52 protein-coding genes and 2 tRNA genes (2 of these 54 running past the window's edge) are annotated in these 57,216 nt (G+C 69.1%); 32 read left to right on the top strand and 22 right to left on the bottom strand.

Features of this window, described 5'->3' with window-relative positions:
- The 12 genes from ACLHIH_RS08400 to ACLHIH_RS08345 form a co-directional block, all read left to right on the top strand.
- Positions 1-1,223, top strand: partial view of a DNA polymerase III subunit gamma and tau gene (locus ACLHIH_RS08400; RefSeq protein WP_411316265.1) — the 3' portion only. The gene continues 1,117 nt to the left of window position 1, outside the view; only the last 1,223 of its 2,340 coding nucleotides appear in the window; its start codon lies off the left edge, out of view; the stop codon is at positions 1,221-1,223.
- A gap of 2 nt (positions 1,224-1,225) precedes the next feature.
- Positions 1,226-1,825, top strand: coding sequence for a recombination mediator RecR (gene recR, locus ACLHIH_RS08395; protein WP_411316264.1), 600 nt, complete (start codon positions 1,226-1,228; stop codon positions 1,823-1,825).
- A gap of 61 nt (positions 1,826-1,886) precedes the next feature.
- Positions 1,887-3,152, top strand: coding sequence for an aspartate kinase (locus ACLHIH_RS08390; RefSeq protein ID WP_411316263.1), 1,266 nt, complete (start codon positions 1,887-1,889; stop codon positions 3,150-3,152).
- Complete coding sequence (locus ACLHIH_RS08385) at positions 3,149-4,210, top strand: aspartate-semialdehyde dehydrogenase (protein ID WP_411316262.1); 1,062 nt, start codon at positions 3,149-3,151, stop codon at positions 4,208-4,210. The genes ACLHIH_RS08390 and ACLHIH_RS08385 overlap by 4 nt, the downstream gene beginning before the upstream one ends.
- Before the next feature lie 21 nt (positions 4,211-4,231).
- Entirely contained in the window at positions 4,232-4,924 is a 693-nt protein-coding gene (locus ACLHIH_RS08380; protein WP_411316261.1) for an SGNH/GDSL hydrolase family protein, read from the top strand.
- Between the two features lie 99 nt (positions 4,925-5,023).
- Positions 5,024-6,499, top strand: coding sequence for a malate:quinone oxidoreductase (locus tag ACLHIH_RS08375; protein WP_411316259.1), 1,476 nt, complete (start codon positions 5,024-5,026; stop codon positions 6,497-6,499).
- 208 nt (positions 6,500-6,707) lie between these two features.
- The gene (locus ACLHIH_RS08370; RefSeq protein WP_411316258.1) at positions 6,708-7,946 is read left to right on the top strand and encodes a sensor histidine kinase; all 1,239 of its coding nucleotides are present in this window, start codon (positions 6,708-6,710) and stop codon (positions 7,944-7,946) included.
- Positions 7,943-9,115: a hypothetical protein gene (locus ACLHIH_RS08365; RefSeq protein ID WP_411316257.1), complete on the top strand. Its 1,173-nt coding sequence runs from the start codon at positions 7,943-7,945 to the stop codon at positions 9,113-9,115. Before ACLHIH_RS08370 ends, ACLHIH_RS08365 begins: the two co-directional genes overlap by 4 nt.
- Positions 9,102-9,770 (top strand): response regulator, encoded by a 669-nt coding sequence (locus ACLHIH_RS08360; RefSeq protein WP_411316256.1) that lies wholly within the window; start codon positions 9,102-9,104, stop codon positions 9,768-9,770. The genes ACLHIH_RS08365 and ACLHIH_RS08360 overlap by 14 nt, the downstream gene beginning before the upstream one ends.
- Entirely contained in the window at positions 9,770-10,435 is a 666-nt protein-coding gene (locus tag ACLHIH_RS08355) for a thymidine kinase (RefSeq protein WP_411316254.1), read from the top strand. Before ACLHIH_RS08360 ends, ACLHIH_RS08355 begins: the two co-directional genes overlap by 1 nt.
- Entirely contained in the window at positions 10,432-12,297 is a 1,866-nt protein-coding gene (locus ACLHIH_RS08350) for a DUF4012 domain-containing protein (RefSeq protein ID WP_411316253.1), read from the top strand. The genes ACLHIH_RS08355 and ACLHIH_RS08350 overlap by 4 nt, the downstream gene beginning before the upstream one ends.
- Before the next feature lie 105 nt (positions 12,298-12,402).
- Positions 12,403-13,026 (top strand): hypothetical protein, encoded by a 624-nt coding sequence (locus tag ACLHIH_RS08345; protein WP_411316252.1) that lies wholly within the window; start codon positions 12,403-12,405, stop codon positions 13,024-13,026.
- Positions 13,027-13,197: 171 nt separating this feature from the next.
- Here the strand turns inward: ACLHIH_RS08345 and ACLHIH_RS08340 are convergent.
- The 3 genes from ACLHIH_RS08340 to ACLHIH_RS08330 form a co-directional block, all read right to left on the bottom strand.
- A tRNA-Pro gene (locus tag ACLHIH_RS08340) sits at positions 13,198-13,271 on the bottom strand.
- Between the two features lie 32 nt (positions 13,272-13,303).
- Positions 13,304-14,269 carry a metallophosphoesterase gene (locus ACLHIH_RS08335; protein WP_411316342.1) on the bottom strand — a complete coding sequence of 322 codons (966 nt, stop codon included), beginning with the start codon at positions 14,267-14,269 and terminating at the stop codon, positions 13,304-13,306.
- Entirely contained in the window at positions 14,269-16,806 is a 2,538-nt protein-coding gene (locus tag ACLHIH_RS08330; protein WP_411316251.1) for a transglycosylase domain-containing protein, read from the bottom strand. The genes ACLHIH_RS08335 and ACLHIH_RS08330 overlap by 1 nt, the downstream gene beginning before the upstream one ends.
- A 38-nt stretch (positions 16,807-16,844) precedes the next feature.
- On the opposite strand from ACLHIH_RS08330, the gene ACLHIH_RS08325 reads away from it, so the two are divergent.
- Positions 16,845-17,018, top strand: coding sequence for a hypothetical protein (locus ACLHIH_RS08325; RefSeq protein ID WP_411316343.1), 174 nt, complete (start codon positions 16,845-16,847; stop codon positions 17,016-17,018).
- The gene (locus tag ACLHIH_RS08320; RefSeq protein ID WP_411316341.1) at positions 17,018-17,479 is read left to right on the top strand and encodes a RidA family protein; all 462 of its coding nucleotides are present in this window, start codon (positions 17,018-17,020) and stop codon (positions 17,477-17,479) included. The genes ACLHIH_RS08325 and ACLHIH_RS08320 overlap by 1 nt, the downstream gene beginning before the upstream one ends.
- 32 nt (positions 17,480-17,511) lie before the next feature.
- Here the strand turns inward: ACLHIH_RS08320 and acs are convergent, their stop codons facing one another.
- Positions 17,512-19,479, bottom strand: a complete 1,968-nt coding sequence (acs, locus tag ACLHIH_RS08315; protein ID WP_411316250.1) for an acetate--CoA ligase — start codon at positions 19,477-19,479, stop codon at positions 17,512-17,514.
- A gap of 389 nt (positions 19,480-19,868) precedes the next feature.
- Between acs and ACLHIH_RS08310 the strand changes: the two genes are divergently transcribed.
- The 11 genes from ACLHIH_RS08310 (at position 19,869) to ACLHIH_RS08260 (ending at position 30,626) form a co-directional block, all read left to right on the top strand.
- Positions 19,869-21,080: a TadA family conjugal transfer-associated ATPase gene (locus ACLHIH_RS08310; RefSeq protein ID WP_411316248.1), complete on the top strand. Its 1,212-nt coding sequence runs from the start codon at positions 19,869-19,871 to the stop codon at positions 21,078-21,080.
- Complete coding sequence (locus ACLHIH_RS08305; RefSeq protein ID WP_411316247.1) at positions 21,067-22,065, top strand: type II secretion system F family protein; 999 nt, start codon at positions 21,067-21,069, stop codon at positions 22,063-22,065. The genes ACLHIH_RS08310 and ACLHIH_RS08305 overlap by 14 nt, the downstream gene beginning before the upstream one ends.
- Before the next feature lie 197 nt (positions 22,066-22,262).
- Entirely contained in the window at positions 22,263-22,454 is a 192-nt protein-coding gene (locus ACLHIH_RS08300) for a DUF4244 domain-containing protein (RefSeq protein WP_411316340.1), read from the top strand.
- Between the two features lie 4 nt (positions 22,455-22,458).
- Positions 22,459-22,812, top strand: a complete 354-nt coding sequence (locus ACLHIH_RS08295; RefSeq protein WP_411316246.1) for a TadE family type IV pilus minor pilin — start codon at positions 22,459-22,461, stop codon at positions 22,810-22,812.
- Position 22,813: 1 nt separating this feature from the next.
- Positions 22,814-23,176: an Rv3654c family TadE-like protein gene (locus tag ACLHIH_RS08290; protein ID WP_411316245.1), complete on the top strand. Its 363-nt coding sequence runs from the start codon at positions 22,814-22,816 to the stop codon at positions 23,174-23,176.
- A gap of 245 nt (positions 23,177-23,421) precedes the next feature.
- Entirely contained in the window at positions 23,422-26,355 is a 2,934-nt protein-coding gene (topA, locus tag ACLHIH_RS08285) for a type I DNA topoisomerase (protein WP_411316244.1), read from the top strand.
- Positions 26,352-26,969 (top strand): dTMP kinase, encoded by a 618-nt coding sequence (tmk, locus tag ACLHIH_RS08280; protein WP_411316243.1) that lies wholly within the window; start codon positions 26,352-26,354, stop codon positions 26,967-26,969. Before topA ends, tmk begins: the two co-directional genes overlap by 4 nt.
- 131 nt (positions 26,970-27,100) lie before the next feature.
- Entirely contained in the window at positions 27,101-28,258 is a 1,158-nt protein-coding gene (locus tag ACLHIH_RS08275) for a DNA polymerase III subunit delta' (RefSeq protein WP_411316242.1), read from the top strand.
- Positions 28,255-29,826, top strand: a complete 1,572-nt coding sequence (locus tag ACLHIH_RS08270; RefSeq protein ID WP_411316241.1) for an alpha/beta hydrolase — start codon at positions 28,255-28,257, stop codon at positions 29,824-29,826. The genes ACLHIH_RS08275 and ACLHIH_RS08270 overlap by 4 nt, the downstream gene beginning before the upstream one ends.
- Positions 29,827-29,869: 43 nt before the next feature.
- A complete protein-coding gene (locus ACLHIH_RS08265) occupies positions 29,870-30,508 on the top strand; it encodes a TetR family transcriptional regulator (protein ID WP_411316240.1) in 639 nt (212 codons plus the stop codon).
- 45 nt (positions 30,509-30,553) lie between these two features.
- Positions 30,554-30,626: transfer RNA gene (locus tag ACLHIH_RS08260), tRNA-Thr, on the top strand.
- A gap of 91 nt (positions 30,627-30,717) precedes the next feature.
- Here the strand turns inward: ACLHIH_RS08260 and ACLHIH_RS08255 are convergent.
- The 4 genes from ACLHIH_RS08255 to ACLHIH_RS08240 form a co-directional block, all read right to left on the bottom strand.
- Complete coding sequence (locus tag ACLHIH_RS08255; RefSeq protein ID WP_411316239.1) at positions 30,718-31,017, bottom strand: hypothetical protein; 300 nt, start codon at positions 31,015-31,017, stop codon at positions 30,718-30,720.
- Positions 31,018-31,455: 438 nt separating this feature from the next.
- Positions 31,456-31,818, bottom strand: coding sequence for a hypothetical protein (locus ACLHIH_RS08250; RefSeq protein ID WP_411316238.1), 363 nt, complete (start codon positions 31,816-31,818; stop codon positions 31,456-31,458).
- Complete coding sequence (locus tag ACLHIH_RS08245) at positions 31,815-32,954, bottom strand: serine hydrolase domain-containing protein (protein ID WP_411316237.1); 1,140 nt, start codon at positions 32,952-32,954, stop codon at positions 31,815-31,817. Before ACLHIH_RS08245 ends, ACLHIH_RS08250 begins: the two co-directional genes overlap by 4 nt.
- 21 nt (positions 32,955-32,975) lie before the next feature.
- Positions 32,976-33,551 carry an ArsR/SmtB family transcription factor gene (locus ACLHIH_RS08240; protein WP_411316236.1) on the bottom strand — a complete coding sequence of 192 codons (576 nt, stop codon included), beginning with the start codon at positions 33,549-33,551 and terminating at the stop codon, positions 32,976-32,978.
- A gap of 108 nt (positions 33,552-33,659) precedes the next feature.
- Between ACLHIH_RS08240 and ACLHIH_RS08235 the strand changes: the two genes are divergently transcribed.
- From ACLHIH_RS08235 to ACLHIH_RS08215, 5 genes are read left to right on the top strand one after another with little or no spacing between them, the layout of a single operon-like run.
- Positions 33,660-34,655, top strand: coding sequence for a Gfo/Idh/MocA family protein (locus ACLHIH_RS08235; protein ID WP_411316235.1), 996 nt, complete (start codon positions 33,660-33,662; stop codon positions 34,653-34,655).
- 41 nt (positions 34,656-34,696) lie between these two features.
- Positions 34,697-35,281 carry an isochorismatase family protein gene (locus tag ACLHIH_RS08230; RefSeq protein ID WP_411316234.1) on the top strand — a complete coding sequence of 195 codons (585 nt, stop codon included), beginning with the start codon at positions 34,697-34,699 and terminating at the stop codon, positions 35,279-35,281.
- Positions 35,281-37,458 (top strand): MMPL family transporter, encoded by a 2,178-nt coding sequence (locus tag ACLHIH_RS08225; RefSeq protein WP_411316233.1) that lies wholly within the window; start codon positions 35,281-35,283, stop codon positions 37,456-37,458. Before ACLHIH_RS08230 ends, ACLHIH_RS08225 begins: the two co-directional genes overlap by 1 nt.
- Positions 37,455-38,921, top strand: a complete 1,467-nt coding sequence (locus ACLHIH_RS08220) for an NAD-dependent succinate-semialdehyde dehydrogenase (RefSeq protein ID WP_411316232.1) — start codon at positions 37,455-37,457, stop codon at positions 38,919-38,921. Before ACLHIH_RS08225 ends, ACLHIH_RS08220 begins: the two co-directional genes overlap by 4 nt.
- Before the next feature lie 10 nt (positions 38,922-38,931).
- On the top strand, positions 38,932-39,774 hold the full coding sequence (locus ACLHIH_RS08215) for a TrmH family RNA methyltransferase (RefSeq protein ID WP_411316231.1): 843 nt from the start codon (positions 38,932-38,934) through the stop codon (positions 39,772-39,774).
- A gap of 43 nt (positions 39,775-39,817) precedes the next feature.
- Here ACLHIH_RS08215 and ACLHIH_RS08210 read toward each other — a convergent pair whose 3' ends face one another.
- Both ACLHIH_RS08210 and ACLHIH_RS08205 read right to left on the bottom strand, forming a co-directional pair.
- Positions 39,818-40,285, bottom strand: a complete 468-nt coding sequence (locus tag ACLHIH_RS08210; RefSeq protein ID WP_411316230.1) for an NUDIX hydrolase — start codon at positions 40,283-40,285, stop codon at positions 39,818-39,820.
- A 67-nt stretch (positions 40,286-40,352) separates the two neighbouring features.
- Positions 40,353-42,314 carry an ABC transporter ATP-binding protein gene (locus ACLHIH_RS08205; RefSeq protein WP_411316229.1) on the bottom strand — a complete coding sequence of 654 codons (1,962 nt, stop codon included), beginning with the start codon at positions 42,312-42,314 and terminating at the stop codon, positions 40,353-40,355.
- Between the two features lie 339 nt (positions 42,315-42,653).
- On the opposite strand from ACLHIH_RS08205, the gene ACLHIH_RS08200 reads away from it, so the two are divergent.
- Positions 42,654-44,048: a DUF222 domain-containing protein gene (locus ACLHIH_RS08200; protein ID WP_411316228.1), complete on the top strand. Its 1,395-nt coding sequence runs from the start codon at positions 42,654-42,656 to the stop codon at positions 44,046-44,048.
- 40 nt (positions 44,049-44,088) lie between these two features.
- Here ACLHIH_RS08200 and ACLHIH_RS08195 read toward each other — a convergent pair whose 3' ends face one another.
- The 10 genes from ACLHIH_RS08195 to ACLHIH_RS08150 form a co-directional block, all read right to left on the bottom strand.
- The gene (locus ACLHIH_RS08195) at positions 44,089-45,429 is read right to left on the bottom strand and encodes an MFS transporter (RefSeq protein WP_411316227.1); all 1,341 of its coding nucleotides are present in this window, start codon (positions 45,427-45,429) and stop codon (positions 44,089-44,091) included.
- 139 nt (positions 45,430-45,568) lie between these two features.
- A complete protein-coding gene (locus ACLHIH_RS08190) occupies positions 45,569-46,528 on the bottom strand; it encodes an aldose 1-epimerase family protein (protein WP_411316226.1) in 960 nt (319 codons plus the stop codon).
- A 158-nt stretch (positions 46,529-46,686) separates the two neighbouring features.
- Positions 46,687-47,190: a 6,7-dimethyl-8-ribityllumazine synthase gene (gene ribH, locus ACLHIH_RS08185; RefSeq protein WP_411316225.1), complete on the bottom strand. Its 504-nt coding sequence runs from the start codon at positions 47,188-47,190 to the stop codon at positions 46,687-46,689.
- Entirely contained in the window at positions 47,187-48,485 is a 1,299-nt protein-coding gene (gene ribB / locus ACLHIH_RS08180) for a 3,4-dihydroxy-2-butanone-4-phosphate synthase (protein ID WP_411316224.1), read from the bottom strand. The genes ribH and ribB overlap by 4 nt, the downstream gene beginning before the upstream one ends.
- Entirely contained in the window at positions 48,482-49,087 is a 606-nt protein-coding gene (locus ACLHIH_RS08175) for a riboflavin synthase (protein ID WP_411316223.1), read from the bottom strand. The genes ribB and ACLHIH_RS08175 overlap by 4 nt, the downstream gene beginning before the upstream one ends.
- Positions 49,087-50,166 (bottom strand): bifunctional diaminohydroxyphosphoribosylaminopyrimidine deaminase/5-amino-6-(5-phosphoribosylamino)uracil reductase RibD, encoded by a 1,080-nt coding sequence (gene ribD / locus ACLHIH_RS08170; protein ID WP_411316222.1) that lies wholly within the window; start codon positions 50,164-50,166, stop codon positions 49,087-49,089. Before ribD ends, ACLHIH_RS08175 begins: the two co-directional genes overlap by 1 nt.
- A 322-nt stretch (positions 50,167-50,488) precedes the next feature.
- The gene (locus ACLHIH_RS08165; protein ID WP_411316221.1) at positions 50,489-51,130 is read right to left on the bottom strand and encodes a GNAT family N-acetyltransferase; all 642 of its coding nucleotides are present in this window, start codon (positions 51,128-51,130) and stop codon (positions 50,489-50,491) included.
- A complete protein-coding gene (trpS, locus tag ACLHIH_RS08160; protein ID WP_411316220.1) occupies positions 51,127-52,140 on the bottom strand; it encodes a tryptophan--tRNA ligase in 1,014 nt (337 codons plus the stop codon). Before trpS ends, ACLHIH_RS08165 begins: the two co-directional genes overlap by 4 nt.
- Positions 52,141-52,167: 27 nt before the next feature.
- Positions 52,168-53,013, bottom strand: coding sequence for an exodeoxyribonuclease III (locus tag ACLHIH_RS08155; protein WP_411316219.1), 846 nt, complete (start codon positions 53,011-53,013; stop codon positions 52,168-52,170).
- A 9-nt stretch (positions 53,014-53,022) separates the two neighbouring features.
- Positions 53,023-54,270, bottom strand: coding sequence for a YihY/virulence factor BrkB family protein (locus ACLHIH_RS08150; RefSeq protein ID WP_411316218.1), 1,248 nt, complete (start codon positions 54,268-54,270; stop codon positions 53,023-53,025).
- Positions 54,271-54,373: 103 nt separating this feature from the next.
- Between ACLHIH_RS08150 and ptsP the strand changes: the two genes are divergently transcribed.
- Entirely contained in the window at positions 54,374-56,017 is a 1,644-nt protein-coding gene (gene ptsP / locus ACLHIH_RS08145) for a phosphoenolpyruvate--protein phosphotransferase (RefSeq protein WP_411316217.1), read from the top strand.
- Between the two features lie 108 nt (positions 56,018-56,125).
- On the opposite strand, the gene ACLHIH_RS08140 is transcribed toward ptsP, so the two are convergent.
- Together ACLHIH_RS08140 and sdhA are read right to left on the bottom strand one after the other, a co-directional pair.
- The gene (locus ACLHIH_RS08140) at positions 56,126-56,881 is read right to left on the bottom strand and encodes a succinate dehydrogenase iron-sulfur subunit (RefSeq protein ID WP_411316216.1); all 756 of its coding nucleotides are present in this window, start codon (positions 56,879-56,881) and stop codon (positions 56,126-56,128) included.
- A protein-coding gene (gene sdhA / locus ACLHIH_RS08135) for a succinate dehydrogenase flavoprotein subunit (RefSeq protein WP_411316215.1) crosses the window boundary here: on the bottom strand, positions 56,881-57,216 show its 3' end. Its footprint extends 1,482 nt past the window's final position; 336 of the gene's 1,818 nt are visible here — the last part of the coding sequence; the start codon falls outside the window, past its right edge — the gene reads right to left on this strand; it ends in the stop codon at positions 56,881-56,883. The genes ACLHIH_RS08140 and sdhA overlap by 1 nt, the downstream gene beginning before the upstream one ends.

Below are 57,216 nucleotides of genomic sequence, written 5' to 3'. Positions count from 1 at the left end.
ACGAGACCGAGCGCGGCGCCCTCGCGAGAGTGGAGCGCCTCGAGCGCCGCATCGGGATCGAGAGCCCCGAAGGTGCAGCGCCGCCCGCATCCGTTCGGGCAGCCGTGCCGGCCCCTGCCAGCGAACAGCGGGCCAGCGAACAGCTCGCCAGCCGACAGCCCGCCCCGCAACAGCCTCCCGCCGAGCCTCCCGTCGAGGTCGAGGTCGAGGTCGAGGCCGCCGCCGCACCCGCTGTCCCGCCCGCCGGGGAGCCTGACCGGCCCGTCGAGCCCGTGCAACCGACATCCGTCGCCGACGTTCACGAGGATGCCCCCGACGCGCCGGCCCCCGTGGCCCCGGCAGCCCCCGTGACCCTGCAGCACGTCAAAGACGCGTGGCCCGAGATCCTCGAGGCCGTGCAGAAGGCCAAGCGGGCCGCGTGGATGGTCGTCTACACGGCACACGTGCTCGATCTGCGCGACGACGTGCTCTACCTCTCGTTCGTGAGCGAGAACGACGTCACGAGCTTCAAGCAGCAGACCGCGGGTCACGGCGTGAGCGAATACCTCCGCAACGCGATCGTCGAGGTGCTCGGCCTCAGGGTCAAGTTCGTCGCGAGAGTGGATGCCTCGGCCAAGCGGGATTCTGCCCCCGCGCTCTCGCAGCCCGACGTCGCGCCGGTGAACGACGATGCGGCGGGCGTGGCGTCTGCGCCGCCAGTGCAGACGCCGGCGGCCCAGACGCCTGCAGCCCCGACACGGCGAGCCCAGACGCCGCCATTGCACACCGCGACGGCGGCGCCGGCCACGACGTGGGCGACCGTCGCCGTGCCCGGTTCCGACCCCGGTTCCGCTTCCGACTCCGACACGAGGGAGGCAGCACCCGCGGCCAACCGGGCGCCGGAGCCGTTGCGCTCGGCCGGGGCAGCCTCCGCAGCGACTCGCGAGCCGATCGTCGTTCCGGAGCCCGTCGACGAGGCCGACCGTGAGCCCGAGCCGGAGTTCGAGCCCGACGATTCCCCCATCGTCGGTGCCACTCCTCCCGCGGGAGCGGGAGCAGGAGCAGCCGCACCTGCCGCCCCGCCCGCCCGAGAGGAACCCGCCCCTCGAGCTGCCCCGCGTGCGCCCGCGCGCCCCGAGCTCGACAAGCGACGCTACGGAGAGTCCGTCGTGCGCGAGATCCTGGGCGCGAGCTTCATCGAAGAGCTCAGCGTCGCCCCGCGCGTCACACCGAGGGGTGACTGACCGTGTACGAGGGAATCGTCCAAGAGCTCATCGACGAACTGGGCCGCCTCCCGGGTGTCGGTCCGAAGTCGGCTCAGCGCATCGCGTTCCACATCCTGCAGACCGAGACCTTCGACGTGACGCGGCTCGCGCAAGTGCTCATGGACGTCAAAGAGAAGGTGCGGTTCTGCGCCGTGTGCGGCAACGTCTCCGAGCAGGAGACGTGCGGAATCTGTCGTGACCCTCGCCGCTCGCTCGCGACCATCTGCGTCGTCGAAGAGGCGAAAGACGTCGTGGCGATCGAGCGCACGCGAGAGTTCCGCGGGCTGTACCACGTGCTCGGGGGCGCCATCTCGCCCATCGACGGCATCGGACCCGACGACTTGCGCATCCGTCAGCTCATGCAGCGTCTCGCCGACGGCACCGTGACCGAGGTCATCATCGCGACCGACCCCAACCTCGAGGGCGAAGCGACCGCGACCTACCTCTCGCGGCTTCTCATGCACATGGAGCTCACCGTCTCGCGACTGGCCTCCGGTCTGCCCGTGGGCGGCGACCTCGAATACGCCGACGAGGTCACCCTCGGTCGGGCTTTCGAGGGTCGACGCACAGTCGAACACTGACGACCGAACACTAGAATCGGTTGTCGGCCGCGAAGGCCCCACCCACCCACGAGGAGTCCGCGTGAGTTTGATCGTGCAGAAGTACGGCGGTTCGTCCGTCGCCGACGCCGAGGGCGTCAAGCGAGTGGCGAAGCGGATCGTCGAGACGCGCAAAGCCGGGCACGACGTCGTCGTCGTGGTCTCGGCGATGGGCGACACGACCGACGAGCTCGTCGACCTCGCCGAGAGCGTGACCCCGATGCCGTCCGGCCGAGAACTCGACATGCTCCTCACCGCGGGGGAGCGCATCTCGATGGCGCTCCTCGCCATGGCGATCAAGGGCCTCGGCCTCGAGGCTCGGAGCTACACGGGCAGTCAGGCCGGAATGATCACGGATGCCCGCCACGGTCGCGCGCGCATCGTCGACGTGAGCCCGGGGCGCGTTCGCGAAGCACTCGACGTCGGCGCGGTCGCGATCGTCGCCGGCTTCCAGGGGTTCAATCGGGGCACGGGAGACATCACGACGCTCGGCCGCGGCGGGTCCGACACGACGGCCGTCGCCCTCGCCGCCGCGCTCGACGCCGACGTGTGCGAGATCTACACGGACGTCGACGGAATCTTCACGGCCGACCCGCGCGTCGTGCCGACAGCCCGCAAGATCGATCGCATCACGAGCGAGGAGATGCTCGAGCTCGCCGCAGCGGGAGCCAAGGTGCTCTATATCCGCGCCGTGGAATATGCGCGCCGGCACGGAGTCACGCTGCACGTACGGTCGTCGTTCAACAACACCGAAGGCACTCTCGTGCTGAACCCCGAGGATGGAGCACCGATGGAAGAGCCGATCATCGCCGGCATCGCCGCCGACCTGAGCGAGGCCAAGATCACGGTCGTCGGGGTTCCCGACATCCCGGGGAAGGCCGCGCAGATCTTCACGATCGTCGCGTCGACCGACTCCAACATCGACATGATCGTGCAGAACGTCTCGGTCGCGGCGACCGGCAAAACCGACATCTCGTTCACGCTCCCGAAATCCGAGGGTGGTGCGGTCATCCGCGCTCTCGAGGCAGCGCACGACGCCGTGGGCTTCGACTCGCTCCAATACGACGACCAGATCGGCAAGCTCGCGCTCGTAGGGGCCGGGATGCGCACGAACGCGGGTGTCTCCGCCAAGCTCTTCACGGCGCTGTTCGACGCGGGAATCAACATCGAGATGATCTCGACGAGCGAGATCCGCATCTCCGTCGTCACGCGCGCCGACACGATCAACGAGGCCGTGCGCGTCGTGCACCGCGCGTTCGACCTCGACGGCGACGTCGAAGCGGTCGTCTACGCCGGGACCGGCCGATGACCGCCCTCGAGTCGACCACGGGCATCCGTCTCGGTGTCGTGGGCGCGACCGGACAGGTCGGTGCGGTCGTGCGCACGCTCGTTCTCGAGCGCGGTCTCGACATCGCCGAGATCCGGTTCTTCGCCTCGGCCAGGTCGGCCGGCACATCGCTCGATTTCGGCGGGGTCGACGTCATCGTCGAAGACGCCGCGACGGCGGACCCCGCGGGGCTCGACATCGCGATCTTCTCTGCGGGGGCGACGACCTCGAAGGCCCAGGCGCCGCGCTTCGCTGCCGCGGGGGTGACCGTCATCGACAACTCGTCGGGGTTCCGCATGGACCCCGAGGTTCCCCTCGTCGTGAGCGAGGTCAACCCCGAGGCCGTCGACGACGCCGTCAAGGGCATCATCGCGAACCCCAATTGCACGACCATGGCGGCGATGCCCGTGCTCAAGGTGCTTCACGAGGAGGCGGGGCTCGAGCGTCTCATCGTGAGCACCTACCAGGCGGTCTCCGGCGCAGGGCTCAAGGGGGGCGAAGAACTCCTCGAGCAGTCGCGAGCCGCGCTCGCGGGCGACACCCTCGGGCTCGTGCACGACGGGCGCGCCGTCGAGTTCCCGGAGCCGGTGACCTTCCCTCGCACGATCGCGTTCGACGTCGTCCCGCTCGCGGGGTCGATCGTCGACGACGGACTCTTCGAGACCGACGAGGAGAAGAAGCTCCGCAACGAGAGCCGCAAGATCCTGGGTCTGCCCGCCCTGCTCGTGAGCGGCACGTGCGTGCGCGTGCCCGTCTTCACGGGCCACTCGCTCTCGATCAACGCCGAGTTCGCGGCGCCGATCTCGGTCGAGCGAGCGCACGAGCTGCTCGAGGGTGCGCCCGGGGTGACCCTCGCCGACGTGCCGACGCCGCTCGACGCGGCCGGTCGCGACGACAGCTACGTCGGTCGCATCCGCTCCGACGAGGGGGTTCCCGACGGTCGCGGGCTCGCGCTCTTCATCAGCAACGACAACCTGCGCAAGGGTGCTGCGCTCAACGCCGTGCAGATCGCCGAACTCATCGCCGACAAACGGAACTGACGGCCACGCCGAACCACCACCATGCCCTCTCGCCGCACGCTTCTCGCCCTCGGGGTGACGCTCGGTCTCGTCGCACTCATCGGAGCCGTCGTGGTCCCTCTCCTGCTGCCCGGTGACGACTCGGGAGACGCGGATGCCGTCGTCGACCCGAACGCGCCCGTCGTCGCGTTCTACGGCGACTCCTACACTCTCGGCACGGGGGCGAGCGATCCCGCGGAGCGGTGGTCGACCCGCATCGCCGAGGACCGCGGGTGGACCGAGTTCAATCCGAGCGTCAACGGGCTCGGCTTCGTCAACAATCGGCAGTCATTCGACGGCGACGACCTCCCCGCGCTCATCATCGCGGAGGATCCCGACATCGTGTTCGTCACGATGGGGCTCAACGACAACTTCTCGTACGACCGCGCCGCAGCCGACATCGAGACGCAGATCACGCGCGACTTCGATCGCCTGACCGAGGGTCTGCCCGACGCGCGCTTCATCGTCGTGGAGCCGTTCTGGTACACCGAGGAGCGCCCCGACTCTGTCGAGACGATCATCGGGTGGGTGCGCGACGCCGCAGCGGCGATCGATGCCGACTACATCCCCGGGGCATCGACGTGGATCCGGGGTCAAGACGAGTTCATGGCGCCCGACGGTCTGCACCCGAACGACGCGGGGTACGCCCACATGGCCGAGCTCATGGATGCGGCGCTCGTCGATCTCGGACTGTGATGCGCGAGACCGCGACGACGGGGCGGGGGAGCCGTGCGAGAGACGATGCGGAGGCTTTTCACGGCCGACGGACACAGTCTCGGAACGTAAACTGGGGTCATGAGCACAGCTGAGCCGGTCGACGTCGCCCTGATCGGCGGAGGAGTCATGAGCGCCACTCTCGGCGCCCTCATCACGAAGCTTCAACCGGACTGGTCGATCGCGGTCTACGAGCGATTGAGCGACGTGGCCCTCGAATCGTCGAACCCGTGGAACAACGCGGGCACGGGGCACTCGGCGCTGTGCGAGCTCAACTACACGCCCCAGCGCCCGGACGGGTCGATCGACATCTCGAGCGCCGTGAAGGTCAACGAGCAGTTCCAGATCTCACGACAGTTCTGGTCGAGCCTCGTCAACGACGGCGTGCTGCCCGACCCCACGGCGTTCATCAACCCCGTTCCGCACATGAGCTTCGTCTGGGGCGAATCGAATGTCGCCTACTTGCGCGCGAGGTTCGACGCTCTTGCGGACCACCCCCTCTTCTCCGGCATGGAGTACAGCGAAGACGCCGAGGTCATCCGATCCTGGGTCCCGTCGATGATCCCCGGCCGGGCGAAGAACCAACCGATCGCGGCGACGCGCATCGACGTGGGCACGGACGTCGACTTCGGAGCCCTCACCCGGGGACTGTTCTCCTACGTGACGGGCAACGGCGGGTCGCTCAAGACGGAGACCTCGGTCACGTCGCTCAAGCAGGAGCGCAGCGGTCTGTGGCGGCTCGGGCTCCGCGACGAGGTCGGCACCACGAGGTCGACCGTGCACGCGCGCTTCGTCTTCGTCGGCGCGGGCGGTGGGGCGCTCTCACTTCTGCAGAAGTCCGGCATACCGGAGATCCGCGGGTTCGGCGGTTTCCCGGTCAGTGGGCAGTTCCTCCGCACCGACAAGCCCGAGGTGGTCGCGCAGCACAGTGCGAAGGTCTATGGCAAAGCGGCCGTCGGTTCCCCGCCCATGTCGGTTCCCCACCTCGACACGCGCGTCGTCGATGGCGAGGCGAGCCTCATGTTCGGGCCGTACGCGGGGTTCAGCCCCAAGTTCCTCAAAACCGGGTCGCTCCTCGACCTCTTCCTGTCGATCCGGCCCCACAACATCATCCCGATGCTCACTGTCGCGAAAGACAACCTCGACCTCACCTGGTATCTCGTGAAGCAGGTCGCGGCGTCGAAGAAAGCCAAGTTCGACGCCCTCCGCGAGTTCGTTCCCAGGGCGGACCCGGCCGACTGGTACCAGATCACGGCGGGCCAGCGGGTGCAGGTCATCAAGAAGGACGCCGAGAAGGGTGCGGTGCTCCAGTTCGGCACCGAGGTCGTCGCCGCGTCTGACGGAACCATCGCGGGACTGCTCGGGGCCTCGCCCGGTGCCTCGACGGCCGTGCCGATCATGCTCACCGTGCTCGAGCGGTGTTTTCCCGACCACATCGCCGAGTGGACTCCCGCCATCACGGCGATGATCCCGAGCTACGGCACCCTCCTGTCCGACGACGCCACGCGCGCGAAGACGACCCTGCGATCGACGGAGTCGGCGCTCTCCATCGCCTGACGCACCTGTAGGAGGTCCGACGTGTGACGTCGGGCGGCCAAATGGGGGACGTGCCGAGGCTTCTCGTTCGGCCCCATCGCCCGCCCGACGTGTGATCTCGCCGTGAGCATGCCCAGAACGGGGTACATCGTTCGTCGGCTGAGTGGGTTAGCGTGGGGCGAACGGGTCGTCAGCGCCCGAATCGTCGACGAGTCGGACAGGAGCGCACGTGAGCGACGAAGTGCGCACCATCGACGGGCCGCTCCTCGGTCGGGCATTCGCCGCCGGATCTCGAGCGACAGCGTCGATGGCCCTCGTCGCGTCTCTCGTCGTCGCCCTCGTGTTCGCCGCCTCCGACAGCGGCCTCCCGATCCTGCTCAAGTCGAGTCTTCTCGTCGCGACGCTCGCGTGTCTCGGTCTTCTCGTGTGGACGCGGTCCTGGATGTCGGGGGTCGCCTACCTCGTCGTGGGATCGTTCGCCGTCTGGGCCTACGTCGGCACCTTCGCCCCGTATGTCAGCGAGAACGAGTTCTTCGACGTCATCGCGGTGACGCTGCCCCACGTCGCCCTCGTTCTCGTCGGATCACCCCGACGACGGCTCGGCGACGCGGCGATCTGGAACACCGCGGGCTATCTCGCGGGAACGGCCGCGGGGGTCATCGCCCTCCTCGGCACCGGCGAGGTGTACCCGTTCTGGTCGCTCGTCACCTACGCCTACGCCCTGTCGCTCGTGCTCCTCACGCTCGCGTGGATCGGCAACCGGCGCGACGCGTTCTCGATCGCCCCCATTCGTCAGGCCGCCCACGACGAGGTCGCCGCGACCGCGCGGGCGCGCGTCGAGGCGAAAGCCGCGGCCCTCCTGCACGACACCGTCCTGAGCCACCTCGCGGCGATCGCGCACGCGCCCGACGGACCCCTCGACCCCGATCTCGCGCGGCAGATCGAGTACGACCGCGCGACCATCCTCGGAGAAGGGTGGCTCTCGGAGTCATCGACCAGCTCCACTCTCGTCGCGGAATGGGAAGACAGCGTCCTCTACCGCGCCGTCACCGAGGTCGAGAGATCGGGGCTCACGGTCGAGCTCAGCGGAGATCCCCTCGCGGCTCTGCGGTTGCCTTCGGGCCGGCTCGCCGAACTCTCGCTCGCCGTCAAGCAGTGCCTCGTGAACGTGCGTGTGCACTCGGGTCAGGATCGCGCCGAGGTCGCGGTGCACGCCGCCGACGACAGCGTCATCGTCATGGTCATCGACACCGGTCGCGGGTTCGACGAGGCCGCGGTCGGATCGGACCGCTTCGGCATCAGCGGATCTGTTCGCGGCCGCATCGACCGTCTCGGAGGGTCGACGCAGATCTGGAGCACACCGGGGGAGGGGACATCCATCATCCTCGACGTGCCCCTCGAGGCGACTGCGCCCCTCGAGGCGACCCGGCCGATGAGCGCAACGCCGAGCTTCGAGGAGAGGTCGTGACGGCGGGGCACGGCGCGCGATTCGAGCGAACCCGCCAGCAGGTCGACCCCGCCGTGACGACGGGTTCCCACATTCCGAGTGTCATCCTCGCGATCGGATCCGTCGTGTGGGCCGGAGGCGTCACGATCGTGAGCCGCACTCGCGACGACGGCGTCGGGGTGGCCGGCCTCGAATACGAATTGCTCGCCCTCAGCGTGCTCGCTCTCGCAGCGCTCGTGGTCGCCGTCGGGTCGAACCCCCTCCGGGCACCCTTCACGCGGCTCTCGCACGTGACCGTGCACGCGCTCGTGATCGCGGCGGCGGTCATCCTCGCGTGGGGCCTCCGCGGTGTCGACCCGTGGGTTCGCGACGATTGGCCCGCGCTGAGCCTCGCGCTCCTCATCGTCGCGATCGGCGCGTACCGCCCCGTGGGCGAGATCCTCGTCTTCTCGTTGACCTCGGCGACCGCGATCGGTGCCATCACGTGGATCAAGAGCGACGCCGCCGCAACGGATGCCCCGGCCGTCGCCTTCGTCGTCATCGTCGTGGCACCGCTCGTGTGCGTCGCCCTCGGTGTCGCGGCCTCGACGGCGATCATCATCGCGTCGCTCGAGCGACAGAACCTCGAGGAGAAGACGGTCGCGGCGGCGGAACTCGGCGACGTCACCGCGGCGGTCATCAAATCGGTGCAGCGTGATCGCGTGAGCGTGCTCGGTCGAGACGTCTCCCCCTTTTTCGACGAGGTGATCAAGCGCGGTCAGATCACGGCCTCGGATCGTGAGCGCGCGCGAGCGATATCCGACGACATCCGCGGCATCATGGTTTCGGAGGCCGGACGCAGCTGGCTCGACCTCGCGCTCGGCAGCGTCGTGCGATCGGGGGAGTGGCCCCACGTCGTCGACGACCGGCACGGGCTCGCCGACTCGTTCAGTGAAACCCAGCGCCGCGCCATCCGGGCACTCTTCATCGAGCTCGACGGCGACCAGAGCCTCGATCGGATCGCCGTGCGGCTCACCAAGAGACTCGATCGCCCGTTCTGCGTGATCTCCGTCGCCCTCGGGGCGACGGCCCACGACATCCACTCCCGTTACGACGCCGTCTTCGCCGTTCTCCGAATCGCCTTTCCGGCGTTGAACGTCGACGTCACGCCAGGCACGATCATTGCGAGGTTCCGAATTGACCAAGGCTGATCCTTCCGCGGAGGCGAGACGCACGCGCCTCGCGATCCTCGACGACCACGAGATGCTGCTCGACAGTATGAGCTCGTGGATCCGCAGCAACGCCCCCGACTTCGACCTCGTGCTGAGCGCGCACACGTGGCTAGAGCTCGTGCACAGCAACAACTTTCCGACCGACCTCGTCTTCATCGACTTCCAGCTCAAAGAGAAGGTCTCGATCGAGGCGCGCGTGCGCACGTGCCGTGCTGCGGGCGCCAAGGTCATCGTCATCACGAGCCTCGACACGACCGAGGCGCGTGACCGGGCGCTCGCAGCGGGCGCATCGGCCTTCCTGCTTAAATCGGCTCCCATGCGTGAGGTCATGGACGGCGCCCGCGCGGTCATGGGGCTCGAGCGCGGCCCCCACCAGGCGACCGACTGGCGGCCTCTCCCGAGCGGTGCGGTCGGACCGGTGCGCCCGCGGTTGAGTGCGGGGGAGGCCGAAGCCCTTAGGCTCTACGTGTCGGGCTCGAGCACGGTCGAAGTCGCTCGCGCGATGAACGTCCAGTACGAGACCGCGAAGACATACATTCGGCGCGTCCGCGAGAAATACGCGAAGGCCGACAGACCGGCGAGCAAGAAGGCGGACCTCACCCGCAGAGCCGCCGAGGACGGATATCTCACCTAGTGGCCAAGCTCTACTTCCGGTACGGCGCGATGAACAGCGGCAAGAGCACGGCGATGCTGCAGGCGGCGTACAACTACGAGGAGCGCGGCCAGCACGTGCTGCTCGCCAAGCCCCGCATCGACACCAAGGGCGACACCGCCATCATCTCGAGGCTCGGTGTCGGGCGCCCCGTGGACTTCGTCATCGCTCCCGACGACAGCGTCGCCGATCTCGTCGCGGCGCAGACGGCGAGGGTGCGCGCCGAGACCGGCGACCGGGTCAGCTGCCTCCTCGTGGACGAGGCGCAGTTCTTGACCGAGTCGCAGGTCGACGACCTCCTACGCATCGCTATCCTCGACGACGTTCCGGTGCTCGCCTACGGCATCCGCACCGATTTTCAGACCGCGGCCTTTCCGGGGAGCAGGCGCCTGCTCGAGGTCGCGCACTCGCTCGAAGAGCTCAAGACCATCTGCCGGTGCGGCCGCAAGGCCGTGTTCAACGCGCGACGCGTCGGTGACCGGTTCGTCTTCGACGGTGATCAGGTGGCGATCGACGGCGTCGATGTGGCCTACGAGTCGCTCTGCGGCGCGTGCTACCTCGACGAGAGCGGCGGCACGTTGACGAGTGGTCGCCGCGGCGTGGCCGAGTTCAGCTATCGCGCCGCACCCGATCCCGACTTCGCGTGACCGAGGCAGCGCTGCCCCAGGGTGAGGGGGGAGTCGTCGCCGGTTCGGCGGGGCGCCAGCCGTGGCGGCGCCGCGCACTCCTCGCGGCGATCATCGTCGTCGTCGTTCTCGCGGTGGCCGTCGCGTGGGTCGCATTCCGCTCCCTCGCGGCTCGAGGCGAGCTCGAGGGCGCCCTCCCGGCGGCCGAGGTCGCGCGCTCCGCGATCCTCGCGGGCGACGTCGACGGGGCGGCCGCAGCCGTGCGCGACGTCGAGACGCGCGTCGTGTCCGCGGAGCGGTTGACCTCGGATCCCGTCTTCGCGCTCGCGACCACGCTGCCGTTCGTCGGGCCCAACCTCGAGGCGTTCCGCACGGTCATCACGAGCCTCGACGAGGTGACCCGCAACGCTCTCGTGCCCCTCGTGGGCGATCCTGAGGCGATCTCCGTGGAGGCGTTGCTGCCCGTCGACGGCCGGATCGACATCGAGGCACTCGAGCGCATCGCGCCCGTGCTCACCGCGGCCGACCGCTCGTTCGAGCGCGCCGTGGGCGCCGTGCGGTCGGTCGACACCTCGCGTGTGGTCTCGCCGGTCGGTGACGCCGTCGACGAACTCGAGTCGGTGCTCGCCGAGGCCTCGACCCTCGTCTCCTCGGCGTCGCGGGCAGCCGATCTCCTCCCGGCCGCGCTCGGGGCGGACGGCGACCGCAACTACGTGCTCGTGTTCCAGAACAACGCCGAGGTGCGGGCGACCGGGGGGCTACCGGGTTCGCTCGCGCTCGTCTCGACGTCGGACGGCCGCTTCGAGCTCACGGGGCAAGCATCCGCCGAGTCCTTTCCGACCTACCCCGATCCCGTGATCGACGTCGATGCGGCGACACAGAGTCTCTACGGCGGTCTCACCGCGCGCCTCATGCAGAACACCAACTCCACGCCCGACTTCGCGACGGCGGCCGAGGCGATCGCCGCGATGTGGGAGCGCCAGTACGGCGTCGACGTCGACGGGGTCATCGCCGTCGACCCTGTGCTCCTGAGCTACCTCCTCGAGGCATCCGGCCCCGTGGAGCTCTCGACCGGCGACGTCATCGACTCCGACAACGCCGTGCCGTTCCTGCTCTCGGACGTCTACGCGCGATACCCCGATCCCGACACGCAGGATCTCGTGTTCGCGGATGCCGCGCGCGCCGTCTTCGACACGCTCTCGACCGACTCGCTCGACCCTGCCGCCCTCGCCGATGCGCTCGCGCGCGGGGGTGCGGAACACCGCATCCTGCTCTGGAACGCTCGCGACGACGAGCAGGCACGCCTCGCCGGAACGACTCTCGCGGGGGGCCTGCCGGCGACGAACGACGGCGCGACGGCGATCGGGGTGTACTTCAACGACGCGACGGGGGCGAAGCTCGGCATCTACCTCGACGCCGACGTGAGCCTCGATGTCGACGCGTGCAACGCGGAGAGCCTCGCGACCTACGCGACGACTGTCGATCTCGCGTCGAGCGTGCCGCTCGACGGGGGCACGAGCCTACCGGAGCGCGTCACGGCCGGGGGAGTCTTCGGTGTGGAGCGCGGCACCGTGCGCACGCGCGCGATCGTCTACGGACCGGTCGGCTCGCGCGTGACGACGGTGGAGGTCGACGGGGCGCCGACCGACGCGCAGACCGTCGAGCACCTCGGCCGACCCGCGGTGCAAGTGATCGTCGATCTCCCCCCGACCACGTCGGCCTCGGTGAGCGTAGAGTTCGCACTCGAGCTCTCTCGACAGACTCCTCCCGAGGTGGCCGATGCGGCGACCGACGGCGCAACAGACCCCGTCATCACGGTGACTCCCCTCATTCGCGAGGTGCCGACGAGAATTTCCTCACGCGATTGCGGAACTTCGGGGTAGTATGGCGAATCTCGGGCCCGAGTGTCACCCAACACTCGCGCACACCCAACCGAGAACCCGAACGCGTCCCTAGCGCGCATAACCAAACACGAGGATCACCCGAAGATGCTTCGACCCACTATTGCCGCGCTCAGCGTGGCCTTCATCGCCGCGCTCGCGGCGCCCACAGCAGCCATGGCCGCCCCCGCCACACAGCCCGAGAGCCACTGCGGCGTCGGCGTCGGCGGAGTCGTCGTCGAGCAGCCGATCGACGAGGAGTACGCTAACGGGCGCCTCGTGGCGGCAGACTCCTACTCGGTCGCCCCCGGCGAGACCTTCGCGGTCACGTGGAGCGACGGATACTTCACTCCTGACGCCGACGTGACCGTCGCCGTCGCGGGGGTGTCGGCCGAATCGGCTGACATCGTTGCGGCAACCGGTTCCGCCGCGGGAACCCTCTCGACGGCGGCAGCCGCCAACGGTTCGATGACCGTCGAGGTCACCGCCCCGCTCACGTCGTCGGGATCCCTCTCGGTCGACGGCATGTCCGACGGATCGTGCGGTGGCGTGACCGTCGCCGTGACCGACTCGAGCCCCGTCGCCGTCGCCGCCGACTCTCAGACCGACGAGCTCGCCTTCACGGGCTCGAGCGTCGCGACGATCCTCGGTGTGACCGGTGGCGCGGCTCTCGCGTTCGGTCTCATCCTGCTCGCCGTGCGTTCGCTCTCGCGTCGTCACCAGACCGAGTAGCACGCTGAACCCCGAAGGGCCGCACACGAATCGTGTGCGGCCCTTCGCCGTTTCCACCGCCCGTGCACTGGGCGGGATCTGCCGGTTGTCGGCCGTGCGCCGACCTCGGTCGCGTAGCCGTTAACGAGCGAATCGCCCTCCCGGAGGAGGGCGATTCGTGTCGTGCTGATGTCGGGGTAGCGGGATTTGAACCCACGACCTCTTCGTCCCGAACGAAGCGCGCTACCAAGCTGCGCCACACCCCGATCAACACCGTCGATCGCGACCGACCGTGCTTCTACCCAGAATAGCCCACATCGTCACCCGTGAGGGTCACGACGACGGCTTCGGGACGACACGCGAAACGCACGGGGGCGTAGATCGACGTGCCGAGTCCCGCGGAGACGTTGAGGTAGGCCGCACGCAACGCGTGATGCCACAGGCTCAGGCCCTTGACCTGGTCGCGCGGGATGTCGCAATTGGTCACGAGGGCGCCATACCCCGGCACGCACACCTGCCCACCGTGGGTGTGTCCCGCGAAGATCAGCTCGGCGCCGTTGGTGACGAGCGAATTGAGAGCGCGGCGATAGGGGGCGTGTGTCACGCCGATGGTCACGACATCGGAGCCCGTGAGATCGGACTGCCAGCCGACGTTCTCCCGCAACTCGTCGAGCGCGCCGGGGATCTTGTCGAGGCGGTCGAGCCCGATGTGCGGGTCGTCGACTCCGACGAACTCGAACTTCGAGCCCTTCATCGAGATCGCTCGAGCGGTGTTGTCGAGGGAGAGCCAGCCGAACTCGTCGAACACCGCGTCGAGGCTCGCCGTATCGAGGCGCGACGGGGCTCGGTCGGGCACGCTCGACGGGCCCGCGAAGTATCGCAGCGGGTTCTTGGCCGAGGGTCCGTGATAGTCGTTCGACCCGTGCACGAAGACCCCGGGAACTCCCGAGAACGGCTCCAGGGCTTCGCGCACCCCGGCGATGCCGTCTGCATGACCGAGGTTGTCACCGGTGTTGACGATGAGGTCGGGTTCGAAGACCGCGAGCCCGCGCAACCACTCCTGCTTGGAGCGTTGCCACGGGGCCATGTGGATGTCGGAGAGGTGTAGCACCGTGATGGGCCGCGCTCCCGGCGCGAGCACGGGGACGGTCTCGTGACGAACCGTGAAGGCGTTCCTCTCGACGAGAGCCCCCCACGCGAGTGCCCCCGCGCCGGCCGCGGCGACGGAGGCCGCCGCGACGACCGCGGATCGCGACCGCGAGATCACGAGCAGTCGGGCCGCTCGTCCGAGTCTCCCCGACCGACCGTGATCGTCACGCCGTCTTCGGTCGAGACCGTTTCGCCCGCGGCGGGCGAGCTGCTGCTGATCTCGCACTCGGTGCCGCCCGCGGCGAACTCGACGGTGATGTTGCCGCGATCGAATCCGGCCCGACGCAACAGCGACACGGCTTCACTCGGCGAACGACCATTGAGGCTCGGCATCTCGACCGACTGGGACCCGTCACTCGGATTGACCTCGACGACGGAGCCCCGCGAGACCTGAGCTCCCGCTCCGGGACTCGACGACGCGATCTGGCCCTCGGGGAGGTCGGAGGCGACGGGCTGTCCGAGCGCGAACTCGAGGCCCACACCCTCGAGGAGCGCTTGTGCGGCCTGAGGGCTCTGGCCCGCGACATCCGGCACAGCCTGCGTGAGGCCGCGCTGGAGGTTCGTCGGGGGCTCGGGGAAGCCGGTCTGAGTCGCATACGACGGGTTCGTGTGCAGCGACTGCAGGATGCTGTTCATGATCGGCCAGCGCGCGCTCGCAGCAGTCTGGCCCGCGACGGTGATCGCACGGAGCGACTGCTGCCCCTGGATGTTGCCGACCCAGACCGCGGTCGCGAGGTTGACGCTCGACGAGATCATCCAGGTGTGGAAGGCGTCGGCCGTTCCGGTCTTTCCGATGAGCGGTGTTCCGTCGTAGGGGTTGGCGGCCGAACCGGTCCCGCCGTTCATGACGGCTTGGAGCGCGGTGGCGGCCGCTGCCGCGACCTCCGGCGAGATGGCCCGCGCGCAGTCCTGCTCCTGACCGACGAGCTCGTTGCCGTCGGGGTCGACGACGCGGTCGACGGCGATCGGCTGGCACAGGATGCCGCCGCTCGCGACGGTCGCGTAGGCGTTCGCCATTGTGAGGGGCGCGACCTCGTCGGTTCCGAGAACCATGGGGGCGAACGTCTGCAGCTCGCCGCCGTCGGCCCGGTGGACGCCCATCGATACGGCCGTGTCGCGGATCTCGCACAGGTCGAGTTCTGACGCCATGTCGTAGAAGGCCGCGTTGACCGAGCCCGCCGTCGCTTGCGTCACCGACATCCGACCGGCGTTGCCACCGCCGTCGTTGCGCACGGTGTAGGTCGCGTTGCCCGGCGAGCACGCGGCGGGAAGTTGCGCCGCGGTGTACTCCCGCTGGGTTCCGTCGACGAATTCGTTGAGCCCGCGACCGTTCTTGAGCCAGTCGACGAGCGTGAAGAGCTTGTACGACGAACCGGACTGGAAGCCCGACGATCCGCCGTAGTCACGGTCGGTGTTGAAGTTGACGGCCGTCGATGTGGGGTCTTCCGGCACCTCGGAGTTGTCGAACGGCTTGTTCTGCGCCATGACGACGATGCGGCCTGTGCCGACCTGGATGGTCGATGCGGCCGCGCCGAGAGCGAACCGGGTCTCGTTCGCGGGAGCGTTCGCGGCGAGGACACCTTCGGCGTGCGCGTTCTGATCGAGGTCGATCGTCGTGTAGATGTCGTAGCCGCCCTTGGTCCACGCGGCCTGGCGGTCTTCGGGGGTGGCTCCCAGGGCCTCGAGGTTGGGGACGTTGCGCACGACGTAGTCGCAGAACTGCTTGGCTCCGGTGGCGTAGTTGCACCCGCTCGCCGGGGCCGACAGCTTGATGGAGTTCTCGTTGACGGTCGAACTCGTCGCGCGCTCGTACTCGTCTTGAGTGATCATCCCCTCGTCACGCATCGTGCCGATGATGACGTCGCGCCGCGTCTGGTTGCGCTCCCAGTTGTCGGGGTCGTTGGGGCTGCGCAGGTTGGGCTGCTGGACGATCGCGATGAGGCTCGCGGCCTGCGCGATGTTCAGGTCTGCAGCCGACGTGGAGTAGTACCGCTGAGCGGCGGCCTCGATGCCGTAGGTGTTGCCGCCGAACCCGGCGATGTTGAGGTAGCCGAGCAGGATCTCCTGCTTCGTGTAGCGCTTCTCGAGACCGATGGCGAGCTTCGCTTCGCGCAGCTTGCGGTCGATCGAGTTGTCTTGCGCCTCGAGAACGAGCGCGTCGCGCTCTTCGGGCGTCGGCGCGTTCTGGGCGTCCTGGATGGCGGCGTTCTTGACGTACTGCTGCGAGATGGTCGATGCGCCCTGGAGGTCACCGCCCGTGACGTTGTTGAGCGCCGCACGCGTGATCCCCGCGAGGTCGACGCCGCCGTGCTCGTAGAAACGCACGTCTTCCGCGGCGACCGCGGCATCCTTGACGTTCTGCGAGACGTCGTCCCACGCGACCTCTTCGCGGTCCTGATTGAAGACCTCGGCGAACGGGACCTGCTTGCCGCCCGAGAGCGCCCACAGTGTGTTGCGCTGAGACTGCTGGTTGATCTCCACGTAGTCGGGGAGGTCGTCGAAGATGCCGACGGTGCTCTGCGCCGTCATGCTCGTCACGGCGAGAGCGGGGGTGACCATCGCGGTCACGAGGACGCCTGCGAGAGCGCTCAACCCGACCAGACCGGCGAGGGCCCCGAGCACGCCGACAGGCTTGGTGTTTTGGGCAGACATATCATCAAGAGTAAGCGACGCCCGCCAAATCTGACTGAATGGATGCCGAGATGACCACGTGGGAGTACCTGACCACCCCCCTGATGATCCACAACACCGCAGCGATTCTGAACAACTGGGGCGACCAGGGCTGGGAGCTCGTGCAGGTCGTGACGGGCCCCGAAGGCGGCCTCGTCGCCTACCTCAAGCGCGAGAAGACCGGCGGCGAGTGATGGCCTCGATCGAGTCGCGGCTCTCCGAACTCGGGCTCGAGATCCCCGCGGTCGTCGCCCCCGTCGCCGCCTACGTGCCCGCCGTCGTGAGCGGAAACCTCGTCTTCACCGCGGGGCAGCTCCCCATGGTCGACGGGGCGCTCGCCGCGACGGGCAAGGTCGGGTCGACGGTCGATCCCGACCACGCGAAGTCGCTCGCCGCGACCTGCGCGCTCAACGCCCTCGCGGCCGTCGAATCCGTCATCGGATCGCTCGACCGTGTGACGCGCGTCGTCAAAGTGGTGGGGTTCGTGGCATCCGCCCCCGACTTCACCGGGCAGCCCGGGGTCATCAACGGTGCGTCCGAGCTGCTCGGCGAGATCTTCGGCGACGTCGGCGCACACGCCCGCAGCGCCGTCGGTGTCACCGTGCTTCCGCTCGACGCACCCGTCGAGGTCGAACTCGTCGTCGAGTTCGCCTAGAGACCGCCCCCGGCGGGCTCGCGTGGGCCCGTTTACTTCATCGTGTCGCTGATGATCTGCATCACCGAGGTGTCGGCCAGGGTCGTCGTGTCACCGATCTCGCGGCCCTCCGCGACATCCTGCAACAACCGCCGCATGATCTTGCCCGAGCGGGTCTTGGGCAGCTCATTGACGATGAAGATCTGCCGCGGTCGGGCGATCGCCCCGATCTGCTCGGCCACGTGCCCGCGCAAGAGAGTCGACGCTTCATCCGCGGTCTGCTTCGCCGCTTGCTTCGACCTCAGGATCACGAACGCCACGACGGCCTGACCCGTCGTCTCATCGGCGGCACCGACGACGGCGGCCTCCGCGACGATCGGGTGAGACACGAGGGCCGATTCAATCTCCGCCGTCGACAAGCGGTGGCCCGAGATGTTCATGACGTCGTCGACGCGACCGAGAAGCCAGATGTCGCCGTCGGGATCGACGTGCGCCCCGTCGCCCGCGAAATACTTCGCGTCGCCGAGTGCCTCGAAGCGCGACCAGTAGGTCTCGCGGAAGCGCTCGGGGTCACCCCAGATGCCGCGCAGCATCGACGGCCAGGGCTCGGAGACCACGAGCAGCCCGCCGTTGGGCGGGTCGACGCGCGAGCCGTCCTCGCCGAGGACGTCGATCGTGATCCCGGGGATCGGCACTTGAGCGGAACCGGGCTTGAGCGTCGTGAGCCCGGGGAGGGCGGAGATCATGATCGCCCCCGTCTCCGTCTGCCACCACGTGTCGACGATCGGCGTGACGCCGGCCCCGATCACCTCGCGGTACCAGATCCATGCCTCGGGGTTGATCGGCTCACCGACCGAACCGAGCAGACGCAGACTGCTGAGATCAGACGCCTGGGGGATCTCGCGCCCGAGCTTCATGAACGTGCGGATCGCGGTCGGCGCCGCGTAGAGGATGCTCACGCGGTACTTCTCGATGAGCTTCCACCAGCGACCGGGCTCCGGGGCGTCGGGCACCCCCTCGTACATGACCTGGGTCGCGCCGTTGGCGAGCGGCCCGTAGACCACATAGCTGTGGCCCGTGACCCACCCGACGTCGGCGGTGCACCAGAAGACATCCGACTCGGGGTGCAGATCGAAGACGTTCCTGTGCGTGAACGCGACCTGCGTGAGGTATCCGCCACTCGTGTGCAGAATGCCCTTCGGTTTCCCGGTCGTGCCCGAGGTGTAGAGGATGAAGAGCGGATGCTCGGCCTCGAAGCCGAGCGCCTCGTGCTCGTCGGCGGCGTCGGCCATCGCATCGTGCCACCAGATGTCGCGGTCATCCGTCCACTCCACCTCGTTCTCGCCGCGGCGCACGACGAGCACGTGCTCGACGCTGTGCTCGCCCGGCTTGGCGAGGGCGGCATCGACGGCGGGTTTGAGCGGAAGCACGGCGTTCTTGCGCCACCCGCCGTCGGCGGTGATGACGAGGCGCGCGTCGGCGTCGTCGATCCTCGCGCGCAAGCTGTCGGCGCTGAACCCGCCGAAGATCACGGAGTGCACGGCGCCGATTCGCGCAACGGCGAGCATCGCGACGACCGCCTCGGGGATCATCGGAAGGTAGACGGCGACGCGGTCGCCGGCGACGATGCCGAGGTCGAGGAGGGCGTTCGCCGCGCGCTTGACCTCGGCCGTGAGCTCGGCGTAGGTGATGGTGCGGGAGTCGCCGGGCTCGCCCTCCCAGTGGATCGCGACGCGGTCGCCGTGGCCCGCGATCACGTGTCGGTCGAGGCAGTTGTATGCGACGTTGAGCTCGCCGTCGGCGAACCACTTCGCGAACGGGGGGTTCGACCAGTCGAGAGTCTCGGTGAAGTCCTTGTGCCAGTGCACGAGAGAGCGGGCCTGTTTCGCCCAGAACGCGAGCCTGTCGTCGGCGGCCTCGGAGTAGAGCGACGGAGTCGCGATCGACCCCTCCGCGAAACTCTCGCTCGGCGGGAACCGCCGGGTTTCGAGCTGCAAACTGTCGATCGAGTTGCTGGCCATGGGGATCCTCTTCGATCTCGAGAAGCCCGGGCGGGCTCCATCTGGGGCGTGGACCGAGTCTAGGGAGAGACCGAGGGTCTGTCAGGACGAATCGGGGGGCGACGCGGTCGACCCGACGCGGAAAAATGGTGCGCCGGCACTCTCCTTTTTTGCAGGGTCGAGAGCTACAATGGCGAAGTCGATTTGATTCGATGAGCGATGCCGACGATTCCCCCCAATCAGGCGTCGCTGTGGCGGCACCAGTTTCCCCCAACCGGTGCCGCCCCTCTTCTTTAACGAGCGCGTCTGCGGGTTCACGCTCCTCTCCTCCCGCTCCGGCGGTCGACGCGAGAGCGCACGCCGACGCGAGCTCCGCGCTGAAGTGCCTCGCGAGGGTCGACCATCGGGGGATGCGGCTCGACTGCGACACCGACGGCGTCACCCCGGGGGCGGGAGCGCGTGCATTTGCCACCCCCGTTCCTTTCGTCGCTGCGCGACCCGAGCACACCGACGTCGAGGGTGGCCCGGGCGGTTCGGGTGATCCGGGGGTGGTGGGCGGCGGCGGCCAGGCCCCCGGTCGTGCTGCTCGTGGTGGTGGCGTTCGCTCGGCCCCCGACCGCGCTGGAGCCGCGGAGTTCGGTCACCTCGCCGACGTCATCTCCGACGGCACCGTGACGGATGTCTTCGTCAACGGGGTCGGGCCCTACTGGGTCGATCGTGGTGCGGGGCTCGAGCGGGAACCCGACCCCGGCGTGAGCGAGATCGAATTGCGTGCCCTCGCCACGAGACTCGTGAGCGCGGGAGGACGACACATCGACGAGGCCGCGCCGTGCGTCGACGTGCGGCTGCACGACGGCATCCGCGTGCACGCCGTGCTTCCACCCGTGTCGCCGGCCGGAACCCTCCTCTCGGTGCGACTCCCCCGGGCCGTGCGCCTCACGATCGACGACCTCGAACGCGGCGGCTTCTTCGCCGTCGTGGCGCGGTCCGTGGTGCTCGAGCTCGTGCGAGAGCGCCGCAACATCCTCCTGACCGGAGCGGGAGGCAGCGGCAAGACGACGGCGCTCGCCGCACTCCTCGCGGGGGCGCGTGCCGCGGACCGCATCGTCGCGATCGAAGACGTCGCCGAACTGCGCGTCGACCACCCCCACTTCGTCGGACTCGAGGCACGCCAGGCGAATATCGAGGGCGCCGGTGAGGTGACGCTCACGCGACTCGTGCGCGAAGCACTGCGGATGCGGCCCGACCGACTCGTGCTCGGCGAGTGCCGCGGCGCGGAGATCCGCGAGCTGTTCTCCGCCCTCAACACAGGCCACGACGGGGGAGCGGGCACGCTGCACGCCAACTCCCTCGCCGATGTTCCCGCTCGACTCGAAGCGCTCGGCGCTCTCGCCGGACTCGACGCGACCGCGACCGCGCGCCAAGCCGTGAGCGCGATCGACGCCATCCTGCATCTCGAGAGAACGGATCGCGGCAGGCGCATCGTGGCGATCGGTCGGTTCGCGCTCGACGCTCGCGACCGGCTCGCGGTCGTGCCGATGGGTGGCGGTGACGGTGGCAGCGGTGGTGGCGGCGGGGACACCGGCGGCGGGGCGGGTGGGCAATCCGATGGCCACGCGTGAGCCCGGACTCGAGGCGGTCTCGTCGAGCGTGCACCGGCTCGGCGTGCTGCTCGGCGCCGGAGTCTCGCCCGTCTCGAGCTGGGCGCACGTCGCGGCGCTCGGAACCGCTCACACGACACCGCTCCTGACCGCCGTCGCGCGGGCGACCTCGCGGGGTGCGCCGGCCGACCGAGCCATTCTCGAGGGGCTCGAGCTCGCCCACCCGAGCCATCGCGGGGCGTGGCGCGCGGTCGCCGCGGCGTGGCGCGTCGCCACGGTGTCCGGCGCCCCGCTCGCCCCGACTCTCGGCGAGGTCGCCGCGTCGCTGCGGTCGGTCGCCGCAGTGCAGCGCGACCTCGGTGTCGCGCTCGCCGGCCCCGTGGCGACGGCTCGACTCGTCATGGTGCTCCCCGTCGTCGGGCTTCTCTTCGGGGTCGCGCTCGGGTTCGACACGATCGGCGCACTCTTCACGACTCTCCCCGGCGGTGTGTGCCTCACCGCGGGTGCCATGCTCATGGGCGTCTCGGCGCTGTGGAACTCGCGCTTGCTCGCACGAGCGCGGCTCGACGACGCGACCCCCGGCATCGAGCTCGACCTCACGGCGATCGCGGTCTCCGGGGGTGCGGCGCTCCCTCGAGCGCGGACGACCGTGCGCGAGGCGATCGCCGCGTGCGGGCTCGCCGATTCCGGCGGCGTGCGGCGGGACGCGGGCGCACCCGCAGCCGGGTCTGCTGCCGAGTCTGCGCGCGAGCCCGCCCGTGAGCCCGACGCCGTCGATGCGGTGCTCGGGCTTTCCGAGCGCGCGGGGGTTCCCGCGGCCGTGCTCTTGCGGAGCACGGCCGACGAAGTGCGCCGCGACGCGCGCAGCGAGGGAGAGCGTCGGGCCGCGTCGCTCGCGGTGACGCTCATGCTCCCCCTCGGCATCTGCGTGCTCCCCGCCTTCATGCTCCTCGGTGTCGCGCCGCTCCTGCTCTCGGTCATCTCGTCCACAGTCGACGGATTCTGACCTCCTCCGACCGTGTCGGTCTCGACGTCCCACGACGGGAGCACGGATGGCAGCCTCGATGCGAGCCTCTCCCTTATGTAAGGAACGTCATGACTCTCCACGCCGCAGTCCCTCCCGTCCCTCCCGTCCCTCCCGCCGCGGCCCGCCGCGCCGTCGCCGACCTCGCTCCGTCGGCCCGCGACCACGCGTCCGACCCGATCGATACGGCGCTCGCCTCGGGCCCCGGCCCCGCATTCCTCGACGATCGGGGTGCGGCCACTGCCGAATACGCGATCGCGACGATGGCCGCCGTCGGATTCGCGGGGCTGCTCGTCGTCATCATGCGCAGCGACCAGGTGCGGGGAATCCTCACCGACCTCGTCGAGCGTGCGCTGACCTTCGCCGGGTGACGCCGTGAAGCGGGTGTCTGCCGACGGCGAGCGCGGCAGCGTCACGGCCGAATTCGTCGTCGTGGTGCCGGCGATCGTCATGGTCCTCGTGCTGTGTCTGCTCGCGATGCAGGCGACCACGCGGCAGGTGCGGTTGCAGGATGCCGCGGCCGACGCGGCTCGCTCCCTCGCCCGCGGCGACGACGCCTCGGCGGCATCGGCGCTCGCGAACTCCCGCGTCGCGGGGGCCGTGCTCGCGTCGGAGACGCGCGGTGACCTCGAGTGCGTGACCCTCACGGCTCCCGGGGGAGCGGCGGGCGGGGTTCTCCAGCTCGTCTCGCTCACGGCCGGGTCGTGCGCTCTCGGCGGCGGGCGGTGACGTGGTCGAGCCCGACGCCGCCGCATCCGCTCACGATTCGGGTGCCGCCGCCGTGCTCGCCATCGCGATCGCCGCTGCGACGGTCGTGTTCGCGGTGGCCGTCGCGTCGCTCGCAGGCGCGCTCACGATTCGACAGGGAGTGGTCGGTGCGGCGGATGCGGCGGCGCTCGCGGCAGCCGACGCCGCGAGCGGCGCCGTCGCGGGAGCGCCGTGTGCGCTCGCCGAACACATCGCGAGCGTCAACGGTTCGGAGCTCACGGCATGCGTCGTCGACGGGCTCATCGCGACTGTCGAGGCGAGTGCCGTCGTCGCCGGACTGCCCGTGCGCGCTCGCGCCACCGCGGGCCCGCCCGAGTCGGGATGAATTAGGAGGCCTACGCAGTTGGGTGTGTATGGTGTGCGTTGTCGGTCGCTCTCAGGGCGGATCGGCCCGGCCGGGGCGCAGAACCCGCCCGGTGGCGCGGTTCGCGCAGCGATTCGCACCGTGGAGCATCGGCGCAGCGCACGACACTCGACGCGGCAGAAGACGCCGTCGTCGTCGATCAATGCAGCACCCCAGTGAACGCAATACCCATCAGTGCAACAACGGCAGTATGAGCAAGGAGTCCCGTGGCAGTCACGAAGCGACTGGTGATCGTGGAGTCACCCGCGAAAGCGAAGACGATCGCCCAGTACCTCGGCGAAGGGTATGAGGTGCAGGCCTCGGTCGGCCACATCCGCGACCTCATCGAGCCGAAGAACCTTCCCGCTGCACTCAAGAAGGGGTCGCTCGGCAAGTTCTCCGTCGACGTCGACAACGGCTTCGAGCCCTACTACGTCGTGTCGGACCAGAAGAAGAAGACCGTCGCCGATCTCAAGCGCGCGCTCAAGAACGCCGACGAGCTCTATCTCGCCACTGATGAGGACCGCGAGGGCGAGGCCATCGCGTGGCACCTCCTGCAGGAGCTCAAGCCGACGGTGCCCGTCAAGCGCATGGTGTTCCACGAGATCACGAAGGAGGCCATCGAACGCGCTCGCGACAGCACCCGCGACATCGACACCGCCCTCGTCGACGCTCAAGAGACCCGTCGCATCCTCGACCGCCTCTACGGCTACGAGATCTCGCCCGTGCTGTGGCGCAAGGTCGGCCCGGGCCTCTCCGCGGGCCGCGTGCAGTCTGCGGCGACGCGTCTCGTCGTCGAGCGTGAGCGCGAGCGCCTCGCCTTCACCGCGGCGACCTACTGGGACCTCTCGGCCAAGCTCGCTCCGAGTGCCGACGCGACCGCGTTCGACGCTCGGCTCGCTCGTGTCGACGGCGCCAGAATCGCCCAGGGCAAAGATTTCGACGACCGCGGGCAGCTCAAGAACGATGCTCGCGTGCTCGTCGAGGAGTCGGCCGAAGCGCTCGCGCTCGCGCTGCGCACCGACGCCACCGTCGCCGTCTCGAGTGTCGAGTCCAAGCCGTACACGCGCCGACCCGCCGCACCGTTCACGACGTCGACGCTGCAGCAGGAGGCCGCGCGCAAGCTGCGCTTCACCGCGCGCCAGACCATGAGCGTGGCCCAGGGTCTCTACGAGAACGGCTACATCACCTACATGCGAACGGATTCGCCGAACCTGTCACAACAGGCCGTCGACGCCGCTCGCAAGCAGGCCGCTCAGCTCTACGGCTCGGAGACCGTGCCCGAGAAGGCGCGGATGTACAGCGGCAAGAGCAAGAGCGCACAAGAGGCGCACGAGGCCATCCGTCCCGCGGGTGACACCTTCCGCACCCCGTCGCAGCTCGAAGGAACGCTGCGCGGCAACGACTGGAAGCTCTACGACCTCATCTGGAAGCGCACCGTGGCGTCGCAGATGGCCGATGCCAAGGGTGCGACCGCATCCGTCGTGCTCTCCGCGAGCGTCGCCGAGCGCCTTGCGGCCTTCCCCGGCACCGGACCGACCGTCGCCGAGTTCACCTCGAGCGGCACCGTCATCACCTTCCGCGGGTTCATGCTCGCCTACGAGGAGGGCAAAGACGAGGAGCGCAACCAGTCCGCCGAGCCCGCCGAAGCGAAGCTCCCCCCGCTCGAGGTCGGCCAGAGCCTCACCGTGTCGAGCGTCGACGCCAAAGGGCACGAGACGAGCGCCCCGCCGCGCTACACCGAGGCGAGCCTCGTGAAGACCCTCGAAGAGCTCGGTATCGGGCGCCCCTCGACCTACGCGTCGATCATCTCCACGATCATCGACCGCGGCTACGTCACGCCGCGCGGCCAGTCGCTCGTGCCCAACTGGATCGCCTTCTCGGTCGTGCGACTGCTCGAAGAATTCTTCACCGAGCTCGTGCAGTACGACTTCACCGCCGGCATGGAGAGCGACCTCGACCTCATCGCCGGAGGCTCGCAAGACCGGGTCGACTGGCTCACGAGCTTCTACTTCGGCGGAGACAAGCACCGCGGACTCCGCAACGTCATCGACAACCTCGGCGACATCGATGCGAAGACCATCAACTCGATGCCGCTGACCGACGACATCACCCTGCGCATCGGAAAGTACGGGCCCTACCTCGAGGTCGCGCCCGACGAGCCCGTCGCCGAGGGCGCGGAGGCACCGACGCCTCGCCGAGTCAACCTGCCCCTCGACCTCGCTCCGGATGAACTCACCGCACAGAAGGCGCAAGAGCTCGTCGACGCGCCCGTCGTCGTCGATCGGGTCATCGGAATCAACCCCGACAACGGCAAGCAGATCGTCGCGAAAGACGGCCGCTTCGGCCCATACGTGACCGAGCTCGAGGTCGAACCCGAGCCCGACGCGGCACCCGTCGACCAGGCGACGGGGGAGATCCTCGGCGCGGCGGCCAAGGCTCCCGCGAAGAAGCCCGCGAAGAAAGCGGCCGCCGTCAAACCGCGCACCGCCTCGATCTTCAAATCGATGGACCTCGCGACCGTCGACCTCGCCACGGCCCTCAAGCTGCTCTCGCTTCCTCGAACGGTCGGCCAAGACCCCGAGACCGGTGAAGACATCACCGCGCAGAACGGCAAGTTCGGGCCCTACCTCAAAAAGGGAACGGACTCCCGGTCGCTCACCGAAGAGGATCAGATCTTCGAGATCGACCTTCCCGGCGCGCTCGAGGTGTTCGCGCAGCCGAAGTACGGCGCTCGTCGAGCGTCCAGCGCCCTCAAAGAGTTCGAGGCCGACCCGGAGAGCGGCAAGCCGATTCGCATCAAGGACGGTCGCTTCGGTGCCTACGTGACCGACGGCGTGACGAACGTCACGATCCCGCGCGGCGAGACGATCGAGGAGATCGACTTCGACCGCGCCGTGCAGATGCTCGCCGACAAGCGTGCGAAGGGCCCGGCTCCGAAGAAGACGGCAGCAAAGAAGCCGGCGGCCAAGAAGCCGGCAGCGAAGAAGCCGGCGGCCAAGAAGCCGGCAGCGAAGAAGCCGGCAGCCAAGCCCGCTGCCTCCAGTACGGCGAAGACGCCCACGACCACGAAGGTGGCAGCAGCCAAGCCTGCCGTGCGGGCGGGCGCGGCGACCGCCGCGAGCGTGACGGTCGAGGACACCCGGGCCGACGCGACGTGACCGGTCTCTTCATCACCCTCGAGGGCGGTGACGGGTCGGGCAAGTCGACCCAGTCGGCCCTTCTGACGCGGTGGCTGGAGTCGACCGGCGCGACCGTCGTGCACTCCCGCGAGCCGGGCGGCACCGAGCTGGGTATCGAGCTCCGCGAGATCATCCTTCACCGCCGCGGCTACATCGCGCCGCGCGCAGAAGCGCTGCTCTACGCCGCTGACCGCGCGCACAACATCGCCACACGAGTGCGACCGGCGGTCGAGCGCGGCGACATCGTGATCCAGGATCGCTACCTCGACTCCTCGGTGGCCTATCAGGGCGCCGGGCGCGTGCTCGATCCCACGGAGGTGCGCGACCTCTCGGTGTGGGCGACCGAGGGGCTCCTTCCCGACCTCACGGTCCTGCTCGACCTCGACGTCGCGACGGGTCGCGCGCGACTCGACGCCGACGCGAAGGTGTTCGACAGGCTCGAAGCCGAAGCGGCCGAATTCCACACGCGCGTGCGCGACGGGTACCTCGCCCTCGCCGCCGCCGAGCCCGACCGGTTTCTCGTCGTCGACGCGACCCTCCCCGTCGACGAGATCCACGCGCTCATCGTCGCCCGCGTCACGACCCTGCGCTGAGCCCGTCGTGCCCGCGCGCAGACCGGCGGTGCTCACACCGGCAGTGCTCACGGTGCCAGCGCTCACGACGCCAGTCCCCATACCGCCGGCGCTCGCACAACCGCGTCGTCGGTGCCGATTAGGCTGATCGCATGTCTGTGTGGGACGACCTGACCGGCCAGCCGGACGCGATCGCGGCGTTCCGCGCTGCCGCGCAGCAGACCGCCGACGGCGATGCGAGTCGGGCGATGACGCACTCATGGCTCGTGACGGGGCCCCCCGGTTCCGGGCGCTCGAACCTCGCGTTCGCGTTCGCCGCCGCACTCCTCAGTGGCACCCCCGACGGTGACGATGTGACGTCGAAGCAAGTCGCGGCACGCACGCATCCCGACCTCGCGGTGCTGAGCACGGAGCGCGTGATCATCACGATCGACGAGGTGCGCGCTCTCGTCAAGAGCTCGAACTACTCACCGTCGGTCGCGCGCTACCGCGTCATGATCATCGAAGACGCCGACAGGATGCGCGAGAGCGCCTCGAACGTGCTCCTCAAAGCCCTCGAAGAACCACCACCGCGCACCGTCTGGATTCTGTGCGCGCCGAGCGAAGCAGACCTCATCCCCACGATCCGCTCGCGAGTGCGCAGTGTGAGGTTGCGGGTGCCGAGCGTCGACGACGTCGCGTCGCTCATCGCGCGCCGCGATCACGTCGACGCCGATGTGGCCCAGCGCGCCGCGCGCGAGGCGCAGAGCCACATCGGAATGGCGCACCGTCTCGCAACCAACGCCGAAGCACGGGACCGCCGCGATCGCACGCTCTCGACGGCCCTCGGCATCCGCTCGGTCTCCGACGCGGTCGTCGCGGCCGCGACCCTGCTGGCGCTCGCGGGCGACGACGCGAAGGCGATCACGACCGAACGCGACGCGGAGGAGCGCGAGAGTGCCCTGCGATCGCTCGGCGTCGCCCCGGGCGGCACGGTGCCCCCGGCGTTGCGAGCCCAACTGCGCACGCTCGAAGAAGACCAGAAGCGCCGCGCGACGCGCAGCCTGCGCGACGGTATCGACCGCATCATGGTCGACCTGCTCTCGCTCTATCGCGACATCCTCATGCTGCAGCTCGGAGTGGGCAGCTCCCTCGTCAACGCGCACATCGAGCGCGAGGTGCGCACGGCGAGTGCCGAGTCGACAGCGGAGCAGACCCTCGCAACGATCGACGCCATCACGCTCACGCGCAAGCGCATCGAGGGCAACGTCGCTCCCGCGCTCGCCCTCGAGGCGATGCTCGTCACCGCGGCGCGCGGGACCCGCGGATGACGCGGGCGCACCAGCCTGTGGTGGAGCGTCGAAGCGGGGCCCGCCGCGGTCGCGCTGCCGCCGTGCTCGCAACGGTCCTCGCCGCGGCGGTCGCGCTCACGGGGTGCGTGTCGGCCTTCATCCCCGAGCGGTCCGCGACATCCACCCCCACGGGCGAGACCGTCTCCGCTCAACTCGAACCGTTCTACGGCCAGGTGCTCGAGTGGACCGCGTGCGAGGGCGGTTTCCAGTGTGCGACCGCGATCGCGCCCCTCGACTGGTCGGAGCCGTCGCGCGGCGAGATCGACCTCGCGCTCATCCGCTCGACGGCGCCGAGCGACCCGATCGGTTCGCTGCTCATCAACCCCGGCGGTCCGGGAGGCTCCGGCTTCGATTTCGTGCGCGACAGTGTCGACTTCGCCGCGTCACCGCGACTGCAGGAGCGATACGACATCGTCGGCTTCGACCCCCGCGGGGTCAACAGGTCGTCGGCGGTGTCGTGCTACGACGACCCCGCCGAACTCGACGCCTACCTCTTCGATCTCCCGTCGGCCGAGCCCGGCACGCCCGAGTTCATCGCCGAGTCCGAGCGCGTGACGGCCGCGTTCGGTGCGGCGTGCCTCGAGCACACCGGTGATCTGCTCGGTCATGTCGACACGGTGAGTGCGGCGAAAGACCTCGACATGCTCCGGGCCGCTCTCGGAGACGCGCGGCTCAACTACCTGGGCTACTCCTACGGCACCCTCCTCGGGGGGACGTTCGCCGACCTCTTCCCCGGCAAGACCGGTCGACTGGTGTTCGACGGCGCCATCGATCCGGCGACCACCGACTTCGACGTCACCCGCACGCAAGCGGAGGGGTTCGAGAGTGCGCTCGAGGCCTACCTCGAGGACTGCCTCACGTCGTCGGCGTGCCCGTTCCGCGGGTCGGTCGACGATGCGGCGGGGGATATCGCGGCTCTCCTCGACAGTCTCGACGCGAGTCCCCTCCGGGCGACAGACGGCCGTCAACTCGGCAGCCGGACGATGTTCTACGCGATCATCCTCCCCCTCTACAGCGCGGAGAGCTGGCCCGTGCTCACCGAGATGTTCGCGTCGGTGCTGCAGGGCGAGGCCGACTACGCGTTCCAACTCGCCGACAGTTACTACGCCCGCGACGCCGACGGGGTCTACGCCGACAACTCGACGGAGGCGTTCATCGCCATCAACTGCCTCGACTACACGTCGTCGGGCACGCCGGAATCCCGCGAGGAGGAAGCCGAGCAACTCGCCGAGGTCGCCCCCGTCTTCGGTCCGACGATGTCGGGCGGGGGAACGTCCTGCGCCGAGTGGCCGTTCGAGTCGACCCGCGAGCGCACCGAGATCGCCGCGGAGGGCTCGGCTCCCATTCTCGTCGTGGGCACGACCAACGACCCCGCGACTCCCTATATCTGGGCGCAGAGTCTGAGCGAGCAGCTCGAGAACGGCCACCTCGTGACCTACGACGGTGAGGGTCACACGGCATACAACAAGTCGAATGCGTGTGTGGACGACGCGGTCGACGACTTCTTCCTCGAGGGCACGGTGCCGCGAACCGATCCGCTCTGCTGACAGCCCCTTGCTGCAAGTTTGCAGTAACTGCAAGAATAGATCCGTGATCACTCCCGCGCCCGGCCTTCGCGAGCGCAAGCGCGCCGCAACCAAGTTCTCGATCGAGTCTGCGGCCCTCACCCTCATCGACGAACGCGGGTTCGAGAACGTGACGGTCGAAGAGATCAGTGCCCACGCGGATGTCTCCCCCCGCACCTTCTTCAACTATTTCGTGTCGAAGGAGGCCGCCGTCGTCGGTGAGGGCCCGCAGTTTCCGGAGGGCGACGACATCGAGCTCTTCGTGGTCGCCGCGAGCGAACGAGCCCTGCTCCCCGACCTCGCCCACCTGCTCACCCTCGCCGCCGACGCGACCCCGGGAGACAAGGCGCTCTCGGCGATGCGTCGCCGCATTCTCAAGGGCAACCCGCAGCTCTTCGCGATGCGCATCGCGACGATGCGCTCGTTCGAGGATGAGCTCGCCCTCGTGGTGGCGCGCCGGCTCGCCCACGACGATCCCGCGCTCGCCTCCGACGACGCCGTGCTCGCCGACCGCGCGAGGCTCGTGACCCTCGTGGCCTTCGGTGCGCTGCGTCACGCGTGGGCGAGTTGGGCGGATTCCGACGGCAGCGTGTCGCTCGCCGACCGCGTTCTCGACTCGTTCGCGATCCTGCAGCAGGTGGCCGGGCGAACCGCACCGGTTTGATCGGCTAAGCTTTCATGCTGTGCCGCCGGGAGACCGGATCGTCACGCCGCCTTAGCTCAGTCGGTAGAGCATCTCACTCGTAATGAGAAGGTCGTCAGTTCGATTCTGACAGGCGGCTCCGTCACTCGATCAGGCGTCCGCGTCGTGTTGCTCGCCGTGCGTACCGCCCGGAGCCGGGCACCGCGGCGAACCGCGGCACCCGACCAGCGCTAGCGGATGATGCCGTGCGAGAGCGCCTGTGCGTGCACGCGCTCGTCGTCCATCGCGGCTCGAGCCTCGAGAACCGAGGCGGTCACCGGTGGCCGCGAGCCCCACACGATCATCGCCACGCCGACGCGCGCAACGAGCGACCCGAGCGGGGTCGGCCGAGACACGTGCCGCGTCTCGCCCTCGAGCGACGAGTCGATCGTGACCACCACGCGCCTCGTCACCGTGATGGCGGCGGTCGCCGTGACCTCCGTCGTATCGACGACAGTCTGACGCGCGGGCCGGTCGAGAACAGTGTTCATGATGGTTCTCCTTTCTGCCGACCTCGGGAACCGGTCGGCGGGGCGACGCGCCCCGGCCGCTGCAGCAGCACGTTCGCATCCTGGGGGTCGGGCACGGACCGGGCAGACGGATGCCTGCGCGGCGGAGAGGGGCGACCGACGCACGACCGTGCGCTGCGACGGATGTCGCGGGGTCGGCCGCTGATCAGACAGCGGCGGGGAGCGTCGGCGAGACCGGAATGGTCAGGTGCCGAGACTGCTCGAGAGCGGGACTACGCGGGGAGCGTGCTGCTCAGGCGGCAGAGAACGGAGCGACGCAGGGGGCGATAGACGGCGTGAATGCGAACGTCATGGCGTGCTCCTTTCGGTGAATCGATGCGGTGCGAGCGGGTGCCCTGCGAACCGGGTCTGACAGTAGCAGCCGCGTGACGGCGAAGGGAAGAGGCAATCGAGACGGGTTCAGATGAGCACGATGCTCAAGCCGGCCCACAGCACGACGGAGAGCGAACCACCGATCAGGCGGTTGCGGCGGCTTGCGCCGGGGGCGGTGAGGGGAAGCGTCGGCCATCGCAGCACGGCACCGGCCGCGCCGATCGCGATGGCGACGACCGCGATCATCCACAGCCACCAGGGGAGAGGCGCATTGGCGGTGATCACCGCTTTCACCGCCACCGCGATGAACACGACCTCGACGAACGAGGTCACGAGCTGCACGCGGTCGCGCGGCGGTTTCTTGCCCGGGCGCCAGGACCGCACCGCGTAGGCGGCGGGAAGACCGACGAGCGCGGCGATGCCCGCGACGAGCAGAACGGTGACGATCATGATGCCGCCTCCCCGACGAGCTCGGCGTCGAGCAGATCGACGCCTGCGGCGTCGACGTTCGTCGCGCTGTCGACGACGACGAACGCCGCGCGCCCGGCCTCGCGGTCGAGGGCGAGCATGCTCGCGAACCCTCCCGTGCGGCCGTTGTGCCAGGTGACGACACGGTCGGGCTCGGCCGCGGCCCCGGGCTCGGTCGAGACATGCCAGGCGTAGCCGACCTCGAGGGCGTCGTCCACGGTCGACGACGGGTCGAGAGCCGCCGAGCCGGGTGCTGAGCCGTCGAGCAGCGCAGACGCCCAGATCGCCATGTCGCGCGGGGTCGAGCGGATGCTCCCCGACGGCGCATACGACCCGAGAGTCCACGCGTCGGAGTGGCGTCCGCCGGCGGTGAGCCCGGTGGGGGCGTCGGCGGGCAGATCGTCGGCCCGCTGCGGAACCGTCGTCTGCGTCATCCCGAGCGGACCGAGGATGCGGGCCTGCAGCAGCATCGCGTAGGCATCGGGATAGTCCGTCGTCGCCAATCCCGGGGTGCTTGCGACAGCGACAGCGTGCCCCAGAAGCGATATTCCCATGTTGGAATACGAGTAGTCGCCGCGCCCGCCCAGGGACTCGCTCCGCGCGTGGTCGAGAAGCTCGTCGAAGTCGTAGCCATACGGATCCGTTCCGAACGCGACCGAACGGTAGTTGGCGAGGATGGCCCCGAACCCGCCGGGCACACTCGGGAGGCCGGAGGTGTGCTGCGCGAGTTCCGCGAGGCTGACCTCGGCGATCGGGGCTCCCTCCAGGTCGAGGTACTCGCCGACCTCGTCGTCTGCAGAGACGTCGCCGCGCTCGATGGCGTCGGCGAAGAGTGCCGCGGTGAACGTCTTCGACACGCTGCCGATCTCGTACACGGTGTCGTCGGCGGCGCCGAAATGAGCGGTCGAGACCGAATCGCCGTCGACCACGACGACACTCGCCGTGCGGAGCGCCCCGGCGCTTTCGAGCATCGGACGACTCGCCTGAACGAGGTCGGGGTCGCCCGCGACGTCGGTCGACAGAGCGGGCCCGCGGGGAACCACGGCGACACCGAGAGCGACCACGGCGACGGCGACGGCGATCGCGAGGGCGCGGAGACGAAAGGAGGTCTGAGGCATGGCGGATGTTCCTGGTCGGGGTCAGTACAGACCGGCGGCGGTGAGGATGACGAGCAGCGGCACGAGCTTCGCCGCGGGGATCGAATAGCGTCCGCGACCGGGTGACTCGAGCCACCCCGCCGAGACGAGCTGGTTGACGTGATGGTAGATCTGGCCGGTGGTGCCGAACCCCTCGAGGGCGGCGAGCTCGGCGACCGTCGACGCCCCGTTCGCGACGACGTGCAGGATGCTCAAGCGCGTCGGGTGGGCGAGCGCGGAGATCGCGGGCGCGACGGTGTCCCAGTCGCGGCCGAGAAGTGTGTCGGTGGCGGCGCCGATCTGCCACTCCGCGTGCATCCCGGTCGGCAGGTCGACGGCCCCCGTGAAGACGACACCGCCCGGCGGCGGCAGTTCGGTCTTGAGCCGCGTGAGTGCCCAGAAGATCTCGGGGTCGAGTGCCGGCGCCGCGACGTCGCCCGCGCCGGGAGCCGCCGCAGCCCCCTGATCCGCCGCCGACAGGATGCCGGCGCCGTCGTCGAGGCGCTGCTCGAGCAACTCGATGCGGCGTTCCATCGCCGCGAGGCGGTCGACGAACGGATCGCTCTCGGTCCTGACCATGCTCAAATTCTACGGAATTACGTAATAAGCGCAAGAGGAGTGACGCCAGGTCGCGCTGGTAGGTTTCTGGAGGCGCTGCACCGCGCGGTCCGCACTGAGGAGGAACCCATGCCCGGAACACTTCGATGGGGAATTCTCGGCCCCGGCGGAATCGCCCGCCAGCAGACATCCGACCTGATCGGATCGGGGTTCTCGGTCGTCGCCGTCGGTTCCCGGTCGCTCGAGTCGGCGCAGTCGTTCGCCGACGAGTTCGGCATCGCGCGAGTTCACGAGGGCTACGACGCCCTCGTCGCCGACCCCGAGGTCGACATCATCTACGTCGCGACGCCGCACTCGCACCACTACGAGCACACCAAGCTCGCGCTCGAGGCGGGCAAGCACGTGCTCGTCGAGAAGGCCTTCACCGTCACGGGTGATCAGGCGCAGATTCTCGCCGAACTCGCCGAGCAGCGCGGTCTCGTCGTGCTCGAGGCGATGTGGGCTCGCTTTCTGCCGCACATGGCGCGCATCCGCGAGATCATCGCGGCGGGCACCCTCGGCGAGGTGCGCACCCTCCTCGCCGATCACAATCAGAAACTGCCGACCGACCCCGAGCACCGCCTCAACAACCCGGCCCTGGCCGGGGGCGCTCTGCTCGACCTCGGAATCTACCCCGTGTCGTTCGCGTGGGACGTCTTCGGAGCGCCGGACACGACTCTCGCCCACGCGGCGCTGACCGAGACGGGCGTCGACCGCCAGACCGCGATCACCTACGGGTACTCCGGCGGCCGTCAGGCCGTGCTGCACACGGCGCTCGACGCCCTCGGCTCGAACCGGGCGACCGTGATCGGCACGGAGGGCCGCATCGAACTGGACTCCGTCTGGTACAACGCGACGTCGTTCACCGTCTTCGACCGGGCGGGTACCGTGCTCGAGCGGTACGAGTCCGACATCACCGGTCGCGGCATGCAGTTCCAAGCGGCCGAGATGGAGCGCCTCGTCGAGAACGGTCTGCTCGCGGGCGAGCTCCTCCCCCCGTCGCAGAGCGTCGCCATCATGCGCTCGCTCGACGACATCCGTCACCAGATCGGCCTCGACTACCCGGCCGATATCATGGCGGTCTGACCCGCACGGCAGCGGGAACCACCTCGAGAGAACGGATTCTCGTGAGCAGAGCGCTCTTCATCATCGACGTGCAGAACGACTTCACCGAGGGGGGCGCGCTCGGTGTCGAGGGCGGCACTGCGGTCGCGGCGGGCATCACCGAGCTCCTCGAGCGGGCCGCGAGCGACTACGACCACGTGTTCGCCTCCCGTGACTGGCACGACGCCGTCGGTGACAACGGGGGCCACTTCGCTCTCGACGGTGCGACACCCGACTACGTCGTCACGTGGCCCGTGCACTGCGTCGCCGAGACCGAGGGCGCCGCCTACCACCCGTCTCTCGACACGTCACCGGTCACCGTCCACGTGACCAAGGGGCAGGGCGTGCCCGCGTATTCGATCTTCGAGGGCACGACGGATGCCGGCGAGACCGTCTCCGCCGCCCTCGAGTCGCTCGGCGTGACCGACATCGACGTCGTCGGTATCGCGACCGACTACTGCGTTCTCGCGTCGGCTCGCGACGCCCTCGACGCCGGTCGCCGCGTGCGCGTGTTCCGCGACCTCGTCGCGGGCGTCGCGCCCGAGTCGAGCGCGAAAGCGCTCGCCGACCTCGCGGACGCCGGGGCCGTCATCACCGAGTCGCGCTGATGCTCGGGCGGGGGCTCCGCGCTGTCATCCCGATCGTGCTGATTCTGGCCTGGCTCGCCGGCGCCGCGATCGGCGGGCCATACTTCGGCCGCATCGACGAGGTGTCGACGAACGACCAGACGAGCTTTCTGCCCGCGACATCCGAGTCGACGGTGGTGCAGGAGAGCCTCGGGGACTTCACCGACTCCTCGGCGATCCCCGCCGTCGTGGTGTTCGACCGCGACGGGGGGCTCACCGACGACGATCGGGCCTTCGCGGCCGACATCGCCGAGAGCCTCGGTGATTTCGAGGGGGTCGTCGACGGGGCATCCCCCGCCATCGAGTCCGACGACGGTGAGGCGTTCCAGGTGTTCGTGCCGATCTCCTCCGAGGGGTCGGCCGACATCATCGACGCCATCCGGGTCTACCTCGAGACGCAGACTCCCGACGGGCTGACCCACTTCGTCACGGGCCCCGCGGGGTTCACCGCCGACATCGGCGCGGCGTTCAGCGGCATCGACGGAATCCTGCTCCTCGTGGCGCTCGGTGCCGTGCTGCTCATCCTCCTCGTGGTCTACCGATCACCCCTCCTGCCCTTCCTCGTGCTCGGCACGTCGCTCTTCGCTCTCTCGGTGAGCATCCTCCTGGTCTGGCAGCTCGCTCGCGCCGAAGTCGTGACCCTCAACGGCCAAGTGCAGGGCATCCTCTTCATCCTCGTGATCGGGGCGGCGACCGACTACTCGCTGCTCTACGTCTCCCGCTATCGCGAAGCCCTCGAGACCGTCGAGTCGAGGTGGGATGCCACCGTGCTCGCGTTCAAGGGCAGCCTCGAGCCGGTGCTCGCGTCGGGAGGCACCGTGATCGCGGGTCTCCTGTGCCTGCTGCTCTCCGACCTCAACTCGAACAAGGCGCTCGGGCCCGTCGCGGCGATCGGTGTGGCCCTCTCGATGCTCGCGTCACTCACCCTCCTTCCCGCGCTGCTTCTCGTCGCCGGACGGGCGTCGTTCTGGCCCTTCCGACCGCGGTTCGACGCGACGCTCGCGCTGTCGTCGATCTCTCCGACGACCCGCCCTCGTCGAGCGCGCGGAGTCTGGGGTGGCATCAGCAGGCTCATCGCCGCCCGCGCGCGGGCGGTGTGGGTCGTCGCGACCCTGCTGTTGCTTGTGGCGTCGATCGGCGTGCTGCAGTTGCGCGCCGACGGTGTGGCGCAGAGCGACCTCGTGCTCGGGCAATCCGAGGCCCGCGACGGTCAGGAGGTGCTCGGCGAACACTTTCCCGGCGGATCGGGGAGCCCCGCATTCATCCTCGGATCGGCCGACAGCATCGACGACCTCGCCGACGCCGCTCTCGACGTGTCGGGTGTCGACTCCGTGGTCGCCGTGTCGGACGACAGCCCGAGCGGCACCGTTGCCGCCGGATCGGATGCGGCGGTCGGACCCGCGGGAGGCCCGCCCGGCGAGCCGACCGTCGTCGACGGCACCGTGCTGCTGCAAGCGACCCTCGCGGTCGCGCCGGACTCCACGGAGGCCGACCGGGCGGTCCTCGACCTTCGGGACGCCGTGCGGTCGGTCGACGACGGCGCCCTCGTCGGCGGAGTGACGGCGACCGCCGTCGACACCGATCGCACCGCCATCCACGACCGCACCCTCATCATCCCGATCGTTCTCGTCGTGATCCTGCTCATCCTCATGCTCCTGCTGAGATCGATCCTCGCCCCCGTGCTGCTCATCGCGAGCGTCGTGCTGTCGTTCGGCGCGGCCCTCGGAGTCTCCGCGCTCGTCTTCAACGGGGTGCTCGGGCTCCCCGGTGCCGACCCGTCTGTTCCGCTGTTCGCGTTCGTGTTCCTCGTGGCACTGGGGATCGACTACAACATCTTCCTCATGACGAGGGTGCGCGAAGAGAGCCTGCGTCTCGGCACGCGCGAAGGGGTTCTGCGGGGGCTCTCCGTGACGGGCGGCGTCATCACGTCCGCGGGCATCGTGCTCGCGGCGACGTTCGCGGCGCTCAGTGTCATCCCCATCCTGTTCCTCCTGCAGATCGCGTTCATCGTGGCGTTCGGCGTGCTGCTCGACACCCTCCTCGTGCGCTCGCTGCTCGTGCCCGCGCTCGCCTACGACATCGGGCCGCGCATCTGGTGGCCCTCCGCGCTCTTACGAGCGAATGACCGCGCCCGATCTCCCGAGGAGACCCGATCATGACTGTGACCGAAACCGCACTACTCGCGGGTGTTCCCGACAGGCTCTTCATCGGCGGCGAGTGGGTCGAGTCGACCTCGGGCCGGGCCATCGAGGTCCGGGACCCCGCGACAGGGCTCGTGCTGAAGACCGTGGCGGATGCCTCCGTGGCCGACGGTGCTCGTGCGCTCGACGCCGCGGTCGCCGCCGCGCCGTCGTGGGCCGCGACACCGGCGCGCGAGCGCGGCGAGATCCTCCGCCGGGCCTTCGACCTCCTGCAGGAGCGCCGGGAGGAGTTCGCTCTGCTCATGACGCTCGAGATGGGCAAACCCCTCGCCGAGTCGCGCGGGGAGGTGACCTACGGCGGCGAGTTCCTCCGCTGGTTCGGCGAGGAGGCGGTGCGCATCGCGGGCCACTACGGCCCCAACCCCGAGGGCACCGGAACCATGGTCGTGAGTCACCGTCCTGTGGGTCCGTGCTACCTCATCACCCCGTGGAACTTCCCGCTCGCGATGGCGACCCGCAAGATCGCGCCCGCGATCGCCGCCGGGTGCACGTCTGTCGTGAAGCCCGCCGAGCTCACCCCGCTCACGACGCTCCTCTTCGTGCAGCTGCTCGCCGACGCGGGGCTGCCCCCGGGGGTCGTCAACGTCATCACGACGTCGACCGCGGGAGACGTGAGCGAGCCGATCATTGCCGACCCGCGCCTCCGCAAACTGAGCTTCACGGGATCGACCCCCGTGGGTGTCTCACTCCTGCGGCAGGCCGCGGGGGGAGTGCTGCGCACATCCATGGAGCTCGGCGGCAACGCACCGTTCGTGGTCTTCGACGACGCCGACCTCGACAAGGCTGTCGAGGGGGCGCTGCTCGCGAAGTTCCGCAACGTGGGTGAGGCGTGCACCGCAGCCAACCGGTTCATCGTGCACGAGTCGGTGGCGGAGGAGTTCGCCGAGAGGGTCACCGCGGCCGTGAGCGAATTCGTCGTCGGTCGCGGCACCGACGACGGCGTGCGCATCGGCCCGCTCATCAACGACGAGGCGGTCGCCAAAGCGGGAGCGCTCGTCGACGACGCCGTCGCGCGCGGGGCGACGGTGCGCACCGGGGGAGCAGCGCTCGAGGGCGACGGAACGTTCTTCGCCCCGACGGTGCTCACGGGTGTGGCGCGCGGGAGCGACATCCTGCGCGAGGAGATCTTCGGTCCCGTTCTCGCCATCTCGACCTTCGCCGATGAAGCCGAGGCCGTCGCGATGGCGAACGACACGCAGTACGGCCTCGTGAGCTATGTCTTCACTCGCGATCTCGCACGCGGACAGCGGATGATCGACGCCCTCGACACGGGGATGATGGGGCTGGGCGTCGGGGTGATCTCGAACGCGGCCGCCCCCTTCGGTGGCGTCAAGCAGTCCGGGATCGGGCGCGAGGGCGGGGCGCTCGGCATCCACGAGTACCTCGAGACCAAGTACACGCTCATCGCGCCGGCGTCGTGAGGGTCGCGCCGTGAAGGTCGTCGTCGAACAGGTCGACTCGATCGACGACCCCCGGCTCGCCGACTACGCGCACCAGACGGATGTCGCGCTCAAGAAGTCCCGCGGAAGCGAGCACGGCCTCTACCTCGCCGAATCCCTCCTCGTGATGCAGCGCGCGCTCGCCGCAGGGCACCGGCCGCGGTCGGTTCTCGCGCTCGGCGGGTCGGTCGACGACGCGGTCGCGGCGCTCGAGGCGAAACCGGGCGGTGCGGATGTCGACGGTCCCGGCGACGTCGTCGTGCCCGTGTTCTCGGGGCCCGGTGACCTCCTCGAACAACTCACCGGCTATGTGCTGCATCGCGGTCTCATCGCCTCGATGCATCGCCCAGCGCTCCCAACGGTCGAGGCCCTCCTCGCTGATGCGCGTCGCGTCGTGATCATCGAGAACGTCGCCGACCCGACCAACGTGGGGGCGATCTTCCGCTCGGTAGCCGCGATCGGGGCAGACGCGGTGCTCGTGACCGACCGGTGCTCCGACCCCTTCTACCGCCGCGCCATCCGCGTGAGCATGGGCACCGTGCTGCAGGTGCCGTGGGGGAGGGTCGGCGCGTGGCCGGCGACGAAGGAGCTGCTCGCGGCATCCGGATTCCATGTCGCGGCCCTCGCGCTCCGCGACGACTCGGTGACGCTGCGCGCCTTCGCGGCACGAGCCCCCGAGCGAGTGGCGCTCGTGCTCGGCGCGGAAGGCGACGGTCTCACGCCCGAGGCGCTCGATGCCGCCGACACGATCGTGCGCATCCCCATGGCGCACGGCATCGACTCGCTCAACGTCGCCGCGACAGCCGCGGTGGCGATGTACGCCCTCGCCGACTGAGGCTCCGCGCGCCCCGCGACGGTTCGGGGCGAGTCGGGGCGGGCTAGATCTCGAAGCGCGTCTCGACCCGGTCGTCGACGGCTGCCGAGAGCCGGCCGAGCATGTCGTCGGACATCGGCGGCAGGTCGTCGAGGGTGAACCAGCGCGCCTCGAGGTTCTCACCGTCGGCCGGGGCGGGGGTGCCGGACACCCAGCGCATGCGGAACGTGAGATCGAGGTACTGGCTCTCGTCGCCGTTCGGGTAGACGATCGGCTCGGTCACGCCGATGCGCGCGAGCCGCTCGGGCACGGCGACGACGTCGGCCTCCTCGAGGGTTTCGCGCGCGGCGGCGACGGCCGGTTGCTCGCCGGGGTCGATGATGCCGGTGACCGGGGTCCAGGCTCCCGTGTCGGAGCGACGCACGAGCAGCACCTCGTCGCCGCGGATCACGACGGCCGTGACACCGCTGAGCCACAGTGGCGCGGTCCCGATCTTCTCGCGGAGTGCCAGGACGAAGTCGGGGGTGGCCATGAGAAAAACTGTAGCGCCGCGCGAACGCAGGGCGCGTCGAAGAGTGGTCTCGGAGCCTGTCGGAGGGCTACACGAGCAACTGGTGCTTCGCGAGATCCTTGTAGAGCGGTGTTGAGACGACGAGCTCCGAGTGCGTGCCCACCCCCACGACACGACCGTGGTCGAGCACGACGATCTGGTCGGAGTCGACGACCGTCGAGAGTCGATGGGCGATGACGATGAGCGTGCGGTTCTCGGCGACCGCGTCGATCGCCTCGCGCAGCATCTGCTCGTTGAGTCCGTCGAGTGACGACGTCGACTCGTCGAGGAGCAGGATGGGCGGGGCCGCGAGAAGCGTGCGGGCGATCGCGAGACGCTGGCGCTCGCCACCCGAGAGCATCACGCCGTCTTCGCCGACGGGTGCGTCGAGTCCGAGCTCGTTGCGGTCGAGCACCTCGGTGAGGTTGACGTCGCGCAGCACGCGCACGCAGTCGTCGTCCGACGCGTCGGGTGCGCCGAGCTTGAGGTTCTCACGGATGGTGCCCGCGAGCACGGGGGCGTCTTGTTCCACGTAGCCGATCTGGGCGCGCAGCTCGGAGCGGTCGAGTGCACGGAGATCGGTGCCCCCGAGCCTGATGACGCCGGAACTCGGGTCGTAAAACCTCTCGATGAGCGCGAGGATCGTGCTCTTGCCCGCGCCGGAGGGGCCGACGAGCGCCGTGCGCTTGCCTCGGGGTGCGGTGAACGAGACGCCGTGCAGCACGGTGCGGTCGCGGGTCGGGGGAAGATCCGCGGCCGGTGCGGTGGGTGTGGTCGGGGCCGGGGGTGCGGCGGAGGTCGCATCCGCGGTGCGGGGGGACGAGACATCCGTTCCCTGCGGGGCACCGGCCGCCGAGTCGGTCGGGGCGGCGCTCGCCGCATCGGTTTCGGGTGCGAGCTCGGTGTAGGTGAACTCGACGTTCTCGAACGCGAGCGCGTCGTCGGAGTCGACCGCGGGGGAGGCGCTGCGGGCGATCGCGGCGTCGCCCTCCGTCTCGCTTGGCAGGGCGATGATCTCCTGGATGCGGCCCAGGGCGCCGAGGGCCGAGTTGACCGATGTGATGGCGCCGAACGCCTGACCGAGCGGGCCGATCATGAGGAAGAGGAACAGGATGAATGCGACCAGGTCGGCGACCGTGATGTCGCCGTTCGCGACGCGGAACCCGCCGACCCCGAGCACGACGAGGAACGACACCTGCAGGGCGATGCCGGCGATCGGCACGACGAGAGCGGAGATCCTCGCGACACTGATTCCCATGCGCCACGCGCCCTCGGCGTGCTTCTCCACTTCGGCGATCTCGCGGGCGGCGGCGTTCGACGCGCGGATGGTGCGCACCGCGCTGATCGACCGCTCGACGGCTGCCGCGAGGTCGCCGACCTTCTCTTGCGCTTTGCGGCTCGCGACACGGATGCGAGCGCTCAGCGTCACGACCGTGATGACCGACGCGGCGATCACGAGCACGGTGAGGCCGAGGAGGATCGGGTCGAGGATCGCCATGGCGATGAGAGCCCCGACGAACGTGAGCGACCCACCGATGGCCTCGACGAGGCCCTGGGTGAGAACGGCGCGCAAGAGCGTCGTGTCGGAGCCGACCCTCGACACGAGGTCGCCGGTGCGGCGCACGTCGAACTCGCTGATGGGCAGGTTGAGCATGCGAGACACGAGCCGGCGACGGCTCGACAGCACCACGCCCTCGCCCGTGCGCTGCAACAGGTAGTGCTGGAAACCGCTGATGAGACCGGATGCGACGACGAGCGCCACGAGCAGCCACACGATGAGCTGCAGGGAGTCACCAGCCTCCACGATCGTGATCACCTGGCTCACGAGGAGCGGTTGCGCGAGCGACGCCGCCGCGCCGAGCACGCTCAGGATGATCACGAAGACGAGCACGCGGCGATGCTCGAAGAGGTAGGGCAGCAGTTGCGAGAACGTCGCGCGCGGGCCCGAATCGGCCTGGGGGCGACCGAAGAGGGAGCGACGCGGGCGAGGCGGGTTCTGCTGGGAAGTCATCGAAGCTCTCTGGGGATCGTGCCCGGTGCGCGGCGGTGGGTGCGTGGTGTCGGCTGCGTGGTGGTGGACTGGGCGATGCAGTGGCAGGCAGGGCTGGACGGCTCGGAGGCGACCGGCTCCGGACCGGCCGGCTCGGGCCGGGTCGGCATCACCCAGGCGCGCCGGTGCCAGCGTATCGGCGCGGGGTGCGCCCCCGTGGTGAGTTCGCTGAGGGCGAGAGGCGGGTCGAGTACTCGTCCTCGCGAAAGACTCCTCCTCCCCGCCCCCTGTGGAGAACCCACTCTCCGCAGACGATTCGTTCTTCTTTCGAACACCCGTTCGATTCGGGAGAATTGATGCATGCCCACCCTCTCCGCCGCTCTCCTCGATCGGGCCGCTGTGGTCGCCGATCTCGGCGGCACGGCGGAGTCGATCGCCGCTCTCGACCACGCTGATCTGACGGCGGCCGTCGAGTCCGTCGCGGCGCTGCAGCACAACGTCGACCAGTTCGCCGCTCTGATCGCGGGGGAGGTCGCGCACCGGTCGCGCCCTGAACTCGGTCACCAGGGACTCGCCCAAAAGGCGGGTTTCGTGAGCCCGGTCGCGATGATCCAGCGTGTGGCGCACGTGAGCCGCGCCGAAGCCACCCGCCTGGTCGAGACCGGATCTTTGCTCGCCGAAGCCGCGTCCGCGGGCGCGCCGCCAGTGGGGGGCAACGACGGTTCCGCCCCACCGTCGTGGCGCGACGCTCTCGCCGCGGCCGTGACGTCAGGTGCCCTCTCGCTCGATGCGATGGATGCGATCCGGCGGGTGTTCTCCGAGATCACCGGCGTCGACGAGATCGTGCTCGAGGACGCTGCAGACGACCTCATCGCCGCGGGACCGGGTCTGACCCCGGAACAGCTCTGGCGCCGTGCGAGGCAGGTGCGTGGTCTCCTCGATGCTGACGGGATCGAGCGTCGGGAGAAACAGCACCGCGACCTGAGGACGGTGCGCACCTGGTGGGACAACGCGACCGGAATGCACTGCGGGTCCTGGCGGCTCGCCCCCGAGGACGGCGCTCTCGTCGCCGAGGCGTTTGCGCAGATCCTGTCACCGCGGCGGGGTGGTCCCCGGTTCGTCGACCCGGCCGCGCGTGCGACCGCGGAGGAGTTGCTGAACGATGGCCGCACCGACGAGCAGGTCAGTGCCGACGCGTTCGTCGACCTGGTGCGCCTCGCGGTCGATGCGGATCCGGGCACCCTGTTTGGCGGGCGCCGCCCGGCCGTGCGGATCGTGGTGACCGCGGACCGGCTCGAGGGCAGGACAGGTCCAGGGTTCATCGAGGGCCGCACCGACACCGTGTCGGCTCCGACGATCGAACGGGCGATCTGCAACACCGGAGTCATCAGCGTCGGCTTCGACCGCGACGGCCAGTGCGTGAACGTCGGACGGGACCGGCGCCTGTTCACGGAACGGCAACGGGTCGGGTTGACGGTCAGAGACGGCGGATGCCGGTTCCCCGGGTGCGAGAGACCTTCGTCGTATTGCGAGGCCCACCACATCAACCCGTGGGCTGGTGTCGAGGGCCGCACCGACATCGCTGACGGCATCCTGCTGCGTCGGAGGCATCATCTGCTGATCCGCGACAACCGGTGGCAGGTGCACCGAGACCGAGCCGACTACTTCCTCGAACCACCACCCTCGGTCGATCCGGGGCGGGTGTTCATTCCGATGCCGTCCCGGAGCCCGGTCGCCCATGAGATCGCGATGTAGCGATGTGACGACGCAACCCGGCCCGAACCGACCCGGACCCTCAGCTCACGTTCGAGGTGTACTCGAGGTCCCGCGTCTCCTTGCTCAGGATGAGCGCGACGAGCGTGATGGCCCCCATGACGCTCAGGTACACACCGACGAGCACCGGGCTCCCGTCGGCGAGACCCCAGAGCCACACCGCGATGAACGGCGCCACAGCAGCACCGAGGATGCTCGCGACGTTGTAGCTGATCGCCGACCCCGTGTACCGCACGTTCGTCGGGAACAACTCGGGCAACAACGCCCCCATCGGACCGAACGTCAACCCCATGAGAGTGAACCCGATCACGAGCAACGCGTTGACACCCACATCTCCACCCCCGAGGAGTGGCACGAACAGAAAACCGAAGACGATGATCGCGAGAGTCGTCACGATGAGGTGCGCACGACGGCCGAACCTCTCCGCGAGCGGACCAGACACGAGCGTGAAGATTCCGAAGAACACGACACCGACGATGAGCATGATGAGGAAGTCGTTGCGCGTGTAGCCGAGGCCCGCGACATCCGCATCGACCGGCGTCGTGCCGTACGTGAGCGTGTACGTCGTCATGAGATAGAAGAGCGTGTACGTCGCGAGCATGATGAACGTTCCGAGGATGAGCTGACGCCAACTCGACTTGAAGACTCGCGCGAGAGGCAGCTTCTCGACCTCACCCGACTCGATGACCTTCGTGAACGCGGGAGTCTCGATGAGCTTGAACCGCACATAGAGACCGATGATCACGAGAACGGCGCTCGCGAGGAACGGCACACGCCACCCCCACGACAGGAAGTCGTCTTCGGGCAGCGTGAGGTTGAGGATGAGGAACACGCCGTTGGCCACGATGAAACCGATCGGCGCACCGAGCTGCGGGAACGTGCCGTAGATGGCGCGCTTGCCTTCGGGAGCATTCTCCGTCGCGAGCAACGCTGCGCCACTCCACTCGCCACCGAGACCGAGACCCTGGGCGAAACGCATGATCACCAGAAGCGTGGGGGCGAGAACCTCCCAGCCGGGCGTGAGCGCCGTCGGGATGCACCCGATGAGCACCGTCGCGACACCCATCGTGAGCAGCGACGCCACGAGGGTGCCCTTGCGACCGATCCGGTCACCGAAGTGCCCGAACAGGATCGACCCGATCGGCCGCGCCACGAACGCCGCGCCGAATGCCGCAAACGACTTGAGGAGCGACATGGTCGGGTCGTCCCCGGGGAAGAACAGGATCGGGAACACGAGCACGGCCGCCGTCGCATAGACGTAGAAGTCGTAGAACTCGATCGACGTGCCGATGAGGCTCGCGAAGATGACACGAGAACGAGGATTGGTCTTGGCAGACGCGGTGGGGGCGGTGACGGACGACATGCAGAAACTCCGGACAGGCTGACGGGGCTGGACCGCCGGGCACGGGACCACCTGATGCGGGGTCGACGAGTGCGAGGCGAAAGAAGAGAGGCGGCCGTTCGTGACGGCCGCCAATCACCTTACGCTCATCTTCGAGGGCTCACAGCGCACTGATGCGCCACGACACCTCGTGCGTCGCCCCGGGCTCGAGCTCGACGACATCCGTCTTCGAGTTGAACGCGTCGGGCGGACACGTCATCGGCTCGACCGCGAGCCCGATGCGGCTGGGCTCGGGCGCCGGACGATCCGCGGTGTGGATCTGCACCCAGGGGCAGGCCTCGTCGAACTCGATCGCGACCCCGCTCCCCGCCGCGGTCGTGACGCGCACGGTCGCGCGAGGGGAGAATTCGAGCGACGTGTAGGCGTGATCGACGAAAGTGTCACCGATCACCCGCCCCCCGCGGAAGTCGAGGGTGCCGTCGAGAACCGAATCGACGGAGGCGACGCGGTCGGGGAGCAAACGGTCGCCCTCGGTGAGGAACACGTCTGAGGCCGACAGCTCGAGAGTCCAGTCGTCGACGATGCCCTCGCCCGCCACGAGGTACGGGTGCGCACTGCACCCGTAGGGCGCCGTCGTGTCGCCGACATTGGTCGCACCGATCGACTGCGTGAGACCGTCGCTCGACACCGTGAACGTGACCGAGACACGCACCCGGTGCGGATAGCCGACCTGCGGCGGGATGATCGCCGCGAGCGTCACCGCATCGCCGACGTGCTCCACGACCGAGAAGTCCACCCAGCTCACGAGCCCGTGGAGGGCGTGACCCCGCTCGGGTTCGGTGAGGGCGAGCTGCCGATCCTCGCCCGCGAACGTGTAGGTGCCGTCGATGATGCGATTGGGCCACGGGGCGAGCGTCGCACCGCGGAAATTGCGTCGGACCTCGTCTGCCGCGAACGGAACCGTGAGGTCGCGCCCGTCGAACGTGAGCTCCCGCAGCGTCGCACCGGTGCTCGCGACGGTCGCCTGGTAGCCGTGCGCCTCGATCACGTACTGCGTGCCCGAGAGGGGCGTGTCGCCGGTGGCGGTGGCGGTGGGAGCGGCGGCGGTGTCCTCGGTCATGGTGAGCCTTTCGTCGTGTTCCCCCACTGTGTCACGCGGAGGGAGCGACCGGGGTCAGGCCGAGAGCTCCGGGAAGAACACGCGCTGCACCCAGAAACCCGCGAGCACGATCGACCCGAGGATGACGACGATCTTGATGTAGACGATCGGATTCTTCATCAGAGGGCCGCCTCGAGCTTCGCGAACTCGAGCTTCGCGAGCGAGCGGATCACGAGGGCCGTCGAGACCGCTGCTTCGGCCGCCTCGGCACCCTTGTCTTCGCTCGACTCGGGGAGTCCCGCGCGGTCGAGTCCCTGCTGCTCCGTGTCGACCGTGAGCACACCGAAACCGATCGGTTTGCCGCAGTGCACGCTCACTTGCGTGAGACCGGAGGTCGTCGCATCCGCGACGTACTCGAAGTGGGGCGTTCCGCCGCGGATGATGACGCCGAGCGCGACGACAGCGTCGGCTCCCGCGTTGAACGCCGCCTTGCTCACGACGGGGAGCTCGAAGCTCCCGGAGACCCGCACGACGTTGACGTCGGCATTCGCGTGCTCGAGATACCGTTTCGCCCCCGCGAGGAGGCCCTCCGCGATGGTCTCGTGCCATGACCCGGCGACGATCGTCACCGAGAGTCCCGTCGCGTCGAGGGGGGTGGTGTCGGGGGCGCCGGCTCCGGTCACAGTTCTTGCTCCTTCAGAGTCTGGATCGCCGCGGCAGCGACGAACCTGTCGAGTGCAGCATCGTCGGGCAACATGTGCCCCATCCGATCGCGCTTGGTGCTGAGGTAGGCCTCGTTGACCCCGCCCACCCCGACCACGAGAGGCACCTGGTCGATCACGGTGATGCCGCGGTCGACGAGTTGCTTGACCTTGTCGGGGTTGTTGGTGATCACTCGCACCGAGGATAGTCGGAGGTCCTCGAGGATCGCGACCGCAGCACCGTAGTCCCGGCCGTCGGCGGGGAAACCGAGCGCGAGGTTGGCGTCGAGAGTGTCGAGCCCGTCTTCCTGCAGGCGGTAGGCCTTGAGCTTGTTGACGAGACCGATCCCGCGACCCTCGTGCCCCCGCATGTAGATCACGACGCCCCCGTGTTCCTGGATGGTGTCGAGCGCCGCATCGAGCTGCGGTCCGCACTCGCACTTGAGCGAACCGAACACCTCGCCCGTGAGGCACTCGGAGTGCACCCGGATGAGTGCACCGTCGGTCGGTTCGCCGGCGATGACGGCCACGTGGTCGGCCCCCGACATCCGGTCGCGGTAGGCGCGGAAACGGAACGGTCCGCGGTTCGTAGGAATGGTCGTCTCGACCTCGAAGATCACGCGCGAGCTCTCGGGCAGCGGGGTGACGGTGGGAACCTCCACGTCGGCGTGCACCTCGTGGAGGTAGGCGATGAGGCTCTCGATGGTGATGACGGTGAGCCCCTCGCGCTCACCGAGCGCGAGCAGACCGGGGAGGCGCATCATCTCGCCGTCGTCGGCGACGATCTCGGAGATCGCCCCGACGGGGGTCAGGCCCGCCAGTTTCATGAGATCGACGGCCGCTTCGGTGTGACCGTCGCGCTCACGCACCCCACCCTCGGCCGCACGCAGCGGCAGGATGTGGCCTGGCCGGTTGAGGCTCGACGGCGTCGACTCGAGGTCGGCGAGCACGCGCAGCGTGTGGGCGCGATCGGCGGCACTGATGCCTGTGCTGAGCCGGTCGGCCGCGTCGACCGTGACCGTGTAGTTGGTGCCTCGGGGGTCTTCGTTGTGGGCGACCATCACGGGCAGCTCGAGACGGTCGGCGATCTCGTTCGTCATGGGTGCGCAGATGAACCCCGACGAGTTGCGCACGAGCCACGCGATCCACTCCTGGCTCGCGAGCTCGGCCGAGATCACGACGTCGCCCTCGTTCTCGCGACCCTCGTCGTCGACGACGATCACGGGTCGGCCAGCACGCAGCTCGTCGAGGGCGGTGGGGATGTCGGCGAGGCTCACGATGCGGTCCCGTTCTGGAACGCGAGCATCCGCTCCACGTGTCGGGCGAGGATGTCGGTCTCGATGTTGACCGTGTCGCCGACGGTCTTGCGGCCGAGCGTCGTGACCGAGAGTGTCTCGGGGATGAGTGACACCTCGAACCAGTCGGTGCCCACGTCGCTCACGGTGAGCGAGATGCCGTCGATCGCGATCGAGCCTTTGCTCGCCACGAGGGGTGCGAGGTCTGCCGAGAGACTGAACCGCACGATCCGCCACGCGCTGCCCTCGGTGATGGAGAGCAACTCGCTCGTGCCGTCGATGTGACCCTGCACGATGTGTCCACCGAGACGGTCGCCCACCTGGGCTGCACGCTCGAGGTTGACCGGCTCACCCGGTGTCGGAGACGTGAAGGTGCTCATGGCGATCGTCTGCGCCATGACGTCGGCGGTGAACCAGTCCGGCCCCTGGTCGACGACCGTGAGGCACACGCCGTTGACCGAGATGGAGTCGCCGTGGGAGGCGTCGCCGACAACGAGGGGGCCGCGCACGGTGAGCCTCGCGGCATCCGTTCCCGGCGACCACTCGACCACTTCGCCGAGCTCTTCGATGATTCCGGTGAACATTAGAGGGTCCTTCCGTCGGTGCCTGAGGGTGCTGAGAGTGCGGGCGCGGCCGCTGCTGGTGGGGCTGGCGCGGGGCGCGCGACCAGCAGGATGTCGTCGCCGAGGATCTCGAGACGCTCGACCGCGAGCCTGCGGGCGTCGGCGATTCCCGGCACGCCCACGTCGCCGAGCGCGAGCCGGTCGCCGCCGAGCAGAACGGGGGCGAGGTAGACGAGAAACTCGTCGACGAGCCCCGCGCGCACGAACGCGCTCGCGAGGGTCGGCCCACCCTCGACGAACACCGAGCGGATGCCCCTTTTGAACAGGTCGGCGAGCACGGCGTCGAGATCGTGGCTGCGCGCCTCGATGAGCGCGTGCGGATGCTCGCGCACGCGCGCCGTGGCCGCGACCGCGCGCTCGCCGACCACGACGGGCACGGGCTGGTGGGGGAGGAGTTCGCCCGCATCCCCGCGCGCCGTGAGCGAGGGGTCGTCCGCGATCACGGTGCCCGTGCCGACGACGATCGCGTCGGCATCCGCCCGCCTCTCGTGCACATGCTGGCGCGCGGCCGTTCCCGTGATCCACTGGCTCGACCCGTCGGCGGCCGCGGCCCGACCGTCGAGGCTCGAAGCCCACTTGAGGGTCACGACGGGGCGCCGGAGGGTCATGGCCGTGAGCCACCCGTGCAGAAAGGCGGTGGCCTCGTCGGCGAGCACTCCCTCGACGACGTCGATTGCCGCGTCACGCAGTCGCGCGGCGCCGCCACCCGAGGCGTGACCGGGGTCGGCGACCGCGTAGACGACTCGCGCCACGCCCGCGGCGATGAGTGCCTCGGTGCACGGTCCGGTGCGGCCGTGGTGGTTGCACGGTTCGAGGGTCACGACCGCTGTCGCCCCGCGGGCGGCATCGTCGACGAGGTGGCTGAGGGCATCGACTTCGGCGTGAGCGGTGCCGGCACCGCGGTGCCAGCCCTCGGCGATCACCGTGCCGTCGGGGGAGAGGATGACGCACCCGACGCGCGGGTTGGGTCCGGTCTTCACGCCGCGCGACGCGAGGGCGAGCGCCGCGCGCATGGCTTCCTCGATCGTGGTGCTCATCATCCGGTGTCCTGAATCTCGAGTGTCGAGACGGTCTCCGGGATTCCGCGCGGTGCACGCGGGATGGTGCGCAGGGTCGACCGATCCTGCTCGTGCTGCCTCTCATCCAGACTGAGAGATCTCGCGATCTCATTACTGTCGGTCCCGGAATTCCACCGGCTCAACCGAACGGGATGTCGCCATCTCGTGCGGGTCGCGGACTGTCACCGCCGGTTCGGATTCTCACCGACCCCGGAGCACGTACTGCTGTCGAGTGTAGTCAACGCGTTTCGGGGCGCGGTATTCCCCGTCACCCGCCCTCGCCCTCGCCCTCAGAGCTCGGAGCTCAGAGCGGCCAGCCGCCCGCGCGCGACCGGGGGTCGCTGCGCAGGAGGCTCGCTTGCCACGCATCGACGCGTTCGTCGCGGTGCACCATCGATTTGCGCGCCGTCCCCTCGAATCGGAAGCCCGCGCGCCGCGCGATCATCGCCGACGGCACGTTGCCGGCAACCGCTTGCCAGTGGATGCGCTGGAGGTCGAGCGCGGTCGGATCGAACCCGAGGTCGATCACCGCGGCGAGGGCCTCGTCCATGAGGCGAGCCCGTCGCCTCGACCGTGCGAGCCAGAACCCGACGGTCGCCGAACGGACCGGTTCGAGTCGCAGCTCGATCACGCCGGCGAGTTCGCCCTCGAGTCGGATCGCCCAGAGCACGACCCCGTCGCTCGCCGGGTGTCTGCCCGACCGGCTCGAGGAGGCGTAGTCGGTGGCGAAGGAGGTGGCGTGATCGAGGGTGTACGGCTGCGGAACGGGAACCCAGCGCTGCAGTTCGGGGTCTTGGCAGAACTCGGCGATCCGGGGGGCGTCGGAGGGCACGACGGCATCGAGCACGAGCCGCTCGGTCTCGAGGCGCACGACGGGGTCGGGTGCGTCCGTCTCGCGTGCGCCGGTCTCCCCTGCGCCGGTGTCACCCGCACTCCCGTCGGTCATCGGCGTACTTTCGGCAGCAGGCCGATCCTGTCGTAGACGGTCGCGAGGGTCTGCTCCGCGATCTCGTTGGCCCGGTCGGCGCTCACGGCGAGGATGCGATCGAGCTCGGCCGGGTCATCCATCAGTTCGAGCGCGCGAGTGCGGATCGGATCGAACACGGCCACGACCGCGTCGGCGACGTCGCCCTTGAGGTCTCCGTATCCCCGCCCCGCGTACTGCGCCTCGAGGTCGGCGATGGGTGAACCTCCGAACGCCGAGAGGATCGTGAGGAGGTTGGACACACCGGGTTTGGCGCCGCGGTCGAAGCGGATCTCGCGGTCGTCGTCGGTCACCGCCGACTTGAACTTCTTCGCCGTCGTCTTCGCCTCGTCGAGCAGGAAGACGACTCCCGAGGTCGACGCCGCCGATTTGCTCATCTTCGACACCGGGTTCTGCAGGTCGTAGAGCCGTGCGCCCTGGGCGAGGATCGTCGGTTCGGGCACGACGAAGGTCGAGCCGAATCGGCTGTTGAACCGCGTCGCGAGATCCCGCGTGAGCTCCACGTGCTGTTTCTGATCGTCGCCGACCGGCACCTGGTGGGTCTGGTAGAGCAGGATGTCCGCCGCCATGAGGGTCGGGTAGGCGAAGAGCCCGAGCGACGCGGCATCCGTTCCGTTCTTGGCCGCCTTGTCTTTGAACTGCGTCATGCGGCTGGCCTCGCCGAAGCCCGTGATGGTGTTGAGCACCCACGCGAGCTGGGCGTGCGCGGGAACGTGGGACTGCACGAAGAGGGTCGACTTCTCGGGGTCGATCCCCGCCGCGATGTACTGCGCGGCGGTGCGGCGGATCTGCGCGCGCAGCACGGCCGGCTCCTGCGGCACGGTGATCGCGTGGAGGTCGACGACGCAGAAGATCGCGTCGTGCGACTCCTGCATGTCGCGCCACTGCCGCAGCGCCCCCACGTAGTTGCCGATGTGGAGGGAGTCGGCCGAGGGCTGCATCCCGGAGAAGAGACGGGGTTTGGAGGTCATGGTGTGCTTTCTTGGCGGGAAGGGGGGTCAGATCACGTAGTCGACGACGACGGGAGCGTGGTCGGACCATCGGGTGTCCCACGCGTCGGCTTTGTCGACGGCATACGACGTCACGCTCGCCGCGAGGGCGGGCGTGGCCACGTGGTAGTCGAGTCGCCACCCGGTGTCGGTGTCGAAGGCTTTGCCGCGCTGCGACCACCACGTGTATGGCCCTTCGACCTCGCCCGCCCACGCGCGGCCGACGTCGACCCAGCCGAGGCCGGGCCCCGTCGAGCCGTCGACGCCCGTCACGGTCTCGCCGAGGGGGCCGAAGAAGCGATCGAAGTAGGCGCGTTCGTCGGGCAGGAACCCCGCGTTCTTGCGGTTGCCCTTCCAGTTGCGGATGTCGATCTCGCGGTGTCCGACGTTGAGGTCGCCGACGACGAGCGCGTGGTCGGAGTGGCTCGCGAGCTCGGGGAGGCGCGCCTCCATCGCGTCGAGGAAGGTGTACTTCTCGACCTGCTTGGGGGTGCCGACCTCGCCCGAGTGCACGTAGGTGCTCACGACCGTGATGCTCGCGTCTCCGACGGTGAAGTCGGCTTCGAGCCAGCGCCCGGCGCTGTCGAACTCGTCGGCGCCGAGGCTCACGCGGTGAACGGTCGCGACGTTCCGGCTCGCGATCGCGACCCCCGCACGGCCTTTCGCCGTGGCCGCGTCGTGCAGGATGCTCCACCCGTCGCCGAGGAGCCCCGCGAGGTCGTCGGTCGACGCGCGCACCTCCTGGAGGGCGAGGATGTCGACACCGCGACCGTCGAGCCAGTCGCCCATGCCCTTGCGATACGCGGCGCGCACTCCGTTGACGTTGACGGTCGCGATGCGGAGGGGCTGAGTCATGAGGTCAGTCTATTTTGAGCCGCGCCGCGAGATTCGCGCCCAGACCCGCGCGAGCCCTTTCGGCCGCTGCGCCTCGGCGGCGATCCGCTCGAGCTCGGCGATGCGTTCCTGCTCCCGCCGTTCCTCTTCGGCGGCCACGGGGTCGGCGGCGATCCCGCTGTCGTTCATGCCCACGGCGACCCACGCCGCCGAGATGAGGATGGCCTGGCACACGAGGTTGAAGAAGATGAGCAGACCGATGATGATCGCGAACGTCTCGAGCAGCGGGTTGGTGCCCGCGCCCCCGAGCAGAGTGTTGCCGAGCAGTTTGAGCGCGCCGACGAGCACCCCTCCGAGCAACGCGCCGCCGAAGAGTCTGCGGCGCGGGATCGGAATGCCCGCGAGCACCCGGTAGAGCGCTGCGAGCACCACGGTGTCGAGCGTGAGCACGATGATGAGCCCGACGACCGTTCCGAGGGTCGCCGAGAACCAGGAGTCCTCGCCGATGCCCACGAGGGAGAGGAAGAAGTCCATGAGCACGGTGCTGAGCGACGAGAGCACGGTCGAGAGCAGGAGGGCCGCACCGAAGGCGAGCGCGAGACCGAAGTCCTTCGCCTTGAGGATCAGGATGTTCGCCTGCACCTGCTGGAGGCCGAACATCCGTCGCACGGCGTCGCGCGCCGACGCAAGGAAGTTGAGCGCGATGAAGAGCAGGATGACGAGGGCGGCGAGGCCCGTCCAGTTGAGTCCGCCGGTCTCGAGCAGATCCTCGGGGTCGATGGCGCCGTCGGGCTGCTCCGGCGACTCGATTAGCCCGGGCACCGCGGCGGAGATGGTGTCGACGAGCTCGTTGCGCAATCCGATGTCGTTCTGGATCACGATTCCGGCGATCGAGAAGCCGACCCACAGGGCGGCGAAGGTCGCGAAGAGTGCTTGGTAGGCGAGACCGGTCGCCATGAGGGGGCCGATGCGCGAAAGGTAGTGGAAGAGCACGCGCACCGGTTTGAGCTCGAACACGGTCGTCACGATTCGGGAGACGGCACCGCCGATGCCGCCGGGGGTGGCCGTGCCCTCGCGGGCGTCGCGGGCGTCGCGCGAGTCGTTCGCGGGCGAGACGACGGTCGTGCCGGTGCCGGTGCCGGTGCCGGTGCCGGTGCCAGTGCCGCCCCCCGAGCGCGTGTCATCCGCCCTCTCGTCGAGGTCGGCGGTGACGCGATCGTGTGCGCCGTCGCCTCGGCGCCCGACGGTGCTCTCGTCGTGCGCGCGCGGCTTCGCCATTCCGTCAGCGTAACAAGGCCGGGATAGGCTGACTCGAGCCCCCGAGACACGGGGCGACGAGCATCACGGGGGCCACGGCGGCCCCAGAGCGGAAGTTGTGACAATGGACCTGAGCGGCGTCGGAGTCGGCAGCACAGTCGCGGTGGGGCGCATCCTCAGGATGCCCGAGCCTCTCGCCAAACCGGAGCAGGCGCAGCATTCCGGAGACGCCGAAGCGGAGTTGCGCTCGACGATCGACGCACTCGATGCCGTCGCAGCCGAACTGCTCGAACGCGGTGCGACGGCGGGCGGTGCGGCTCAGGAGGTTCTCGAGGCCGCCTCGATGATGGCGAAGGATCCGACCCTCGCCGACGACGTGAAGGCGCGCATCGACGCCGGGTCGACCGGCGAGAGGGCCGTCTTCGACGCGTTCGCGGCGTTCCAAGACATCCTCATCGGCATGGGCGGCTACATGGCCGAGCGTGCGACCGACCTCGGGGATGTCTCGCAGCGCGTCATCGCGCGCCTCCGCGGCGTGCCGGCACCGGGCGTTCCCGAGAGCGACGAGCCGTTCATCCTCGTCGCTCCCGACCTCGCCCCCGCAGACACCGCTCTCCTCGACCTCGACAAGGTGCTCGCCCTCATCACGCGCGACGGCGGTCCCACGAGCCACACGGCGATCCTCGCGCGATCGAAGTCGATTCCCGCGATCGTCGGCGTCACCGGTGCCCTCGACCTCGCCGACGGAACGCTCATCATCGCGGATGCCGCGAGCGGGGCGATCACGGTCGACCCGAGTGACGACGCCGTCGAGTCCGCTCGCGCTCGCATCGCCGAGCGAGCGGCCGCCCTCGCGGCCCCCATCACGGCAGGCGCGCTCTCCGACGGCACCGCGGTGCCCCTGCTCGCGAACCTCGGCTCCCCCGCCGATGCGGAGGCCGCCGTCGAGCTCGGGGCCGAGGGTGTCGGTCTCTTCCGCACCGAGTTCCTCTTCCTCGACGCGAAGACCGCGCCGACGGTCGAAGACCAGCAGGCCCAGTACCGCGATCTCCTCGGCCACTTCTCGGGCAAGAAGGTCGTCGTGCGCGCTCTCGACGCGGGGGCGGACAAGCCCCTGAGCTTCCTCAACGACGCCGAAGAGGAGAACCCCGCGCTCGGCCTGCGCGGCTTGCGTGCCCTGCGCGCGAGCGAGCAGATCCTGCGCGATCAGCTCACGGCGCTCGCGGGCGCCGAAGCGGAGTCCGACGCCGACCTCTGGGTCATGGCCCCCATGGTGGCCGACGCCGCCGAGACCGACTACTTCGTCGAGCTCGGCCGCGAGCTCGGTCTCACGACCGTCGGTGTCATGGCCGAGATCCCCTCGCTTGCTCTCGTCGCCGACCAGGTGCTCGAGTCGGCGGACTTCGTGAGCGTCGGCACGAACGACCTCACCCAGTACACCCTCGCGGCAGACCGCATGCTCGGGAGCGTCGCGTCGTATCAGGACCCGTGGCACCCCGCCGTGTTGCGTCTCGTGAAGCAGCTCGGTGACGCCGGTGCGGCCGCGGGCAAGCCCGTCGGTATCTGCGGTGAGGCGGCAGCCGACCCGCAGCTCGCGATCGTGCTCGTCGGGCTCGGTGCGACGACTCTCAGCATGACGCCCGCGGCTCTCGCCGACGTGCGCGCGGCACTCCTGACGGTCACCCTCGACGAGGCCAGGGCGCGTGCCGCTCGCGCGCTCGGCGCTCGCACGGCCGCCGACGCGCGCGCCGCGGCATCCGCGAGCTGATCCGCACCGCGGACGGACCCTGACCGTCCCGCACCGCTGACGACGAAGCGCCCGGCACCCTCACGGGGCCGGGCGCTTCGTCGTGTCCCGGTTGGGGAACGACGATCGTTACGGGGTGCCGCGCATGATCGCCTGCTTGACCTCGGCGATCGCTTGCGTCACCTGGATGCCGCGGGGGCACGCCTCGGTGCAGTTGAAGGTCGTGCGACAGCGCCACACACCCTCCTTGTCGTTGAGGATGTCGAGGCGCACCTGCGAGCCCTCGTCACGCGAGTCGAAGATGAACCGGTGGGCGTTGACGATCGCTGCCGGTCCGAAGTACTGTCCGTCGGTCCAGAAGACGGGGCAGCTCGACGTGCACGCGGCGCACAGGATGCACTTCGTGGTGTCGTCGAACCGCGCACGCTCGGCGGGGCTCTGCAGGCGCTCCTTCTCGGGCTTGCTCGAGGCGATGAGGAACGGCTGCACCTCCGCGAAGCTCTCGAAGAAGGGGTCCATGTTGACGATGAGGTCCTTCTCGAGGGGGAGCCCCTTGATGGCCTCGACGTAGATCGGCTTCGAGATGTCGAGGTCCTTGATGAGGGCCTTGCACGCGAGACGGTTGCGGCCGTTGATGCGCATCGCGTCCGACCCGCAGACCCCGTGGGCGCACGAGCGGCGGAAGGTCAGCGTCTGGTCCTGCTCCCACTTGATCTTGTGCAGAGCGTCGAGCACCCGATCGGTAGCGAGAACCTCGACGTCGAAGTCCTCCCAGCGCGGCTCGGCATCCACCTCGGGGTCGAAGCGCCGGATGATGAGCGTCGCCGTGAACATCTCGACCTCGTCGGATGCCGCGTTGTCTCGTTCGAGTACGGGAGTGCTCATCAGTACTTTCTTTCCATCGGCTGGTAGTTGGTGATCACGACGGGCTTCGTCTCGAGTCGGATGTGCTCGCCCGCATCCGCGGACTCGGGGTCACCCGTGAGGTAGGCCATCGTGTGCACGAGGTAGTCGTCGTCGTTGCGGGTCGGGAAGTCCTCGCGGAAGTGACCTCCGCGGCTCTCCTTGCGCGAGCGCGCCGAATACACGAGCACTTCGGCGAGGTCGAGCAGGAACCCGAGCTCCACGGCCTCGAGCAGGTCGGTGTTGAACCTCTTGCCCTTGTCCTGAACCTTGATGTTCTTGTAGCGCGCTCGGAGGTTCTCGATGAGCTCGGTGAC

The sequence above is a fragment of the Marisediminicola sp. LYQ134 genome, assembly GCF_046599635.1.
In the GTDB taxonomy this organism is placed as follows: Bacteria; Actinomycetota; Actinomycetes; order Actinomycetales; family Microbacteriaceae; genus Marisediminicola.
This window is presented reverse-complemented; position numbering and strand designations above follow the sequence as displayed.

What these genes read in the sequence shown, in the direction of transcription:
- ACLHIH_RS08385 (WP_411316262.1), top strand. Translation starts at nt 3,149, where the DNA reads ATGACCGCCCTCGAGTCGACCACGGGCATCCGTCTCGGTGTCGTGGGC.
- ACLHIH_RS08380 (WP_411316261.1), top strand. Translation starts at nt 4,232, where the DNA reads ATGCCCTCTCGCCGCACGCTTCTCGCCCTCGGGGTGACGCTCGGTCTC.
- ACLHIH_RS08375 (WP_411316259.1), top strand. Translation starts at nt 5,024, where the DNA reads ATGAGCACAGCTGAGCCGGTCGACGTCGCCCTGATCGGCGGAGGAGTC.
- ACLHIH_RS08345 (WP_411316252.1), top strand. Translation starts at nt 12,403, where the DNA reads ATGCTTCGACCCACTATTGCCGCGCTCAGCGTGGCCTTCATCGCCGCG.
- ACLHIH_RS08330 (WP_411316251.1), bottom strand. Translation starts at nt 16,806, where the DNA reads ATGTCTGCCCAAAACACCAAGCCTGTCGGCGTGCTCGGGGCCCTCGCC.
- ACLHIH_RS08325 (WP_411316343.1), top strand. Translation starts at nt 16,845, where the DNA reads ATGGATGCCGAGATGACCACGTGGGAGTACCTGACCACCCCCCTGATG.
- ACLHIH_RS08320 (WP_411316341.1), top strand. Translation starts at nt 17,018, where the DNA reads ATGGCCTCGATCGAGTCGCGGCTCTCCGAACTCGGGCTCGAGATCCCC.
- acs (WP_411316250.1), bottom strand. Translation starts at nt 19,479, where the DNA reads ATGGCCAGCAACTCGATCGACAGTTTGCAGCTCGAAACCCGGCGGTTC.
- ACLHIH_RS08310 (WP_411316248.1), top strand. Translation starts at nt 19,869, where the DNA reads ATGCGGCTCGACTGCGACACCGACGGCGTCACCCCGGGGGCGGGAGCG.
- ACLHIH_RS08305 (WP_411316247.1), top strand. Translation starts at nt 21,067, where the DNA reads ATGGCCACGCGTGAGCCCGGACTCGAGGCGGTCTCGTCGAGCGTGCAC.
- ACLHIH_RS08275 (WP_411316242.1), top strand. Translation starts at nt 27,101, where the DNA reads ATGTCTGTGTGGGACGACCTGACCGGCCAGCCGGACGCGATCGCGGCG.
- ACLHIH_RS08270 (WP_411316241.1), top strand. Translation starts at nt 28,255, where the DNA reads ATGACGCGGGCGCACCAGCCTGTGGTGGAGCGTCGAAGCGGGGCCCGC.
- ACLHIH_RS08255 (WP_411316239.1), bottom strand. Translation starts at nt 31,017, where the DNA reads ATGAACACTGTTCTCGACCGGCCCGCGCGTCAGACTGTCGTCGATACG.
- ACLHIH_RS08250 (WP_411316238.1), bottom strand. Translation starts at nt 31,818, where the DNA reads ATGATCGTCACCGTTCTGCTCGTCGCGGGCATCGCCGCGCTCGTCGGT.
- ACLHIH_RS08245 (WP_411316237.1), bottom strand. Translation starts at nt 32,954, where the DNA reads ATGCCTCAGACCTCCTTTCGTCTCCGCGCCCTCGCGATCGCCGTCGCC.
- ACLHIH_RS08240 (WP_411316236.1), bottom strand. Translation starts at nt 33,551, where the DNA reads ATGGTCAGGACCGAGAGCGATCCGTTCGTCGACCGCCTCGCGGCGATG.
- ACLHIH_RS08235 (WP_411316235.1), top strand. Translation starts at nt 33,660, where the DNA reads ATGCCCGGAACACTTCGATGGGGAATTCTCGGCCCCGGCGGAATCGCC.
- ACLHIH_RS08225 (WP_411316233.1), top strand. Translation starts at nt 35,281, where the DNA reads ATGCTCGGGCGGGGGCTCCGCGCTGTCATCCCGATCGTGCTGATTCTG.
- ACLHIH_RS08220 (WP_411316232.1), top strand. Translation starts at nt 37,455, where the DNA reads ATGACTGTGACCGAAACCGCACTACTCGCGGGTGTTCCCGACAGGCTC.
- ACLHIH_RS08210 (WP_411316230.1), bottom strand. Translation starts at nt 40,285, where the DNA reads ATGGCCACCCCCGACTTCGTCCTGGCACTCCGCGAGAAGATCGGGACC.
- ACLHIH_RS08205 (WP_411316229.1), bottom strand. Translation starts at nt 42,314, where the DNA reads ATGACTTCCCAGCAGAACCCGCCTCGCCCGCGTCGCTCCCTCTTCGGT.
- ACLHIH_RS08200 (WP_411316228.1), top strand. Translation starts at nt 42,654, where the DNA reads ATGCCCACCCTCTCCGCCGCTCTCCTCGATCGGGCCGCTGTGGTCGCC.
- ACLHIH_RS08195 (WP_411316227.1), bottom strand. Translation starts at nt 45,429, where the DNA reads ATGTCGTCCGTCACCGCCCCCACCGCGTCTGCCAAGACCAATCCTCGT.
- ACLHIH_RS08190 (WP_411316226.1), bottom strand. Translation starts at nt 46,528, where the DNA reads ATGACCGAGGACACCGCCGCCGCTCCCACCGCCACCGCCACCGGCGAC.
- ACLHIH_RS08175 (WP_411316223.1), bottom strand. Translation starts at nt 49,087, where the DNA reads ATGTTCACCGGAATCATCGAAGAGCTCGGCGAAGTGGTCGAGTGGTCG.
- ribD (WP_411316222.1), bottom strand. Translation starts at nt 50,166, where the DNA reads ATGATGAGCACCACGATCGAGGAAGCCATGCGCGCGGCGCTCGCCCTC.
- ACLHIH_RS08165 (WP_411316221.1), bottom strand. Translation starts at nt 51,130, where the DNA reads ATGACCGACGGGAGTGCGGGTGACACCGGCGCAGGGGAGACCGGCGCA.
- trpS (WP_411316220.1), bottom strand. Translation starts at nt 52,140, where the DNA reads ATGACCTCCAAACCCCGTCTCTTCTCCGGGATGCAGCCCTCGGCCGAC.
- ACLHIH_RS08155 (WP_411316219.1), bottom strand. Translation starts at nt 53,013, where the DNA reads ATGACTCAGCCCCTCCGCATCGCGACCGTCAACGTCAACGGAGTGCGC.
- ACLHIH_RS08150 (WP_411316218.1), bottom strand. Translation starts at nt 54,270, where the DNA reads ATGGCGAAGCCGCGCGCGCACGACGAGAGCACCGTCGGGCGCCGAGGC.
- ptsP (WP_411316217.1), top strand. Translation starts at nt 54,374, where the DNA reads ATGGACCTGAGCGGCGTCGGAGTCGGCAGCACAGTCGCGGTGGGGCGC.
- ACLHIH_RS08140 (WP_411316216.1), bottom strand. Translation starts at nt 56,881, where the DNA reads ATGAGCACTCCCGTACTCGAACGAGACAACGCGGCATCCGACGAGGTC.